This window comes from Duganella sp. Root336D2, assembly GCF_001425005.1.
Lineage (GTDB): Bacteria > Pseudomonadota > Gammaproteobacteria > Burkholderiales > Burkholderiaceae_D > Rugamonas.
On the sequence record NZ_LMDB01000035.1, the window covers coordinates 57,077 to 113,815 of the forward strand.

A 56,739-nucleotide genomic window follows, 5' to 3' on the forward strand; every position below is an offset into this window, starting at 1 on the left:
GAAATCTGCAGTACCGTTGTCGGCATGCCGGCCAGCAGTTCGCGCAGGGCGCGGGCATGCCATTCGTCGAGTCCGAGCGAGGGCTCGTCGAGCAGGGCCAGTTCCGGTACGTGGGAAAGTGCGAGCCAGAGCATGACACGCTGCTTCTGGCCGCGCGACAGCTGCTGCCAAAGCCTGCTGCGCACCTCTTCCATGCCGAGGGCGCGGGTTACGGCCGGCTCGGTGCGGGTGTAGATCGCTTCGTGCATCGTCATGATTTCGCTGACGCGCATCTGTCCCGGCAGGTCGGCGCTTTGCAGCAGGCCGCCTAATTGCTGCCGTACTTTGGCCTCGCGCGGGTCGCCGATCGCCAGCTGGATCTTGCCGCTGTCGGGTTTCCGCAAGCCGAGCAGGGTCTCAAGGAGGACGGTTTTGCCGCTGCCATTGGGTCCGACCACGGCGACGCGCTCGCCCTTGCGCAGCGTCAGGTCGCACGCCATCAGTGCAAAACCCGATGGCAATCGCAGCCCGATGCCGAGTGCTTCGAGAACGACGGCGGCCGCTGCATCGGGTGTCGGCACGGTGCGAACAGGGTCTGCCGGCACCGCTGCTGCCTCGGGTGCAGATGGCGCAATCGCAATCACTTCGTCGCCGGGATCGATGCCGTTATCGATCAGCATTTCACGCGCGTGGGCGCGGTACAGCGGGTGCTGCATCGCTTCGCGCAGCATGCCGGCGCCGCGGTCGCGGTCACCGCCGTAATTGGGCGGGGCGTGCAGCAGCAGCGAGGCGTGGTGGATCAGCAGGTCCGGGTCGCCGGCAATCAACTCCTGCGCCTTGCCGAAAGCGTGCAAGGCATTCTGCCCTGCCGTGGCGACCTTGATGATATTGGGTTGCGCCAGCAGGATTGCCAGGATGGCCCGTACGCCGCGCCACAGCCACTGGCGTCCGGCGGGCAGGATGTCCGCTGCTTTGAGCAAGGCATCGATGCCTGCTTCCTGCTCGGGAGGCAGCCTGGTTCCGCCATGGACATGGAGCAGCGCCTGGTTCAGGCGGGCGCTCAGCAAGGCGTCCAGCAACGCGGGCTGGGCGAATACCGGCTCCGCTTCCAGCAGCGCGATGCTGGCCGCCAGGTCTTCGGCGCGCTTGCTGCTCCAGGCGGTGAAGATGGCTTGCTGCGACTGCGCGACCAAGGCTGCATAGGCGGCGCTGGCGCCGTCCCCGTCCGCCTGCCCTGCGGCTGGCGCACCCGCCGCGGCGATCGGCATGCCGCTGGCTTGCCCTGCCAGCTCGGCGATCCGGGTATCCGATGCCGCACGCGAAACGGAACGGAACAGCGAGACAATCGCCGCGGCGCCGCCACGCGCATCGACCGCTTCCAGCAAATCGGCGCCAAGGCGGCAGGCGGCGCGATAAGCGTCGATGCCCGCGCCGGCGGAAGCGCCGAACATGGCATCGCCGTCGCGCGACAGCATGTTCCGCAGCGGTGGCGCCAGTTCCGGGCGCTGCGGCAGCGGCGTGGCGCCGCCGAAACGGTTGGCAAACAGTTGCGCCAGCCCTTCGTCGAGCAGGCGCACGCCGCACGTCAGGAAGCAATGCGCCACTTCATGGAATACAACCGCGCGCAGGCCGTCGGAATATCCTTCAGATTGCGTGGAGAGCCGCACCAGCGCCAGCCCTGGCAAGCTCTCCATCGTCAAATGCATATCGCGCTCGGATGGCACGCATTGCAGCAGGATGCACGGCTGCGGCAGGCCGAGGAAAGCGGCGCAGGCGCTGACAGCTTCGTCGAAATTGCGCAGCAGCGCAGGCGGCAGCTCGGCGTCACCCAGCACGTAGACGCTGCCGCAGGCGCGCCAGGCGCGCCGCCCGGCCAGTAGGTCCTGCAGGATCGGATAGGCATGGAAGCGTCCACGCAACGCGAACAGGCGCTCCAGCGCCTGGCCGGCGCCTTCGCTGTCGCCCGCCGCAGCCAGGCGCAGCACGGCACCTGCCGCGTCGCGCAGCCACAACTCGCTATCCTGCCAGCCCGGCGCGTCGTTCATTCGTCCTCGCCGGCGGCAGGTGCAGGCGGTGCTTCGCGCCCGAGCAGCATGACGGAAGCCACCGTCTCCGTCACGCCGTCGATATCCAGCAGGGCCGCCAGTTCATCGTCGTAATAGGCGCCGTAGACCAGGGAGCCAAGCCCCAGGCCTTGCGCGGCCAGGCACAGGTTCTGCGAAGCGTGCCCCGCCTCCAGCAGCGACATGCGGTAGCCGCGCGCGCCGTACTTGGCGGTGGCGCGCTGCGGCACGCTGGTCATCACGCATACCACCGGCGCCTTGACGCCGGATTCACCCGACTTCACCTCCGCGCTGCCGAAAGCATCGCCCTGTTGCGGCTTCAACACGCGCAACAGATGGTTGCGGGCGTCGTAATGCGCGATGCAAGGCTCGATACCTTCCACGTCGTTGAGGAAGAAATAGAACTCGGTCGGATACAAGCCGCCCGGCGATGGATAGGAACGAAACGCCAGCTTCACGTGCGGCGCAATATCGCTCTTCGCCATGCGCCGCACGCGCAGCGAATGATGCAGCAGGCTGGACAGCTCCTGCAGCGTCATGGCGCCGGCGAAGGCGCGTGCACTCTTGCGCTGCTGCAGCGCCTGCGCCAGTTCGCCCAGCGCCAACAGCGGCTCCGGCAATTCGATCGCCGGGCAGGATGGATAAGCGTTGTAGCCGGCCGCGCCGCGCGCGATGTACGCCGGATGGCGCAGGAAGCGCACGATGTTTTTCACCTGCCCCATCAAGGTGGCGCGGTGGAACTTGGTCTGCTCGTGCAGGATCTCGGCCGGATCATCGACGTCGAACTGGCCCGCCATGGCCTGCGGCGGCAGCAATTCCTGGAGTGTCTTGGTCATGGGAATGGATGCGGTTCGAGGTTAGGTTCAGGCACGCCCGGCAAGCCCCAGTGTGCTGCAATGGCGCGCAGGCGGCGCTCGTCGCGGCTCACCAGGCCGTCGCCGAACAACAGCGGATGCAGGCCGGGAATGAAGGCGCGCAGCACGCAGAAGCCCAGGCTGGCGATGTCGGCGGAGGTCACGTCCACCGCCAATGCGCGCAGGCCCATGACTTTCAGGCGCGCCAGCAGGTCGCCCATGCCACTTAGCTGCCGCAGCGAAGGGTCGTCGGAAGAAACCGTGGCCTCGCTGGTGAACAGGAAGTCCATCGCGCCTTGGCGGGAACGGTCCAGGAAGAAGGCGAAGTGGTCGCCCGGGTTGCGGATCGCGGCCTGCTCCGGCAGCGGGCTGCCGGCCGCCAGGATCGAGCTGCCCCATACGTAGCCGTGGAAGGCTTCCACTACCGCCTTGTTGATGGCGGTTGCCACATCCAGGTGGGCGCTGGCGCCGAGCGACATGGTGCCGTCGTTGCGGCTGCGCGCCAGGCACAGCACCACTGGCATGCCGACGTCGGTCGTGATATCCCACAGGTGGACGTCCAGGCTTGGATGGGCCAGCTGGCGGCGCACGCCGGGCAGCAGGCGTTCCATGGTGGATGGCGCTACCACCAGCTTGCGCGGCGCATACTTCATCTGCCACATGGCGGCGAAGGCATCGCGTTCGATCACTTCCGCCAGCCCGCTCAGCAGCGCCCTGCCCTCGTCCATGCCTGTCGCCAGGCCGGTCGACGAGGACTGCATCACGATCTCGCGCTTGTCCTTGACCTGCATGCCGAGGTAGACCATCTGCGCCGGCACATAGGTTTCGCGCGACGGATCCATCAGGTCGGCGGCCGGCGCCCAGGCCCGTACCACCGAGGTGTCGTCGGCCGCGAATTCAAAGCCTTCGCCATATTGCTGCGGCGCGAACAGCACGAACTGGCTCGGGCCGACTGCCGCTTCGCCCAGCGCATCCTGCGAGGCATACAGCACCTGGTCATCGAAATGCGCAGCCGCGGCATAGCGTTCCACCGCCTCGCCGAACGCCGCCCACAGGGCCGAAGTACGGTCGAAGGCGGCGCCGGAACCGGCCAGGCTGGCGCGGTCGGAATTGGGGTTATTGGCTTTGCCGCGCGCCGGGTCGATCATCATGCTCTTGATGTCCACCATCAGCGCATTGAAGACGAACAGGCCGCGCGCGTCGGGGTGCTCGGTTTCTTCCAGCAGCGAGGTGATGATGCCGTGGCGGCGGTGCACCAGGGCGTCGTGTACCAGGGCCAGTTGGCCCGCATCGGACAAGCGCTCCATGGCTCAGGCCCGACGGCGCAACAGCGCCTGCTGGAAGACGCTGCCCACCGGGCGCTCCGTGCTGGCGGTACCGCACACCTGGCAACGCGGCAGGCGCAGCACGCGGGAACGAACGATCTCGCCGCTTGCGCTGTCGATTTCGCTGAACACGCTTTGCTGCAAGCCTTCCAGCGTGCCGGCCAGGAATTGCAGCGCCACGCGCGAAGCTTCGGCCACGCCGAACTGCACAGCCAGGCGGCTAGGCAGCGCGTGGTACAGGATGTTCTCCGACTGGCTGCGCATATCGAATTCGGCCACGAACTTGCGGGTCGAGCGCACGCGGTGGAAGTAGCACTCGTAGCAGCCGGTGGCTTTCGGCAGCACCAGCGGGCCGCAATGCACGGTATTCCAGTCGATGCCGACAAACAGCGCCGGCCAGCCGGCGCCAACCGCCTTGGCATTCATGGCACGGAACAGCGCGATATCGTCGAAGTCGGACGCCACCAGCAGCAGCGCGCGGCGTTCGCCCTTGTCCGGCAAGGGGCCGTCGCGCACCACGCGATGGACCGGCACACCCAGTTCGGTCAGCGACGCGGCCAGCGCATCGGCGCAGGAACCGGTGCCGGCCAGCGCCAGCACCCAGTTCGACTTGTCGTACTGCGGGCGCTGGGCCGGGCCGGACATGCCGTCCTGCTCGCGCCGGTGCTGCAGGTGATGGAAGGTGGCGTCGCCGCCGGCGCGGCCGTTATGCTTCAGCAGCACGCGCGCGTCGAACAGGGCGTTGACCGCCGCTTCCACCGCTTCGGGCGGGAAGCTCTCGGCGCGGTCTTCAAGCAGTTGCGTCAGGGTCACGCCGTTCGCGGCGTCGGCCAGGATGCTTTTCAGGATGCCGACCCGGTCTTCCACCGTGAAGCGGCGCCCCACGACGGAAATGGCAATCTTGTCTTCGCCCAGCGTGGTCACTTCGGCCAGCGGCGAGATGTACAGGGACTCACTCATTCTCTTAACCAATCTCAGAAAAAAGGCATGGCACCGGCGACGGTGCGCGAGGCATCGACGCCGGTGTCCGGACTTAACCGTTTAGCAGCAGCAAGAGCAAGAGCAGGTGCAGCAGGAGACACTGACGTCGGCCAGGGCGCCGCTCATGTCGTCCATCAGGTATTCCGGCTCGGTGGAGTCGGTGATCTGGATGTGGGTGGTTTCAATCAGAATGGTCATTTCTCTGCTTCCTTTTGAGTTTTTAAGAGAATGGACGCGCCATATGCGAAACCAGCATAAGCAAATGCGGATTCCGCATTGGGCACGACCGCTCAGGAAGGTAGCATGAAACTAAACTACATCTAGTAGAAGAAACATTCCAAAAAGTTTAACTTTTTAGTTGCTGGCAAGCATTAAATGGGTACCCCCGCCGAGGCGCAAATTGTCGCCTCGCCCTGCAAAATAGCGGGTTTCAAGGGTATCCCGCCCAAAATCTTGCACTATGGAAAAATTTAACGCGCGTAGCCGCGCGCACAGTGCGGCAGGATCAAAAAACGACAGCCAGGGCTCGCCCTGCTCGGCATAACGGCGTGCAAAATACTCGACGCCGGCCCGCTCCATCGTATCCAGCAGCTCCGGCTTGACCCCGTAATCGAAGACAATGCCGCTGCCGGGCGGCAGGCCGGCGACCAGTTGCAGCGTGTCGAAAATGGCTTGCTCGGTCAGGTAGAGCGTAACCCCGAGCCAGGAAAAGAACACCGGCTGGTCGAGGCGGCAGCCGGCAGCGCGCAGCGCATCGGCCAGCGCATCGCGTTCGAAATCGACCGGCACGAAACGCAGGCTGTCCGGCACCGTGATGCTGCTGGCGGCCAGCAGTTCGCGCTTCCAGGCCTGGGTGGCGGGATGGTCGACTTCGAATACCTGCAGCGCCGCGTCATGCTGGCGGCGGCAGGCAAAGGTATCGAGGCCGGCGCCCAGCACCACGTACTGCCGCACGCCGGCGGCAGCGGCGCGCGCCAGTTCGTCTTCGGCAAAGCGGCTGCGCACGGCCATGGCGGCGCGCAGGATGCGGCTGAAGCCAGCGTCATAGGAGCGCGCATTCGACTGCACTTGCACGCAGTCTTCCGGCCCCAGTACAGGCAGCGCCAGCGGGTCGTCGAAAATGGCGGGAGTGTCCAGCAACTGGTGCGCGGCGCGCAGGCGCGCCACCATCAGCGCGCTGCGGCTGGGCTGGCCTTCGCTGAGCAGGTGGCTGGACATGGGCGCTTACATGCCCTGCGCTTCGATGTCAGCCAGCGACTCGCGGCCTTTTTCGGTGATGGCAAATCCGTCCCCGGCCGCCACGATGTGCGACTTCTTGCCGAGGAACATGGCCACGTCCTTGTCCGCCACCGCGCCCGGCGCTTCGGCCAGCGCGCGCAGCGCCATCACGCAGCGGCGCAGGAACAGCTGCTGGCGGCCGGCATCGGTCAGGATGATGGCGCCGCTGCGCTCGAATTTGATGAACTTGATGCCGGACAGGCGCTTGCTGTTGCGGCCGACGCAAGCGCTGGGCTTGCCCTTGATGCCGCGGGCAATCTCTTCCAGCGCGTTGAATTCGTCGGTGCTCAGTTTTTCGTTTTTCATTGCTCGTATTCCATGATGGTGCCTTTGCAACCCATCATGGTACGCGCCCGCACCCGGCGCGGCAAGCTTACTTGAGCGTACGCAGCGCCAGCCACACCAGCGCCAGTCCTGTCACCGCACTTGCACAGACCAGCGCCTGGAAACGGCGGCTGTGCAGGTCAATACGGCGTTTGAGGTAGATCTTGTTGTGCAGGGAATTGCCCATCGCGGCCTCCGACGAAGAAAAAGCGTGTGTCGATGACCCATTATAGATAGCGGAACGTGACTGGCTCGTGACAGCGCAAAATATATTCTTAGAGCACAACACTTATTTCCTATTAGCAAGCAAGCGACAGCCGGTGCGGGGCGCTGGTAGCATCGGCAACAAGGAGGGTCCATGATGGAACAGCCAGCTAAATCGCAGCCGGAAAAAGGCCGCCATTACACTGAGGAAGCCGACATCGGCAGCGGCGAGAAAACGCCGGGCGAACAAGATACCGACGAGCAGATTCGCAAGATCCCGCCCCTGCCAGAACCAGGCGTCAAGCCTGCATCGGCGGCGGTTTCGGCCGCGGTTCCTCGATAGGCGGCTCGCCCGGCCGTTGCTGGTCGTCCGGGGGCGGATCTTTTTCCGGCTCAGGCGGCGGTGTTTCAGGGTCGGGTGTGGTGTGCGCTCGCATGGCATTACTCCTCGATTAACGTTGCCTGTTAAAGCAGATCGGGCGCTTTCCGGATATATCAAGGGCCAGTTTGCGCCAGGATTTCCTGGAACTGGTCAATACTGACCGGCTTCACCAGGTGATGGTGGAAGCCGGCTTCGAACGCCTGCTGGCGGTCCTTCTGCTGGCCCCAACCGGTGACCGCCACCAGCACCGTATGGCGCAGTGCCGGCAAGCGCTTCAACGAGCGCGCCAGGTCGTAGCCGTTTAACTCCGGCAAGCCGATATCGAGGAAGGCAAACTCGGGCGCGAACGCTTCGGCCGCCGCCAGCGCCTGCTTGCCATCATGCGAGATATGCACCTGGTGGCCCATCGAGCGCAGCAAGCCGCCGATGCCGTTGACGAAGTCCACATTATCGTCCGCCAGCAGGATGCGGTGCAGGCGCGCATTGGACGGCAGCGCTTCCACCACAGGCGCGGCGGCGCTGGCCTCGGCCAGCAGCGGCAGCGTCACGCTGAAGGTACTGCCCTGCCCTTCGCCGGAGCTGTCAGCGTGCACGCTGCCGCCATGCAGCTCCACCAGCTTGCGCGCCAGCGACAGGCCGACGCCCAGCCCGGCCGTGCTGCGTTCGAGCGAAGAATCGGCCTGGATGAACATCTCGAAGATATCCTGCAGCAGCGCGGGTGCGATGCCGATGCCATTGTCGCGTACGCGCAGTTCGACTTGCGCCGCGCGCACCTCGGCTTCCAGTGTGATGCTGCCGCCGCGCGCGGTGTACTTCGCGGCGTTGTGCAGCAAGTTGGAAATGACCTGCGCCAGCCGCGTTGCATCGCCCACCAGGTAGACCGCCTGCTCCGGTACCTGCACGTGCAGCGTATGGCCCTGCGAGGCGATGAAAGGCCGTGCCAGCTCCAGCGCATCGTTCACCACGTCCTGCAGCATCAGCTGCTCGCGGCGGATGGTCAGCTTGCCGGTATTGATGCGCGAGACGTCCAGCAGGTCATCCACCAGGCGCACCATCTGCTTCAGCTGGCGCTCCATGATGGAACGGGCGCGGTCGCAAGCCAGCGGATCGCTGGCATTGATGCGCATGATGTCGAGGCCGGTGCGGATCGGCGCCAGCGGATTGCGCAGCTCGTGCGCCAGCGTGGCCAAGAATTCGTCCTTGCGGCGGTCGGCCAGCAGCAGCGCGCGCTCGGCGCCCTGGCGCACGGTCATCTCATGTTCCAGGGTGCGGTTGGCGTCCTGCAGTGCGTTCGAGCGGCGCGAGATCTCCGCCAGCATGTCGTTGAAGGCATCGATCAGGGTGCCGATCTCGCCGCTGTCCCGCTCGCTGACGCGCAGCGAATAGTCGCGCCGCAGCATCACGGCGCGCGCCACATCGGTCACGGCCAGCAGCGGGCGCGTGATGGTCTGCTGCAAGCGGTGCGCGACCACGGCCGCCAACGCCAGGCTGCCCAGCGTCACGCCCAGCAGGATCAGGGCATAGCTTTGCACGCGGTCCAGCAGGCGGTAGGAGGCGCTCAGGTAGACCGTGCCGATGCGTTCGCCTTCTTCAACGATCGGGTGCGTCACCACCATATGCCCGCCTTCGATGGCATAGCCGAGCGGGCCGGGCTTGGGCGGCAGCGTCGGCATTTCGGACGGCGTGTGCACGTAGGAGGCGAACAGCGCGCCGTTGGCGGCATAGATTGCGCCCGCCTCGATCTGCGGCCGCACGCGCAGCAGCCCCAGGTTCTGGCGCGCGGCACGCGGGTCGTTGAAGGACAGCGCGGGCGCCGAGGCCGTGGCGACCAGCTCTGCCTGCGTGGTCAGGTCGTCCACCCAGCCCTGCTGGAAGCTTTGCAGGTCGTACACCAGCATCGACACCGTGGTCACCACCAGCGCAACAAAGGTGGTGGCCAGTGCCGTCAGGATCAGTTTGATGCGAACTGATCCTGCCGCCCTGGCGATCATTACTGCCCGCCTTTCTGCACGAAGTAGGCGACAGACAACAGGCGCGAACTGAGGCGCACATTGCAGCGCTCGGCCGCCGGCAGCGATACTTCGAAGCGCACGCGCTCGTCGACCAGGCGGAAGTTGATGACACTCCCGTTTTGCAAGCCATTAAGCTGTTCGGTGACCACCACCGTACCGTTCTTCTCGGCCGTATGCAATGCCGCTTCGGCCAGGCTGGCATCGCCGCCGACGAACAGCAGGTTCAATCCGCCCAGGGCATCGCCCTCGCCCACCTTGCGCACGCTGATGCTGCGGTTGCCGACGCTGCGGCCGCTGGTGATCTGCGCCAGTTCCGCCGCCACCTCATCGGCGCCCAGCACGCCGACCACCAGGCTCGGCCCGGGGGCGGTCGGAAACTCCATGTAACCGAGGAATTTATACAGGAAAGCGGCCTTGACGCTGCGCTCTAGCAGCGGCGTGCTGCCGCCCTGCTGGGAGCCAACCGCCAGGCAGCTGAAGGCGAACAGCAGCGTCGCCAGCGCCAGCAGGCGAGTGCGCCAACCGCCTGCCGCCAAAGGAGGCAGGCCAATCAGACCAGGGGTTGCGCTGAGCATTTCGTTAGTATCGCATCGTCAATTTCAGGACTGCGCGCCGCTCGAAGACATTGCGGCCGGGGTAGCCGCCCCACTCGCCATGCCGCGCATGCAGCAGGTTCTGTCCGGCGAGCGCGACGTCTATATTCGGACTGGCTTTCCACACCAGGTTCGCATCCAGTTCATGATACGACGGAACGTACGGTTTCGGCATGCTGCCGTTGTAACGTAATGTCCAGTCAAACTGCATGTGTTCGCCAATTTCGTGGGAAGAACGCAACTGCCAGTAGGCGTGGGGGTCATTCATCACCAGGCCGACTGTGGTGGCGTCCTTGCTGCCCGGCTTGAGGCTGGTGTCGATGTCCTGCACCACCAGGCCGGCATTCAGGCGCCAGCGCAGCAGCGGCTGCCAGCGCGCCCAGAACTCAAGTCCGCGCGTGCGACCTTCGGCCAGGTTGCGGAACTCCAGGAAGCCGCGGTAGGGACCAGCCGTGGCGTTCGGTTCCAGCGTGCGCAGCTTGTCGTAGTCGGCGTACCAGGCCGTGACCGAGTACGACCAGTTCTGCGCCGGCTGCGCGCGGTAGCCCAGTTCCAGCACATTCGCTACTTCCGATTCAAATTCGGGGCTGGTGCCGATGCTGAAGCGCGGCACGCCGCCGATCATGACCGGCTTGGGCGGCAGCACGAAGTCTCGGTCGCTGCGGGCCGGTGCGCGCACCGTGCGCGAGAGCGCGCTCCAGACGGTATGCGTATTGTTGGGGCTCCAGGCCAGGCGCAGCGTGGGCAGCCACTCGGAGCCGGTGTAGGTGTTGTGCTCGACCTTTACGCCGCCGGTGGCGCGCAGGGTTTGGGTGAGCGCGACTTCATCCTGCGCGAACAGGTTGCCCCAATGAAGATTGCGGTCGTATGGCCAAAAGCCGAAGCCAGGGCCGGGCGTGTTGTCGTCGCGCGAATGGCGGTAGCCGCCGCCCCAGGACAGCCTGTGGATGCCGAGGTGCACGTCGTGCTGCCCTTCCAGTTCCACCGTATCGAGGCGGTCAATGTAAGCGCCAGGCTGGTTGCGCTCCGTGTGGTCCAGCACCAGTTGTACGCGCAGTGCATTGCCGCCGGCCAGTTGGCGCAAATAGCGCCCCAGCAGGTTGGCGCCGGACAGGCGAATATCGCGGGTGCCGATCTGCCCCAGGTTGGCCTGGTAAGCGTCGCCCGATAGCGTGAAGCTGCCATTCTGCAGGCCCCAGTCGGCGCGGAAGCCGCCCTGGCGGCGCTGCATGCCGGTCAGGGAATTGATGCCGGCCGCGGTATCGGTGTCTTCGGCGGCCATGGCTTGCGCGTAGGCGCGGTAGTAGCCGTTGTTCGACAGGCGTCCACCAAAACGCAGGCTGGCATCGCCCTCGCCGCTTGACGCCGCCACCGACAACAGCGTGCCCTGGCTGTCTTTGGCATTGCGCGTAATGACGTTGATCACGCCGTTCACCGCATTTACGCCCCAGATGGTGGAGCCGGGGCCGCTGATCACCTCAATGCGTTCGATATCTTCCATCACCACGGACTGGGCATCCCAGAACACGGCGGAGAAGAATGGCGAATAGACGCTGCGGCCGTCGATCAGTACCAGCAGCTTGTTGGCGAAGGGGCTGTTGAAGCCGCGCGCGCTGATCGCGTAATTGCGGGCATCGACGCGCGACACTTCCAGGTTCGGCGCCAGGCGCAGCGCTTCCGGCAGGCTGCGTGCTCCGCTGCGGCGGATATCCGTGGCGCTGATGACGAACAGCGAAGCGGCTGCATTGCTCAGCCTTTCCTCCTGCCGCGACACCGAGGTGACCACAATTTCGTTGAGCTGTTCCAGCGTAAGGTCGGCGATATCGCCATCCCCCATGCCTTCAGCGTGCGCACCCTGCGCAATGGACAGCACGGCCAGCAACAGCAAGAGAGTTGGTTTCCGGTACATGGCGAGGAGGCGAATTGTCGTAAGGAATTATAAACACAACTATCAGGAGCACGATTCACATTGTGCGTATTGGCAACATTAAGTGCTTGCAAATTTGCCAATCCACAGTTGCCTGCGTTATGCCCGACAGGAGAAGCCATGTTCGCACGCCGGCCGGTCAGGGGCGCGCCATCCAGCCGATATAGGCGGCGTGCAGGCTCTGGATGTAGAGCCGGTCCCGGGTTTCAAGGACTGCGGTGGTTTCCGGATAGGCGCCGGATGGGTCCTGCAGGTCGGCCAGCACTTTTCCATCTTCACTGAAGGCGAACACATGGCCGTAGGCTTTCGGCACCGGCCACAGGGCGCGCGGCAGGCGCAGCGTGAGCTTGCGCATGAAGGGCTTTTGCGCCAGCTTGTCGATAGTCGGGTTGCGCGGCTTGACCAGGCCCACCCAGATCTTGCCGTCGCGCCCGCGCATCAGGTTATCGGGATAGCCCGGCAGGTTGTCGAACAGGATGTCGCGCTTGCCGCTCTGCGCATCGATCTTCCAGATGCGGTAGCGGCCAGTCTCGTTGACAAACAGCGTGCGGCCGTCCCCGGACAAGGCGATACCGTTGGCGAACGAGAGGCCGCCGGCGAGGACGCGCGTGGAGCCGTTCGATGGATCATAAGCCAGCACGCGTCCGGTGGATGACTGTTCCAGGATATCGAGTACGCTGGCTTCGAAGGTACCGCCCCATTCGGCCGGCGCGAAGCGGGTCGAAGCGTCGGTAAAATAGATCATGCCGCTGGGCGCCACCACCACGCCATCGGCATAGCGGATCGGGTCGCCTTGCGCGACTTGCGTGGTCAGCACGGTGACCTTGCCGTCAGCGGCGATGGCCAGCAGGCCTTTCATCGCATCGGCCGCGACCAGGCGCCCGCCGGCGTCGAAGTCGAAACCGAGCACACGGCCGCCGGTACTGGCGAAGACTTCGCGCCCGCTGCCATCGGGCGCCATGCGCAGGATCCTGCCGCCTGAGACGGCGGCGTACAGTTTGCCGTCCGGTCCCATGGCCAGGTGTTCGGGACCTTGCTCGCTGCCGATGTCGATTTTCTGCAGGCCGGCCAGCCTGGTATTTGGCGCGTGGGAGCCAACGTATCCAGGCGCCTGCTGCGGCGTCCATGACACCGGCTCGGCTGGCACCGGCCACAGAAGCAGGTAAGCAAATAGCCCTGCCAGCGTCAGGCCGGCCCCGGCCGCAATCTTATGTCCCTTCGAGCTTTCCAAGCGGATCTCCCCCAACCAAGATGTCCGACATTTTTAACTAATTATCAACTTTCGTCGAGCGATTTCGGTAGCGGCGGGAGCCTCGTGATACGCAGCGCCATATAGGGACGGCCGGGCAGTGCGATGCTTCGCCCCTCTTTGTCGGCAAAGCTGTAGTTGTCGCGCTTGCGGATTTCGAACACGCCGTCCACCGGCGTGACAGTCATATTCCAGGTATCGATCACCTCGGCTTTGAACCTCATGCCATCTGCCAGGCCCGGCTTGGCGAGCACGAACGGCCAGGCGCCTGGCGCCTGGCGGCCGAAGTAGCCCAGGTAGTACTGGCCGGGTTTGCCGGCAAACGGATTTCCCTGCCACTTGTCGATCGGTTCCAGTCCCTCGGCCGGGCTACCGGACAGTATCTTGCGGAAGAACGCCAGCCGCGGCGGACTTTCCCCGCGCAGGGTCCCGCCCTTCCCCAGCCACGACATATCGTCCGGATCCCTGAATATCTCGCTATGGCCGACATAGGTGCCTGCAATCGCCCCCATCCAGAACCGCAGCACCATCTCCTGCCCCGACAACTGGCCCCAGCGGCGCTCGATATCGCCCTCGTATTTCACTTCGTCGTAGATCACCGGCTTCGAATACACGTCGCGGAACAGGACCGCGCGTTCGACGTCTTCGGCGATGGCCCCGCTTTGCACGCTGACATGCGTTACCCAGGGCTTGGTATGGTTGTACAGCACCATGGCGTTATGGATCGAGCGCAGGTGCTGGTATGGGTCGCGCGATTGCACGATCTCGAAGTAGCGGTCCCACTCCGTCATCTGCTTCTTGCCCAGGTAGTCGAATTCGTTCGCCATCGACCACCATACATTGCGGTAGGAGGCCAGGCGCGCCACCACATAGCGCAAGTAGCGTTCATTGACTTCGGCCGGCATCTGGTCGAAGCCCCAGAAGCCTTTATCGTAGGGGTGGAACAGGATGACATCGGCCTCGACGCCCAGCGCGCGCAGGTCTGCCACACGCTGCTCGAGATGGCGGAAGAATCCGGGGTTGAAGCGTGTGAAGTCCCAGGCCGTGGGCGGCGAACCTTCAAACGGAAAGCGCGGCGGCTGCTGCCTGACGTCCCGGTTCGGAAATACCAGCATGCGGATCTTGTTGAACGGCCCGGCCGCCAGCGTCGCCAAGGTCAGTCGTTCGATGGTTTCCGGCTGGTGGGTCCAGCCATAACTGGTGGTGCCGACCTGCCAGAACGGCGTGCCGTCCTCATAGCCGAAGTGATGCACACCTTTCACGCGGACCGGGCCATGGTTGCCCGGCTTCGCAGCGAAGACTTTGAACTTGCCCCGCTTGCCGTTGAGCGGGGCGCGATTGCTGCGGGTCTCGTACTCCCAATCGCCGGTGGTATCGGGCATGAATCGCAGCTTGTACCGGCCTTCGCCATCGTAGAAGCCTTCGACGGAGAAGGTGCGCGCGCCCTGGCGGAAAGTTGCGGACAATTCCACTTCGAGGAAAGGATTGCCGTCGCGCGGCCCGTCAAGCGTGACCTCCTTGCTGCCCCAGCGTTCGACCGGATCGGCTTCTTGCGCCTGCCCAGCGCTGCAGAGAGCAGCGAACGCGACGATGGCTGCGCTTTTCAGGAGCTTGCGGCGGATCATGGCTGGGGATTCCATCCTTTTCCGTTGGCGTACTGCGCGAAGACCTTGGCGCGGCTGTCGTAACGGGCAGCGTCGGCCGCAGCCAGGATGCGCCCCGCCACGCGCTGCGACAGCACGAGTGGTTTGCCCGCCGGGTCGGTGCTTCCGCCCTCCTCCCAACCACCGCCTCCGCGCGGCTTGCCGTGCCAACCCGCCGCGTTAATGTGCGGGCCAAGGCTGCAATTGATGTAGCGGACGTTGTCCCAGGCAGTGACGACACCCGGCCGCGCGAGGAAAGCCGCGCCCTGCGGCACATCATTGCCCGCAGGGCCAGGGCCATGTGTCAGGCGGCTATTCAGGAATACGAAGCCGGGGTCGGTTTCGGCCACGGTGCGCGCCTGCACCAGGTAGCCGCCGCTGGATGGGTTGGCACTGTCGCCGACAGAGCGGATTTCGGACTCCTCGAACAGCGCTGCGCGATTGTAGCCCCAGATGAAATCCACATTGCCCGCAACAAGGCTGCGGTAGAACCATGCATAGCCCTTGAGCTGGATGGTGTCCTGCTCGCTGAGGAAGCTGGCCTCATTGGCGATGAGACGGCCCTCGCTGCTGAAATTGAGCGCTTCGGCCTGCGCGCCGATGGTCCTGCTGCGCCAGGTCGTGTTGACGAGAGTCAGCGTTTCAAGGCGCAGCAGGTCGGCGTCTTCAACCAGGAACACCGAGCGGCCGCCGCTGGCACCGGGGGCCAGCGGCAGTTGGCCCGCGCCGCTGCCGGGGTTGATGCCGTCGCTGTTTTCTCCAGCAATGACGGCGCCTTCCCGGCTCTCGCCGCGCAACGTGACATTGTCCTTCCCACGCAGGTAAAGCAGGCCTTCGTGCCGGCCTTTGGCAAGGCGGATCGTCACCGGTCTCTCGCGAGCGAAGTTCCGCATCGCATGATTCAAGGCGCCCTGCAAGGTGCGAAAGTCGGACTTGCCGCCCAATGCCACCCGCAGCGTTGTGCCTGGCGGCGCCCGCTCGCGGGTGCGGAAGCTCCAGGCGCCTGGCTTGCCGATGCCTTCAAACTGCGCCCCGCCCAGCATGGCGTCTGGAAAAAGATTGCGGTCGACCAGCACGTAATAGTCGGTGCCATATGCCAGCTTGCCGTCGTGCGGACGGATTGTCGCCGTCGCCGCATCGACGGTGATTGCCTTGTAGCGCACCACGCGCTTCACGCCATCCCGCGCGGCACCAATCTCGTCCAGCTCCATGCCGGGGCGAATGACATCTACCGTCACATTGTCTTTCGCACGAACGATGCGGATCGAACCGTTGTCGCTGAGGGCCGGCGCCTGGTCGAAGCGTAGTTGCAGGCGGGTGTCGACAGGGACATCGCGCTCCTTCACTGCTGGCGATACGCGCCCCGCGGCCCGCTGGCCGTGGCGTGCCGAGGCGGCGAAGGCCGGTCCTACGCGCACCGCCAGCGTCGCCGCGACGTTCGGATCTTCGGCGCTGGCAAGCGTGACCGCCACCTTGCCCACGCCACGCGGCTGCAGCACGAGCTGGCCGTCTTCCACACCGGCTACCAGTACAGCCGGATCACTCGACCTGGCGGCGAACTGTAAAGCTCGCACTTGGCCGCGGCTGGATGCGCGAACGGCAAAGCGCTGCTGCGCATCGCCAATTTGCAAGGCCAGCTGTTTATGCCGGTGGACCAAGCCGATGCTGGTTGGCGCCTGGGCGATATCGCCGGCACGCAGGCCATCGATTTCAAACTGGCCGGCCTGGTCCAGGATGCCGATGCGCGGCGGCAGCGAGTTGGGTTCGTCGACCCCGATCAGGCGCGAGCCATTGAGATAGGCTGTAAGAGCCGTACCATCGACATCAAGGCGAATGGTGTAGAAGGCGTCGCCGGCATCAGGCTCGATCCGCACTTGCTTGAGAAGTTTCGGCTGGCCGTCGGTCATGCCAATGATAACGACCGCCATCCTGCCGGCCGGCTCAACATCGAGGCCAAAGCCAAGCCAGTTGCGGTCATCGCTGTAACGCACAACGACATAGCCCTGCCCGGCCGCACCTGGCGCCGCGCGCATGCGTGCCTCGACGAAATAAGGGCCGGAACTCGCGACGGCGGCTTCCACCGCCGGCGCGAATCTGACTGCGCCCTGTGCGGGCGGCCCGGCGTACGCTCCTGCTGCCGACAGCAGCAAGGCGCAGGCCAGCAGCAGGCAGCGCAGCGGCATGTCAGAACCTGTATTCCACCGAGAAGCGATACACACGCCCCAGCATATCAGCCATCGACGTCACATAGCCGCCGCTGTAGGTGCTGTTGGAAGTCAGTGGCGGCCATTCCCCGGTCAGGTTGTTGACGCCGAAACTGATGGTCGTGTTCTTGATGCCGGTGTAGTTCACGTTCAGGTTGTATTGCTTGTAGGCCTCCACTTCGGTCAGGGTCGAACCGGCGCGCGGGGTGACGTCGGTCACGCTGGAGTTGTAGCGCTGCGACAGCGTGCTGGCCCAGGCGCCGTTGGTGTAGGTAACCGAAGCGGTATGCTTCCAGCGCGGGTTGATCTGCGGCAGGCCGGCCAGGCCGGAGTTCGGCCCCGAACCGCCGAAGCGGCCATCGTTGGTGATGATGCCCACGTTGCTCAGCCAAACGCCGTTTTTCTCTGACTGGAACTCATATTTGTCCATATAAGTGCCGTCCAGTTTCGCATCGAAGGTGCCGAAGCTGGTTTTCGGGAAGCGGTAGCTGGCCGACAGGTCGAGGCCGCGGATGCGGGTCTGGCCGCGGTTGGCCTGGCTCGCCACGATATGGTCGATGGTGCCGTCCGCATTGCGCACGAAGTTCACGTCGTACTTGGCTGGATTCTGCTGGATCTCGGCGATGGTAACCGCGCCCAGCACGTCGCGCAGCTTCAGGCCCCAGTAGTCGACGGTGATCGACAGGTCTTTCACCGGTTCCAGCGCGAAGCCGAAGGAGAAGCCGCGCGACTTTTCCGGTTTCAGGAAGTCATTGTTGGGCGACTTGGTCCAGTAGTTGGTGGCGACGTTACACACCTGGTCATAGGTGTAGCCGGATTTTGGCGTGCCGGTACCGGCCACCAGCGGCTGCGTGCTCGGGCACAGGACCGGATCGTCCATGACCTGGTTGCGCACTTCCGGCGTCGGGTTCTGGATGTCGATGATCGACGGCGCGCGGAAGCCGGTATTCACGTTACCGCGCAGGACCAGTTGCTGGAACGGCTGCCAGCGTGCAGCCAGCTTGGGATTGACGGTGGTCTGTTTCAGGTCGTAGTAGCGGTCGGCGCGTACCGCTGCATTCAGCAGGAACTTATCGGTGATCGGCGCTTCCGCTTCCATCAGCAGCGAAGCGATGGTGCGGTGAATCTTCTTGGCCACGCCTTGCGGCGTTTCGCCCACCAGGTCGGACTGCACGACGTTGCCGGCGGCGTCGATGTGGTAGCTGCCGTCGGCCTTCTTCAGGACATAGTCGAGCGGCGCATTGAAGGTCTGCGCGCCGTCGCGCCGCAACTCACCGGAGACCGCCAGGGTCAGCGCACCGCCCGGCAGGTCCCACAGGCCCTTGGACAGCGTCACGTCCACGCTCTGGTTGTAGGCTTTGTTCAGGCGGTAGGTGTAGTCTTTCGCCTCGATGCTGTCCAGGTAAGCCTGGCCGGCCGCGTCCTGCAGGCCGAAGGGATTCAGGGTGCCATTGTTGAAGCCTTCCTGCGCCTTGGTGTAAAGGATATAGCCGGCGCCGGCACGGGTATCGCGCTTCGATTCGCCGTAATTCAGGCCGGCGCGGTAGTCCCAGCCCAGCACTTCGCCTTCTGCGCTCAGCACGATGCGATCGTTGGACTGTTTGTCGTTGCGGTATGCGGGGCCAAGTTCGGCAGGCCCCCACTGGAAGTAGATGGTGCGGTTGTTCATGTTCAGGTCGCTGACCGTACCAGGCGTCTTGGCCGGGTCGATGAACATGGTCGGCGTGTTGGCGCCGGTATTGCTGCCTACCACCTGCACGGCCGGGGTGATCCCTTTGCCTGGATAGTATTTGCTGGTCGACGGCAGCGAATAGGTAGTGAACGGCTGGGTGGTGCCCGGCACCTGCATGCCGCGGTACTTCTGCACCGTGAATTCGGAGTGCAGCACATCCAGGTCAAGCTTGTGGCCGCCAGACAGGTTCAGGCTCGCGCGGCCGCTGACGTTGATGATTTCGCTGCCGTCGGTCACGGCATTCCAGAACAGCGGATTGCGCGCGCAGCCCGGCGCGTAGACCGGCGTTGCCGCAGTACTGTTGTTGCCCAGGGTCGGGGTAGCGTATGGCGCCACGCAGCCGCTGGCGAAAGTCGGGTTGTAGTTGGAGTTGGCGTTGCGCGCAAAGCCAAAATTGGCAAATGGCGTCGGGTTGCGCGCATCGGGCGTGATGCCCAGGCCCAGCGTGCGCAGGATGGCCGGATCATGCTGCTCCGGACGGTCACCCTGGAACAGTGCATCCTTCTTCTGGTAGTCGATCGCCAGGTAGGCATTCCAGCCGTCGCGCGACAGGTTGCCGGTGCCCAGGATGGCGCCGACGCTCTTCGAATCAGCACCGCCCTTTTGCGTCGGCGCGTACTCAGCCTTGATCGTCGCGCCTTCGAAACCGCGCTTGGTCAGGAAGTTCTGCACGCCGCCGATGGCATCGGCGCCGTAGATCGAAGCGGCGCCGCCGTTCAGGGTCTCCACGCGGTCCAGCGCCATGCGCGGCATCACGTTCACGGAGACATACTGGTCCTGCAGCGGCTCGTTGGCCAGGCGGCGGCCGTTCAACAGCGTCAGGGTGCGCATCGGACCCAGGCCGCGCAGGTTGATGACCGGGCCGGCCGCGCCGCTATTGGTACCCAGCGACAGCGATTGCGGCATTTCCAGCACCAGGTCTTTCAGCTCGGTGTTGCCGCGCGCCAGGAGCTCGCCGGACTTGATGGTGACCAGCGGGGTGGCGCCCTCATTGGCGACGCGGCGGATCAGGGAGCCGGTCACCACCACCGACGCCATCTGCCCTTCGGCGGGCGCGGCGGCCGGGGCGGCGGCCTGGGCGGCTGCCTGGTTTGCCATCTGCAGGACGGCCGCTGCCACAGCTGCCGCCAGCACGGCGCGTTTGGCCTGTGGACCTGGAACGTAATTCATGAGTCTCCTCCATATTAGCGATCAAATTGGTTTGATCGATTTTCTGTTTTGGTATAACCACAGACTAAAGTGGTTAGGCCAATTTCACAAGCAAAAATTCCAATCTTGTGCAAAAAAGCCACTTTTGGTCGGTCCAGATTGTTGTTTTGGCCTGACCACTTTAGAATGAGGCGCATGGAGACCAGGCTATATAAACAGGTGGCGGAGAAGATCCAGGCGATGATCGCCACCGAAGGATTTGCATGCGGCGATCGCCTGCCGTCGGAACGCGAGCTTTCCACCAGACTGGAAGTGAGCCGCGCCTCGCTACGCGAGGGGCTGATCGCACTGGAGCTGACCGGGGTGGTGGAGGTGCGCAGCAATTCCGGCGTCTATCTATGCGACCGTCCGGGCCATTCACCCCTGGCGGAAACCGGGCCGGGACCGTTCGAGGTGCTGTCGGCGCGGCGCGTGATCGAGGCCGAAATTGCCGCCGTCGCGGCCCAGGTGGCCACCGACCGCGCTATCGATGCCATCCTGGTCGCCGTGCAAGCGATGGAGCGCGACCACGACGATGTGGCCACCAATGAACAGGCGGACCGCAACTTCCACATGGCGATTGCCAACGCCACCGGCAACAGCGCGCTGGTGGGCGTGATGAACCACCTGTGGGACCAGCGCGGCCGCCTGTGGCACAAACTCAAGGAGCACTTCCAGACCGAAGAGCTGCGCAAGGAAACCCTGGCCGACCACCGCGCCATCCTGCAGGCCATCGCCAGCCACGATCCGGCAGCCGCCCGCAAAGCCATGCGCGTTCACCTGGGACGCGTTACCCGAACCTTCTCTGCCTAGGAGACCTGCCTTGACCGCATCACGACAATTGCGCCGCCGCGGCCTGCTGCAAGCCGGCGCCGCCGCCCTCCTCGCCCCGCAATGGCTGCCTGCGCTGGCCGCCGCGGCCAATGCCGGTCCCGCAGCGCGCACTGCTGCCTGGCGCCGCGCCGACGCCATCGTCGCCGCGCTGCGCACGCCCGTCAGCTTCCGCAACGAGGATTTCCCGGTCACCGATTTCGGCGCCCAGCCCTGCGGCACCAGGCAAGTGAAAGCCTGGGTCACCCACGACGACCAGGAAATGCTGCCAACCCAGTCCGACGACGCCCACGATTGCTACGCCAGCTTCAAGGCCGCCATCGACGCCTGCGCCGCAGCCGGGGGCGGGCGCGTCGTGATCCCGAAAGGCCACTGGTACTGCGCCGGCCCGCTGGTGCTGCGCTCCAACGTCCACCTCCACCTGCAAGCCGGCGCCCACATCCTGTTCTCGCAAAACCCCGAACACTACGCCCGCCACGGCGACTTCGATTGCGGCGCAAACGGCAAGCTCACGCTCTCGCGCTGGCAAAGCAACGACTGCCTGAACTACTCGCCCATGGTCTACGCCGTCAACGCCAGGAATATCGCGCTGACCGGCGAAGACTGGAGCGCGAAACTGGACGGCCAGGGCGGCGTAGCCTTCAACGAAGCGGGCGATTGCTGGTGGTCCTGGAAAGGCAGGAACCGCACCGTGAACGCCGTCTCGCAAACCACCGCCCCCGGCTACCAGGAAGGCCGGCCGACGCAGGTCGTGCCCAACCCGCTCAACAAACCGCTGGCGGAGATCGCTCCCGGCCTGAATGCCGCCCTGCGCAAGCTGATTGAAGGCGAAGACGAAAAATGGCGCAGCGACGAGCGCTATCTTCCCGCCCTGTCCGAAGCCGGCGTGCCTGTCGAACAGCGCGTGTTCGGCAAAGGCCACTACCTGCGGCCGCCGATGATCCATTTCATCAACTGCAGCAACGTCCTGCTGCAGGGCTACCATGTGCAGAACACGCCGTTCTGGCAGCACCATCCGGTCAACTGCCGCAACCTGGTCATCCGCAAAGTCCACGCCGAAAGCCGCGGCCCGAACAGCGACGGCTTCGATCCGGAAGCCTGCGAGCATGTGCTGGTGGAGGACTGCGTCTTCGATTCCGGCGACGACTGCATCGCCATCAAGGCCGGCAAGAACCGCGACGTGCAGTACGGCCCGACGCGCAACATCGTGATCCAGGGCTGCACCATGCATAGCGGCCATGGCGCCGTCACGCTCGGCTCCGAAATGGCGGGCGGCATCGAGCACGTCTATGCCCGCGACCTGGTGTTCGAGAATACGCATTGGCAAACCGACCCGCTGAACATCGCCATCCGCCTCAAGACCAATATGAACCGCGGCGGCTACCTGCGCCACTTCTACGTCAAAAACGTGAGTATCCCGAACGGCGTGCAACTCAGCGCCTCGCATTACTCCCTGCTGCCCGGCACCCCGATCGACACCAGGGGCCTGGCCACCGCAGCCGGCGCAGTCATCTCCTTCGACTGCGACTACCAGCCTTCCGCCGACAGCGTGCGCATCCGGCCGCCCGAAGTCTCCGATGTCCATATCGAGAACGTCAGCGTCGGCAATGTAACGAAGGGCGGCATCACAGGCTCCTGCTACCAGGCCATCGCCATCCTCGGCCCGGTCGCCAGCGACTATAACGGGCCGCAGCCCGCGCCGCCCGTGCTGCCGGTGCGCCGCGTGACGATCAGCAACTGCGATTTCGGCCATCCGGTCAATGCGGAAAAGCCGATCTGGCTGTACAACGTGTCCGGCCTGCAGCTGGAAAATGTGCGAATCGGCGGCAAGCTTCTTAAGGCTACCCTAAGGTCCTGATTGGACAATCGTAGCGAACGCCAGTATGCTTTCGCAAATGATGATGGACAGCATACTGGCGCGCATCCAGGCTACGGCCTCCTCGCGCGATACGTCCCTGCTGCAGGAATTGGTTGGCACCCTGCGTCCCGCGCATGCCAGCGACCTGCAACAGGCCACCAACCGTCTGCGCGCCCTCGCGCACCTTCTTTCCACCCAGCCTGAATGGGCACGGGGCCTGCGGGAGTATCTCGCCGAAATCATTGGCCAGCGCAAACTGGTGCACCTGCTCACCGATACCGGAGTCCTGCAAAACCAGGGGTTCTTCGGCGAGCTATGGCGCCGGCTGAACCACAAATGGCTGCCGCCAACCGTCAATGACGAATACCTGAAGGACGTCTTCGGGCAAATCTTCGATCGCCAGGACGATTACATCTGGATCAACGGCGTCGAGCCTTCGACCTGGCTGGACCTGCTGCAGGCGCTCGACTTGCCCGCGCAAGGGTGGCTGCAAAGCCAGGTGCTGGGCGAACTACTGGAGGCAGTGCAAGTGCTGTCCTATCGCATCAGTGCGATAGGACTGGAGCCGGAACTGGTGCGGGTCCATCCGGACATCGAACGTTTCGAATCGCCCTTCCTGCGCCAGAATGCCGAAGTGGTGCAGTTGACGGAAGCGTGGCGCGCGCGCCTGGTCGACGCCCAGGTGGAAGTCCCTGACGCGCGCCATCTTGACGTACTCCTCAGCCAGTGTGAGGAGATTATCGGGCGCGTACGCAAGGCGGCATCCGTGCAAGGGGTATCGGTCAGCCTGACCCGCCTGCTGTTGCGCCTGACGCAAAGCATCGACCGCTTGCGCATCCTGCTCGACCTGCTGGAAGCCCCTTCCCTGCAGGAGGCGCTGCCTGCTGCGCTCGGCCTGTTCCAGCAACTGGTGGAGGCCGACAACCGTAAATTGCGCCTCACCGACCTGTTCCAGACCAACACCGAACTGTTGGCATTGCAGGTAACGGAACATGCCGGCCGTTCAGGCGAGCATTACGTCGCCAGCACGCGCGCCGAATGGCTGTCCATGATGCGCTCCGCTGCCGGCGCCGGCTTCATCGTCGGTTTCATGGCTACGCTCAAGGTGCTGATGGCGCGTATGCTGCTTGCCCCTGTCGGCTATGCTGCCCTGTACAGCCTGAACTACTCGCTCGGCTTCATGCTGATCCACGTACTGCACTTCACCGTGGCCACCAAGCAGCCGGCAATGACCGCGGCACGCATTGCCGCCGCCATCGACCAGGGCCAGAAAAAACTGGATGAACTGGCGGAGCTGGTAGTCAAGGTGCTGCGCTCGCAGTTCGTGGCAATCGTCGGCAACGTGGCACTGGCCATGCCTACGGCCTTCATCATTGCAGTGGCTTGGCAGGCCGCTTTCGGCCAGCACCTGGCTGGCGCGGAAAAGGCACAACACCTGCTGCACGATATCGACCCGCTGCATAGCCTGGCCTTGCCGCATGCCGCCGTCGCCGGCGTGTGCCTGTTCCTGGCAGGACTGATTTCGGGCTACTACGACAACAAGGCGGCCTATAACGACATTGCTGCGCGCTTGCGTCAGCTGCGCTGGCTGCGTTGCCTGCTCGGCGAAAAACGCCTGGCGCGCGTCACCGACTACGTCGGCCGCAACCTCGGCGCCCTCGCCGGCAATTTCTTCTTCGGCATCATGCTGGGTACGATCGGCACCATCGGCTATGTCCTGGGACTGCCGATCGATATCCGCCATGTCACCTTCTCCAGCGCCAATTTCGCCTTCGCGCTGGTTGGACTGGACTACCAGCTCACCACGGAGCAATGGCTGTTATCGCTGTCGGGCATTGCGCTGATCGCACTGACCAACCTGGCGGTAAGCTTCGCCCTGGCGCTAATGGTTGCGCTGCGCTCGCGGCGCGTCAGTTTCGGCCGCGGCCAAGCCCTGGCCGGCCTGGTATGGCAGCGTTTCCGGCTGTCGCCGCGCAGTTTCTTCCTGCCGCCGCGCGAGGTGGAGACGAATTGAATTGGCGCCGCTTCCTGCCCGGTTGGCGTAAAGTAGAACGGCTTGCTTAATGGGGGACGACCAGATGAATGAACTCATCCCTGGCGATCTGGAAGCCGACAGTACGGCTTCAGTGGATGGTCTCACTTACACAGTTTCGATAATCCACGACGAAACGGGATACCGGGCGCACCTGACATGGCGGGACCGGGTGGAGCAACAAACGACTCCACCATTTTCAAACGCCCGCTCAGCCATGATCGAGGGCCACTCGCTGGCCGAGGAGTACATCCTGGCATGGCGCAGCCACAGTTAGCCCAACGGCGGCGCCAGCTTGGGCCAAAACGTGCAGCGCACGGTCGTGCATCCTGCGCGCGTTCGCCGCCTTCGACTGTACAATGGCATGACCAATTTACAAATGCCCATCTGAAGGAAGATGCGACTTGGCCCGAACCCGGCAATCAAGGCGGCCCACCCTGCGCCGCATGCTGTTCGCACTCGTGCTGGCATGCACCTTGCCAGCGACCCTCGGCTTCGGCCTGCTGATCCAGCACTTCTATGCCCGCGAGCGCGCCCAGGTTGAGCGCGACTCCCTGTTCGTGGCCCGTTCGATGATGCGGGCGGTCGACCGCGACCTCGATCTCGGCATCGTCGCGGCACGCGCGCTGGCCATGTCGGCGGAGCTTGACCATGGCGACCTGGCTGGTTTCCACCGCAAGGCCGTCAGCATCGTCAATGCCGGTTTTCCGGGCTCGAATATCGTCCTCAGCACACGCGATTCGCTCCAGCTGCTGAATACCTTGCGCCCGTTCGGCGAACCGATACCCGATCCCGGCAGCCGGGAACGCATCCAGCGCGTGTTCGAAACGGGAAAGGTGCTGGTATCGGATGTCTTTATCGGTGGCGTCACCGGCAAGCCGCTGGTCGCCGTCCACGTACCCGTCATACGGGGCGGCCAGGTCGTGTATTGCCTCTCGGTCGGCTACCAGCCGGCCCATCTCCGGCGCGTTCTCAACTCGGAGACCCTGCACAAAGACCGCGTCATCGCCATCCTGGACCGCGAAGGCGTGATCATCGCCCGCACCCATGAAGCGGAACGCTTTGTCGGCAAGCCCGCTTCCGACAGCCTGGTCAAACGGCTGTCCGAGGTTGATGAAGACGTATTCGAATCCATCACCCTGGAAGGCATTCCGGTCTATACGATTTTCACGCGCTCCAGCCGCACCGGTTGGGCGGTTGCCGTGGGCGTGCCGCGCGCCACCATACTGCAGGAGTTGCTGGCATCCGTCACCTGGCTTACCTGGATCGTGCTGGCATTGCTGCTGGCCGGCTTCGGCCTGGCGTGGTTCATCAGCGGAAAAATCCGCCAGCTCGAAGGCTTGATCCACGAACGCACCGACCAGCTCGAGGACGCCAACCTGCGCATCAGTACCGTGGTCGACAGCGTTGGCGAGGGCATCATTACCATCAACGAAGAAGGCCAGATCGAGACCTTCAACCGCGCAGCCAGCCAGATATTCGGCTATACCGCGGAAGAGGTGATAGGGGACGGCATCCAGGTGCTGATGCCGGAATCCATGCGCGCCGCGCACCAGCATGGCATGCAACGCTTCCTGTCAGGCGGCGCGCCGCACGTCATCGGCAAAGGCGCGGTCGAACTGCCAGCCCTGCGCAAGGATGGCAGCCAGTTCACCGTTGAATTAACCATCAGCGCCGTCATCGATGAAGGACGGTACCGCTTTGTGGGCGTGCTGCGCGACGTGACCGAGCTGAAAAAGTCGCAAGCGGCCCTGCGCGATGCCGTCAGGGAAGCGCAGGCGGCCAATGCCGCGAAGAGCTCCTTCCTCGCCAACATGAGCCACGAATTGCGCACGCCGATGAACGCCGTACTGGGGATGGCGCACCTGATGACCACCACGCCGCTGTCGCTGGAGCAGCGGCGCTACCTGACCATGCTGCGTACCTCGGGGCAGTCCTTGCTGGCACTGCTGAACGACATCCTCGACTTTTCCAAGATCGAAGCGGGAAAGATCCAGCTCAACGCCACCCGCTTCGAACTCGATTCAGTACTGCATTCCGTGTCCACCATCATGAGCGTCAATGCGGGCGAGAAGGAACTGGAACTGGCGATCGGCGTCGAGCCGGACGTTCCGCGCCAACTGGTAGGCGACCCGCTGCGACTGCAGCAGGTCCTGGTCAACCTGACCAGCAACGCCATCAAATTCACAGCACGCGGTGAAGTCAGCCTCAAGGTCGAATGCGCAGAGTGCGACGCACAGCACAGCGTCATGCGCTTCATCGTGCGCGACACCGGCATCGGTATTTCACTGGAACAGAAGCTCAACCTGTTCGCGCCCTTTTCCCAGGCCGACGAATCCGTCACCCGCAAGTACGGCGGCACCGGGCTTGGGCTGGTGATCTGCCAGCGCCTGGTCGAACTGCAAGGCGGCAGTATTGCCCTCGACAGCAGTCCCGGCGAGGGCAGCACCTTTACCGTTACCCTGCCGTTCGGCACCGTGCCGGCCGCACAGCAACAAGCGCCAGCCGGTGCCGGCTCGCGGCCCTTGCGCGTGCTGGTGGTCGACGACCATTTCACCAGCCGCGTCTACCTTTGCAAGACGCTGCAAGCCTGGGGCTGGGGCGTTGATGTGGCCTCTTCCGGCGCGGAGGCGGAAAAGATGCTGGCCCTTGCCGGCCAGCGCGCCCTGCCCTATGACGTGATCCTCGCCGACTGGAGCATGCCTGCCGAGGACCAGCGCTATATCGACTCGCTGCGCCAAGCGCAAGAGGCCGTGGCCCCCGTGATACTCATGGTCAGCGCCTATGAACGCAGCAAGATGCTGGAAGAAGACGCCGATCGGGAGGGACTGGTCACCAAGCCGATAACAGCCTCCACCCTGTTCGACACCGTACATGAAATGCTGGACAAGTCCGACACCCGCGAAGTGCTGCCCGACGCGCCGCCCGCCCAGCGCATCAGCGGCCACCTGCTGCTGGTGGAAGACAACGCCATGAACCAGCTGGTCGCTGTCGGCATCCTGGAGCGCGCCGGCGCAACCATCGAGGTTGCCAACAATGGCGAAGAGGCCGTGCGCATGCTGCGCGCCGCGCCCGAAGCCTACCGCATGGTCCTGATGGATGTGCAGATGCCGGTCATGGACGGCTATACCGCGACCCGCATCATCCGCCAGGAACTGGGCCTGAAGCTGCCCATCGTGGCGATGACTGCCGGCGTGATGGAGTCTGAGCGCGCCGATTGCCTGGCGGCCGGGATGGACGATTTCATTCCCAAGCCGCTCGATATCGACGAGATGATGCAGACACTGGAAGCCTACCTGCCGCCTTAAACGCGCACAATCCCCCGGAAGCCGCGCGCCGCGTAATAGGACTCGGCGCCGTTGTGGTACAGGAAGACGTGGCCATAGCGGCGGTCGCAGAACAAGGCGCCGCCCTGCTTGCGGATATCGGCCGGCGTCTGCACCCAGCTCGAGGTCTTGCGGTCGAACTCACCCAGCGTCTGCAGGTGGCGATACTCGGCCTCCGTGAGCAGGCTGACGCCCATGGCCTGCGCCACCTCCAGTGCGCTGCCGGATGGCTTGTTCTCCTTGCGCCCATCCAGCGCGGCCCTGTCGAAACACAGGCTGCGGCGTCCTGCCGGGCTTTCAGGCGAGCAGTCGCAGAAGACAAGCTCTCCGCTTGCGGGAACAACTCCGACAACGTCCGGTTCGCCGCCGGTATGTTCCATTTCCTCAAGCACGCGAAGCTTGCCGGGATTTGCATCCAGGCGCGCACGCACGGCGCTCCACGCCAGTCCTTCATGCCGGGCCAAGTGCTTGAGAAAGCGTTGTTCGAGGATGTCGATCTTCATCCTGCAAATCCTATCAGTGTTCGCGAAAAAATTCATGGGCCGCACGACTTTCCGTATACCTGCAGGCGAAATCCTTGCGCTAGCATCGTGCCCAAATGACCACAGGGAGATGAAATGAAGAAGTTGGGAGTGCTGTTCGCCTTGCTTGTTGCAACCACGACGCCCGCCTTGGCCCAGCAGTTCGCAAAAGGAGCCGACATCGGCTGGTTGCAGCAAATGGAGGCCACCGGCTACAAGTTCTACAACGACCAGGGCAGGCAGGAAGATGCGCTGCAGGTCCTGAAGGACAATGGTATCAATACCGTACGCCTGCGCACCTGGTTGAAGCCCTCGGACGACCGGACCAATGGCCACAACAGCAAGGAGGAAACGGTCGCCATGGCCGTTCGTGCGCAGGAGATGGGCATGCGGATAATGATCAACTTCCACTACAGCGATAGCTGGGCCGACCCGTCGAAGCAGAAGAAGCCCGCCGCCTGGGAGGGCCACGACTTCCCTCGCCTGCTGCAAGACGTCTACAGCTACACCCATGACGTGATGAGCGCCCTCAAGGCGGCGGGCGTCACGCCGGAGTGGGTCCAGGTCGGGAATGAGACGCCGGGCGGCATGTTGTACCCGGAAGGCAGCACCAGGAACTGGCCGCAACTGGCGCAGTTGATCAACAGGGGCCATGACGCCATCAAGGCCGTCAGTCCTTCATCCAAAGTAATCCTGCATCTTGACCGCGGCAACGACAGCAAGCGTTTCCGTACCTGGTTCGACAACGCAAAGGCCAACGGCGCACGCTACGACGTGATCGGCATGTCGTATTACCCTTACTGGCTGCCCGGCAAACCAGATTACAAAAAGTCGATCGACGCCCTTGCCCGCAACATGAACGACATGGCAGCGCGCTACGGCAAGGAAGTCATGGTGGTTGAAACAGGCGGCGAAGACACTCGCGCGCAAAACACCTACGACATGCTGGTCGCAGTGCAACGCAAAGTCAAGGCGGTGCCCGGCCAGAAGGGCTTGGGCGTCATCTATTGGGAACCCCTGGGTGCGCGCAGCTGGAGCCAATACCCGCTCAGCGCCTGGGGCGATGACGGCAAGCCGACCAGGGCCATGAAAGCCTTCCTCGCGGAATGATCAAGCCGGCCCGGCTTATTTGGCAAACTGCTCCAGGTAGCGCTGCGCATCCAGCGCAGCCATGCAGCCGGTCCCGGCGCTGGTAATCGCTTGCCTGTAAATGTGATCCTGCACGTCACCCGCAGCAAACACTCCGTCGATCGAAGTCACGGTTGCCATGCCATCCAAGCCGGACTTGGTCTTGATGTAGCCGTCGCGCATGGCCAGCTGGCCCTGGAATATGCCTGTATTCGGTTTGTGTCCGATCGCGATGAAGACGCCGTGTACCGCCAATTCTTCCAGTTCGCCCCCGGCATGCTCCAGGACCGCGCCGGTGACACCGGCATCGTCCCCGCGGACTTCGTGCAGTGCCGCGTTGAGTTTCAGGGCCACCCTTCCTTCGGCAGCTTTCGACATCAAACGATCGACCAGGATAGGCTCGGCGCGGAACCGGTCGCGCCTGTGGACCAGCGTTACCCGCGCAGCGATATTGGAGAGGTAAAGCGCCTCCTCCACCGCGGTATTGCCGCCGCCAACCACCAGCACTTCGCGGCCGCGGTAAAAGAAGCCGTCGCAAGTAGCACAAGCCGAAACGCCGCGCCCCATGAACGCCTGCTCCGATGGAAGCCCCAGGTACTGGGCCGAGGCGCCGGTGGCGATGATCAAGGCATCGCAGGTATATTCGCCGGCATCGCCAACCAGCCGGATCGGGCGCTCTTGGAGATGGGCGGTGTGGACATGGTCGAATATGAACCGGGTACCAAAGCGTTCCGCATGGTCCCGGAAACGCTGCATCAAGTGCGGGCCCTGGACGCCGAGCGGGTCGGCCGGCCAGTTTTCCACATCGGTTGTGGTCATCAACTGGCCGCCCTGCTCCAGCCCTGTAACCAACGTCGGCTGCAGGTTGGCGCGGGCAGCGTAGACGGCGGCGGTGTAACCGGCAGGGCCGGAACCAAGAATGAGCAGGCGGGAGTGTTGTGGCATGTCGGAATCCTCAAATAAGCGCAATACTGAGTAAATACCGGCATGCCTGCAAAAAGTTCATTGGAATGAATCAGAACGCTTTTTTTCCCGGCATCAGGTCATGCGGGTGGCGCCAGCCGGGAAGATCGCTGATGCGTGCCTTCCAGGCCGCGATATTGGGAAATTCGCTCATGTCGATCCCGGTTTCTTCCGGCATGTAGACATAGCCGATCAGCGACAAATCCGCGATGGTCAATCGGTCGCCGACCAGGTAGCTGGCCCCAGCCAGGTGCTTGTCGACGATCCGGTAGGCGCCAATCGCGCGCTCGCGCAGGAACTGCGTGACCGGCGTTTCGCCAGTCTTCTGCAGGCCAACCATGAAGCGCAAAGTGGCGTAATAGCTGGTGAACTTGTGGTTGTCGAACAGTATCCAGCTCCAGATGTCGCGCTTTTCATCGTCATTCCGGGGGCCGAACTGGCCGGTCACCTCGGCCAGGTAGTCAAGGATCACGCCGGACTGGCAAATCTTCAGGCCCTTGTGCTCGAGTACCGGGATCTCGCCCATTTCATTCAGGTTTTCACGCCAGCTTTCGCTGCGCGTCTCGCCGCCGAAGTAGTCCACTACTACGGGTTCCCAGTCCGCCTTGGCCAATGCCAGGAACAGCGCAACCTTGTACGAGTTGCCGGAAGCAGCAAAGCAGTGCAATTTGAATTCCGCCATCATGGTCCTTTTGAGTTGGATGTAGTCAGGCGGACAATAGTAATGCAGTTTGCCGGCGGCTGCAGGCGCCCTACTTCACCAGCACTTTGTCGGTACGGCGCAGCCATGCTTCGTGCAGGACCGTCCAGGTCGCGCCACCGTCGGTGGTGGAATCCCACACGTGGTGCACGCCGCCAGCAGTTGGCTTCCATACCGTGCGATGGAATTCCCGCTCGCCCTTGTCGTTGATGAAGTAGCCGGTCATGAGCATGCGGTCGCCCTGCCAGCCGCCATCGATCGGCGCGAAATTGCCGCGCGCGCTGGTCCAGACATGGCGCCACAGCTTGTGCTTGCGGTCATACATGCTGAGGCTGGTGCCCGCGCCATTTTCCGCGCCATTACCGCGCCACCACTCCTGCAACACGCAGCCCTGCTCGATTTTCTCGATCAGCGTGTGGCCGAGCAGCTTGCCGTCCCGGTCGAACGCCTCCCAGTTGCCGACCCAGTAATCGAACTGCTTGAATTCAGGAGCGCTGCAAGCCGCATTTTCAGCCCCGTGCGCGGCGGCGGCGATCAGCATGGCAACGGCAATCAGGAGCTTGCGAATCATTTTCTTTCCTTTGATGTGTGGTTGGATGCAGCCATTGTCGCCACCGGAGCCTCCGAGCGACAGCCATCAGATGAACAACGTGCTTTCAAAAATGAACAACGCGTTAGAATGCGGCAATGAGCAAATTCCTGACCAGCCGACTCGCCTGGAACGATTACCAGGTCATTCTTGCCGTTGCCCGCCACGGCTCCCTGTCCAAAGCCGCCGAAGCCCTGGGTTCCAGCCATCCGACCCTGTTCCGCCGCATCCGCGATATCGAGGCGGGGATCGGCGCCACCTTGTTCGAGCGCAGCCGCCAGGGATACCAGCCGACGGCAGCCGCGACGGAGCTACTGGCGCTCGCAGAAGAATTCGACCAGCGCCTGCGCGACCTGGAACGGGACGCCGGGCTGGGTACCGCCGGCCGCCTGACCCTGGCCACGACCGAGGTGCTCATGCCCCGCATCGTGCCGCCGCTGCTGACGCGCTGCCGGCGCGAGCTGCCCGACACTACGATCAACCTGCAAATCGGTGAAAACCTGGCAAACGTGCGCCAGCGCGAAGCTGATATCGCCTTGCGCTCCGGCGGTGAACCGGAGGGAGACCTGATCGGCCGTGTGATCTGCAATATCGAGGTGGCTATTTACGCCCCCGTGGACTGGCCGAATGTGTCCGAAGAAAACTTGCACGAGCAGACGTGGGTCACCGTCGATGAATCGCTGGGACACCTGGCTTCATCGAAATGGCTTGAAGCGGAAGGCCTGATGCGGCGCGCGGCGGTGCGCTGCTCCAGCACCCTGGCTGTTTCCGGGCTGCTGGAAGAGGGACTGGGCGTCGGCATATTGCCTTGCCACCTGGGCGATGCCAACCCGCGTTTGCGCCGCGTTTCGCCGCTGTTGACGGACTTCCGCTCGCAGTTGTGGCTGCTCACGCCGCGCCAGCTGCGCGGCGTGCCGAAGATTTCGGCGACGGTCGAATGCCTGACCGCCGGCCTGCGCGAGATGAAAGACCTGTTTGAAGGCCGAAGCCCTTAGTTCAGGTAGCTGCTGCGCGCCTTGCGCTCCTTGCGGAACAGCCAGGGTTCGAGCGGGTCGCGCTCCGACCATAAACCGACCCGGGAATTGCGCGCCGACGCTTCAACTGCAGGCAGCGACGGGTCATGGTTGTATTGCGGGTAGACCCAGGCCATTCCTTTACGGACCTGCGCCACGTTGGCGTTGACATCACCGCAATGGACCACGGCGACCGTGCGGCCGTAGCGATCCTGTTTCCCCGAGCCGAGGGTCGCGTCGCGGCCAAAGCACAGGTCCGACAACGACTGCTTCGAGCGCGCGCCGAAAGGCTGCTTTTTCTCAGGCGCGTCGATATTCGCAAGGCGGACTTTTACCGGCCGGCCTTTGCTCAGCACAGTCAGCGTATCGCCATCGGAAACGCCGATGACCGTGTCTGCGTAAGATTGATTGCATATCATTGCAAAGATCAGTGCAAGCTTCTTAATTTCCTTACTCCACTTGTTGGGACGGCCGCAATTGTATCGTCACAGCGCGACTTCCGCTGCAAGCTTGAACGTGCGCTGCCCACTTCCCGTCACCTCTCGCAAGGCATCCTGGCGGCCGTCCTCGAAAATCTGTGTATTGCGCGTATCAGGCCCCAGTGCATTACTTGCGGTGGCGCGCAAGGCCAGGCCCGGCCGCAATCGCCAGGTGGCGTGCAGGTCCAGCCGGCGTTCGGTATTCCGCCCGCTCCATTGCGAGACCGATGCATGTGCCAGGCTGCCCTTCTGCAGGTTCCAGTTGAAGCCTGCCGTCGCTTGCGCGCCAAAGCGGAAATCGAGGCCCCCATTGATTGTCAGCGGCACTTGCTCGCCAAGCCGGTTGCCCGGCGCCGGCACCGAATCCACATGCGACCAATTGCGCGTCACTCCCAGCCGCGCCCTGGTCCCCTCGCCCAGCGCCATGCGCGCGTCAAACTCCAGTCCCTGGGTAATGGCGCCGCCGATATTGCCTGGCGAAGCCACCCATTTACCCTTGTCCTGGAACAGCACCGGCTGGATAACGCTGCTAATGCGACGATGATAGGCCGCCAGGCTAACCATGCTCTCCTTGCCGAAATAGCTTTCGTAAGCGGCATCGATGCCCCACGCCAGTTCCGGGCGCAAGCCCGGGTTGCCCTGCACGTCGGGATTTGCCGGACCGTTGCCATTGTTGACAGTAAAACGGCGCGGCACCAGGTCGCGCGTATTGGGCGCCTTGTAGCTGCGTGCGAGGCCAAGCCGCAATTGGTCGCGCGACCCGGGCAGGCGCCACAGCAGATGGGCCACCGGACTCAAGACGCTGGACGTGCTGCTGACGTCCGCCAGGTCACGTCCATTGGTCAGGGTGCGCAGGCTTTCCCAGCGCAGGCCGAGGTATGCATCGAGCCCATTCGATACCGTCCATTCGTCTTGCGCGAACATGGCCAATCGCCGCACACGGGCGATGTAGCGCTGGTCAAGCCCGCCAAGCGGTTCGCCTGCCGCACTGGAATCTTCCTGGCGCCGCCATTCCGCGCGCCGTGCCGCCGAGCCGTCCCAGCCCGCTGCCAACACGTGCCTGCCGCTACCGCCCAGGCGCAGCTTGCCGCTGCTGCTGGCGCCATCGTCCGCTGCGCTTGCGACGACGTGGCGCAGCCGGAGCGCATCCCCCGCCGCATTCCCTCCATTGAAAATATAGTCGCTCTTGCGCCGGTTACGCGCCAGTCCGGCTTTCCAGTCGATGCGGCCTGCTTCCCCGAGGCGATGGCTGGCCTCCATGTCGCTGCGGGCCATGTCCGTGCGGGCATCTGCGCTGTAGGTACTCGTTGGAAAATCGCTCGAATCGCCGATCAAGGCGGCTTCCCGGGCAGCGCCACGGTTGCGGCTGCGCGCATGGTCGAGCAGTCCTTGCCAGGCCACTTTCGTTCCACCGTCGAATTTCCAGTTCAGGCGCGGGACCAGTCCCACGCGTTCGGTGGCAGAAAAGTTCTGCTCCGACGTGAGGCGCCTGGCCGACAATGTACGCTCAGCGATGCTAGCGTCTGCTGCACTCTTTCCGCGTGCGGCCTGTATCGTCACGTTGCCGGAATAGTCGTCACCAGGGCGCGACAGGTCAAACGACGCTTCCGGTGACCAGCCGGCGCCCGACTCGTTGCCGGCCAGCGTGGCCTGCGACTTGGCACGCCCTGCACTTCGGCGCAAAACGATGTTGATGCTGCCCGCAATACCCTGGGTGCTGCTGTCTGCACTTGCACTGCGCAGGATTTCAATGCGCTCGACAAGCTCCGGCGCCAGGCTGTCCGGCGAAAAACCCGGCGGTGCCGGCTCTCCATTCAGCAGGAATTGCGTGCGTCCGCCGCCCAATCCCCGCATCTGCACCTGCCCCCCGTTCACCGTCACCCCAGGCTGGCGCCGCAGGGTATCGGCCAGGCTCGGGTCGCCGAAGCGCAAAAGCTCTTCGCGTGAAACGACAATCCGACCCGCAATGTCGTCGCGACGTTGTTGCAAGGTTCCGGTCGCCTTGACCTCAACACGTGCCATGTCGTTGTCGGCGCTGGCGCAAAGCGGAACTAAAAACAGGGAAAGCAGGATTCGCATCGTAATGCTCATGTGGTGAAAGAACGATGCGCATTGTTCGCGAGAGTTTCGATAAAGCGATGCGGATTGTGACGAACACCCGGCCCACCGGGACGAATGCCCAAATGCGGCTGATATACTGCCGCGCCATGGACCGACTACTTTCAATGCCGCCTTGGCTGCGCGCTTTGCTGGCCAACTTCGCGCTGTGGACGCTGGTATGCGCGCTGGCCGGCATCACCACCTACAGCGACCGCATCGACAGCGGCGACACGCGCAGCTATTGGCTGATGACAGCCGGCTGGTGGTTCGGCTACTCGGTGATGATGGTGCAAAGTTATTTGCTGTACATGTTCTACCGCCTCCGTCCCGCATGGCTCGCCAGCATGCGGCGCGTCGGCATGGGCTACCTCACCTTCCTTGCAGTTTGCTGGCCGACCGCAATGCTTGGACTGGCCTTGCGCCGTTGCCTCAAATTCGACCTCCCTCCGACCCTTGGCAATGCGTGGAACTATGTGCTCACCATGGATAAACTCGAGTGGTTCGTCGAATACGTGCTGCTGACGATGGCCTTCGGCGTTGTCGTGGCGATCCTCCTTTGGCGCCAGCGGCGCCAGCAAGACCGGCAACTGGCCCAGGCCCTGCTATCGCTTGAGCGCCAGCGGCTCGCCGCGCTGCGCGGCCAACTCGAACCGCACTTCATTTTCAACACGCTGAGCGCGATCGGCGCCATGGTACGCATGGACGACAAGGCGCTCGCGCTGGACGGCTTGTCCCGCCTCGGCGACTTGCTGGAATACGCCTTGCTCAGCAGCGAATGCGATTGGGTGGAAGCCGCCAAGGAACTTGAATTCGTCAGCAATTACCTGGACCTGCAGCGCCTGCGCTTTGGCGAACGACTGCAGGTACGCATCGAGGGCGCGCATTTGCTCGATGACGGCGTCGACTGCCCGCCGATGCTGCTGCAGCCACTGGTCGAGAATGCCTTGCGCCACGATCTTGAATGCCATGAAGGCGCCAGCGATATCGAAGTGGCTTTCGTTCGGCATGGGGAGCACCTCAAAGTGCTGGTCTCGAACCCGGCCAGCCTGCAGCCCGCACCTTCCGCGGGCCTGGGAATCGGCTTGCGCGGCATTCGGGCACGCCTTCAACTGGCCTACGGTGACGCGGCCTCCCTGGCCACCAGGCATGTCGGCAACCGCTTCGTGGCGGAGCTGTCACTTCCCTGGAGCTGTCGCCAATGAAAGCACTCATCGTAGATGATGAGGCCCACGCCCGCACCAACCTCCGGCTTGCCCTGTTCACTTTGGGATGGGAAGTTGCTGGGGAATGCGCCGGTGCGGCGGCCGCACGATCCTTCCTTGGATCAGGCAGTGCGGACATTGTGCTGCTCGACGTGCAAATGCCCGTGGAGTCGGGACTGGATTTCGCACTTGAACTAAGCCGCCTTGAATCGCCGCCGTTAATCGTATTTGTAACTGCCCACCGGGGTCACGCACTGGAAGCATTCGACGTCCACGCCCTCGACTACATCGTCAAACCGGTTGACGAACGCCGGCTGCAGCAAGCGCTCGAGCGCGCCGGCAGGCTGGTCGACCAGCGCGCCGCATATACGCGAGCCCTGCGCGGCTTTGTCGATCCATTGCCCGGCTACTGGACCGAGCTGGCCGTGCGCTCAGTTGGCAGGATAGACCGCGTCAACCTGTCGGACGTGCTATGGATTGAGTCTGCCGGAAACTATGTCGAACTGCACCTGTCGCAGCGCACCTTCCTGCATCGCAGTACCCTGTCGGAGCTGGAACGCTACCTGGACCCGGCGCAATTCCTTCGCATCCACCGCCGCATCCTCGTACGTAGCTGCCAGATGCTGGCCATGCGCCAGCTCCAGGAAGGAAGCCACGAACTGACGCTGGCCGGCGGTGCGCAACTGCCGGTCAGCGAGCGTTATGCCGCGTCGGTGAAGACGCGCCTGGCGCGCCCTACTCCACCCAGCTGAAGCCATCGCGCGCCAGCAGTGCGAACGACTCGGAAGGGCCCCAGGTCCCGGCCGCGTAAGGATTCGGCTTCTCGGCCAGTGCGCTCCAGCCATTGATGATCGGGTCAGCCCATTCCCAGGCCGCTTCCAGTTCGTCGCGGCGCATGAAGTGGGTCAGGCGGCCACGCACCACGTCGATCAGCAGGCGCTCATAGGCCTCGGCCCTGCGCTGGGAGAATGCCGACTGCAGGTCCAGGTTCAGCGCTACCTGCTGCATTTGCATGCCGCTGCCGGGCTGCTTGGCCATGAGCTGGAGCTTGATCGCCTCTTCCGGTTGCAGTTCGATCACCAGCCGGTTGGCCACGCCGCCCGGCGTTTCCGGGAACAACGGGAACGGTGGATTCGCGAACTCAATCACGATCTTGGACGACCGGCGCGCCATGCGCTTGCCGGTACGCAGGTAGAACGGCACTTTGGACCAGCGCCAGGTATCGACATAAGCGCGCATTGCCACGAAGGTCTCGGTACTGCTGCCTTCCGGTACATTGCGCTCCTCCAGGTAGCCAGGCACTTCCTGGTTGCCGCTCACGCCGCGCACGTATTGGCCGCGCACTGTGTCGCGCGCAATGGAGGCAAGGCTGAATCGGCGCAGCGAGCGCAGGACCTTGAGCTTCTCGTCGCGCACCGCATCCGGCGCCAACGAGGCCGGCGGTTCCATTGCGACGATGCACAGCAGCTGCAGCAAGTGGTTCTGCACCATGTCGCGCATGGCACCGGCGCTGTCGTAGAAACCGGCGCGGCTGCCCACGCCCACTTCTTCGGCCACCGTAATCTGCACGCTGGTGATGTTCGGCGCGCGCCACAGGGGCTCCAGGATCGAGTTACCAAAGCGCAGCACCATCAGGTTTTGCACGGTCTCCTTGCCCAGGTAGTGGTCGATACGGTAAATCTGCGATTCCTCGAAATGCCTGCCGACTGCTTCATTGATCTCCACCGCGGACGCCAGGTCGCGGCCGAGTGGTTTCTCGAGCACCACGCGCGCATTGCGGTCGACCAGCTTGGCTTCGGACAGTTTGTCGCAAATGGTGGTAAACAGCGACGGCGCGGTCGCCAGGTAGAACACGCGCTCCGCACCGGGGCGCGAGACTTTTGCCAGCGGCGCCATGCCGTCTTTTTCCACATCGATGCGCACGAACTCCAGCAGCTGCTGGAAACTGCGCCAGGCCTCATCCGTAAAGTTTTCGCCGCTGATAAAGGGGCGCGAATGCTCCTCGACGAAGGCCAGGTAAGCCGCGCGGTCATATTCCTGGCGGCCCGTGGAAATGATGCGTGTCCCAGGCGGCAGGTTGCCGTGCAGGTGCGCCATATACAGCGCCGGCAGCAGCTTGCGCATGGCGAGGTCACCGACCCCGCCGAAGATGATCATGTCGAGTGGCAGGCTGGAATCGAATTGGGGAGTAGAAGTCATATCGAGCTAAAGTTCAGTCACGGTAGCAAGTCGGAACGCTAATAATACCCAAACTCTCATTTTGCGGCAGAAACCGCAAAAATGGCCCGGTGACGCCACTACCCCAGCGGCGCTCAGTTTTCCTTGGCGACTTCCGGCATGGCCGAGGAATGATGATTCATGATCTTCCACTCACCATTGATCTTTTCATAGACGTAGGTATAACGCGCCCTTACCTTGGCCGGCTTGCCGTCCTTGACGATGTCGAAGGTGTACGCGCCACTATCAAGGGCAGTGTTCTCGTCCAGCACACGGATCTGGCGATAGTTGATCGTGCCTTTCGGCTTCAAGGCCAGGAAGTGGTCGAAATAGTCGCCAATCTCCGCCGGGGTCGCGCGAATCCTGTTGGACACGGTTGGCTGCAGGATGCCATTGGCCGCGTACAGTTTGACGACTTCGCTGGTCTTGCCTGTCGCAAGCGCCGCGTTCCACTTGTCGAACAAGCCCGCAATTTCCTTTTCAGCCGCCGTAGCGGGAACTGCCGCCACACCCTGATACGACACAGCCGGTTCAGCGGCGTGCACGACCGGACCAGCGAGCAAGGCGGCAACAAACAGCATGGACTTCATATGGGTTTCCTTTTGATGATTGAAGAGAACCCAGTATGCAAGCCCCTGCGAAAACAAAAATCTGCCGGCCGGCGGTGACGGCCTATGCCGCCTGGCATATAATCGGCACGATAATCTTTTACAAACCTGCATGTGACGCCTCCATCAAATCCCCCCGCGGCCCTTGCCGACAATGCGCGCAACACGCGCCGCCAGTACCGCCTCGGCGAAAGCAGCGCGGCGCGATGGCGGCTTCTGACCGATGCGGCGGCGATCCTGGCCAGCGATGGTGCCCGTCCCAAAGCGCTGTCCAGCGTACTTGCCAAAGCGCTGGCATTCCTTTCCCTCGAAGACGGCGTGCTGCTGGAGACGCGGGACGACGGCCTGCATGTTTGCGCCGCCCAGGGTTCCGTATCGCCTGTTGGCGCACGCATCATGCCCAGGTACGCGCTGGCCGCCGCCACGCAGCACAACCAGCAGGCGCCCGTCATTGGGCATGGCGTAAGCAGTGCGCTGCGTATCAGCCGCGACCCGCAGGTTGGAATGGAGGTATTGGTGCCACTGCACTTTGATGGCAAGAACTGCGGCGTTCTCGGGCTACTCAGCGCGCCGCCCGCACCGCCACCGAATCCGGAAGACATAGCGACCCTGCAGGCCGCGGCCACGCTCCTTGCCGCGGCCATGGCAGCTTCCAGGCATACTGCGGCGCGGCCAGTACGGCCAGGCCTGGCGGAGATCAGTGAAGTGCTGACCCCGCGCGAGTTGCAGGTCTTCGCGCTGCTGCCGAGCGGCATGACCAATGCGGCAATGGGCGAACAATTGGGGATCGCGACCGGCACTGTCAAAGTCCACGTCGAACGCATCCTGCATAAACTGGCGCTGGGGGACCGGACCCAGGCCGCCGTGCGCGCGGCCGACTACGGATTTGGCGCATGACGATGCCTGACCGCAGGCAGCACCCGCGCCACTGGCCGTTGGCTTGGAAAGGTAGCGTCGTCATCGCCGCCTCCACCGTCCTCCTGCTGGTGTCGGCGATCACCAGCTACCGGCTGGAGCGCAACACTGCCGTCGCGACGACGGACATGATGCGCACCATGCAGGCGCAAAGCGAGATCCAGCACCTGCATATGCTGGTCGCCGAAGCGGCAACCGGCGTGCGCGGCTATTTGCTGACCGGGCGCGATGATTTCCTGACGCCATATCGCGCAGCGAACAAACAACTACCCGCAACCGTGGCCAATTTGCAGGCCACCGCGACCGACCCTGAGCAACGCGAACGCCTGCAGCGCGTACTGCCGCTGCTGCAGGCCAAGCTGGCCAGCCTCGACCAGTTGCGCGGGCAGCGTAATGCCAGCGAAGCCGAACTGCAGGAGCACCTGCTGCGCAGCAAGCAGATCCTCGACCAGCTGCGTGCCGAGATGTCCGCCATGAACCGGCGCGAGGCCGCCCTGGTGGCACAACGCACGGAAGAATTGCAGCAGGCGACGAACCGCAATCTCTGGACCACAATGGCCATCATTCCGGTCGGCCTGGCCGGTGCGCTGGCGACGCTGATATTCATCATCGGCCTGGTACGGCGGGTTCGCCTGGCGGCAGAGAATGCGGAACGCCTGACGCTCGACCTGCCTTTGGCGCCGGCTCTCGACAACACCGACGAACTGGGCCAACTGGCCGAAAGGCTGCACCAGGCCAGCTTGCTGCTGGCGGGCCGCGCTTCCGCAGCGCAGGCGGCCAGCGTGGCCAAGACGGAGTTCCTGGCGCGCACCAGCCACGAATTGCGCACCCCGCTGCACGCCATCCTCGGCTATGCGCAGTTGCTGGCAGCCGATTGCCGTGAACCGCGCGAGCGCGAACATGCGGCGCAGATCAGCAGCGCCGGCCAGCATTTGCTATCGCTGATCAACGAGGTACTCGACATCGGCAGCATCGAGGCCGGCAAACTGGCCCTGGAAAACGCTCCGGTCGCGCTGGCGCCCCTGGTGGCAGAGGCGCTGGCCCTGGTACAGCCGATGGCAGGCAAGCGCTCGGTCCAGCTGCGAGTCGGTCTCGCAACCAACTGCACCGTGCTGGCGGACCGTCAGCGCCTGTTGCAGGTATTGCTTAACGTGCTCTCCAACGCAGTCAAATACGGTGCGTCCGGCGGCACCGTCGGGATTGGCTGGCATATCGAGGACAACACCGTCATCATCGATATCGATGATGACGGTGCCGGCATTCCGCCGTCCCGCCGGCATCGACTGTTCGCGCCATTCGACCGGCTCGGTGCTGAACGCAGCCGCACCGAGGGGGCGGGCCTGGGACTCGCAGTGTCGAAAGCCTTGATGCAGGTGATGCGGGGCGATATCAACCACTCCGCCCGTTCCGGCGGGGGCAGCCGCTTCACCCTCACGCTGCCGGCCATGCTGGACGATGCGGCTGCCATGGTGAGCGTTCCAGGCGCCGCCACGCCACCAGCTGTACCCGCGAACGCGGCCACGCATCATGCGCTGCTCATCGAAGATGATGCGTCGACCCGCATCCTGGTCAGCACGCTCCTGCAACGGCGTCCACACTGGCGCCTGGCCGTCGCCGCAGATGCGGCCGGCGGCGCCGCACTGGCACATGAAACGCAGCCAGACTTGCTGCTGCTCGGAGCCGGTCTGTCCGATTCCTTCGTCTCAGCGGGCGGAGATGCGGCGGGCATCGCCCCGATATTGCTCGGCGCGGCGACAGGAACGGCTGGCGCGGGCTGGCAGCACCTGGCCAAGCCGCTCAAAGTACCGGACTTTTACGCCATGTTGGACAAGATCGAGCAATCGCCATGATGGAAAACGAAGTACTCGCCTCACGCATCCTGATCATCGATGACCAGCCGGCCAACCTGCGCCTGTTGGAAGACCTGCTTGCCGGCGAGGGACTGACGCAAGTGGTATGCACAACGGATGCCAAGATGGCGCTTGGCCTGTATAACGCCTTTGACCCCGACCTGGTTATCCTGGATTTGATGATGCCCGAGATCGATGGCTATGCGGTGCTGGAACAACTCAAGCGCCGTGGGAATCCCTTTGATTTTCGCCCGGTGCTGGTCATTACCGCCGACGCCACAAGCGAAGCCAAGCTGCGCGCCCTGTCCCTTGGCGCAAAAGACTTCCTGAGCAAACCATTCGACACGCTGGAAGCGATGCTGCGGGTCTGGAACCTGCTGGAGACCCGCGTGCTGTACAAACGCCTGCAAGCTTTGGCGCCGCAGGAAAGCCTGGCACCGCAAGGCTACCGCAGTCGGCGCGACTAAGGAAGGCGGCATGAGCAGAATAATGAAATTGGCGAGCGCATGCTCACTGCTCATCATTTCGTTCCCCGCCTGGGCAGGCGGCGTGATTTGCGAAGCTCCGTACTTTCGCCCCGGGGATGGCGGTCCAGATAGCGAACTGTGCGCGATTCAGGCAGCCGCAAAGCGATTCCTGGACCAGCAAAACATCAAGAATAAGACGGACTGGAAGCCACTCGGCCCCGACATCCGCATGATGTTTGACCCTTGCCTTGTTCCGTTGGGCGCAACCTGGGCAATGCATGAAGCCAGGAAGAGCGTCATGGTCAGTTGTGACCGAACTGTAGCCTCCGCCTACGAGCGCAAGTGGACGGTCGCGGTGGCAGTCTCCGGCGAAAGCGTGCAGCTCAATTACCACATTCACAAGGCAGCCGGCGCGTTCGTTCTCCGTGAGCAAACGCGAAGCAAGTTGAGGTGGAAGGCCGGATACCCATCTGATGAAACAATGGTACCGAAATGCGTCGTCCCCTTCGCCGTCGAATGGCGCGGCGGCCCCATGAACAGTGTCGATGTCATCTGCCGCAAAGCGATTCAGACCACATGGGGCAAATGGAACTGGCGCGTCAGGGTACCTGTCGAACCGTCGCCAGCTCCGTAACACAGCCAGCGGATGCTTTTCAGCACAAGGCAGTGCTCGCCGGGCTAGGTCCGCGACCGCTTTCGACGATCCCCGTTGTTACGCTGAAATTCAGGGCCTGACATAACCCGCGATGCGACATCATCGGGGATGCCTCGATCCTTCATGTATTCAACGGCGGTTTCAATACTACCGTGGGTCGCGAGCATGATAGCCTTCTCCACCATGATCGCTTCACTAAACGAAGTTCGTCTGTCAATAGTGCCCATACGTCCCACCTCCATGTTCCGCAGCCTTCTGCTGCAATAGCCTAGTGATTTACAACCTACAGTTACTATCGATGCTTATTTGTAAATGTAGCGTAGAAATCTACTGTGGCGACGTTCGATAGAAGTGGTAACCCAGACGGGGGCTGGGCAAGACTGTAAGACGCCCATGCAGAAACCATTCAAAAAAAAATCGAAAAAGCCCCGATTTTCGTCGAGGCTTTTTCAGTGTTCTGGCGGATAGCAGTGGAATCATGTGCACAGAGAGGGCGGAAAATATGAATGCATGGGCAGCAAAAACAGTCGCCAGGAGCCAAAAAACCGGGGGGCAACCGCATCCGCCAGCGAAAACTGGCGCCGCTCCATCGTCTGGTTGGCGGGCGGCCGGGCCTTCCCATCGTCCAGTAATGCATTTAATGGCAGGCAGGCGCTTAGCAAGGTAATGGCGAAGATCAAGCAGGTATGACGCCAATCGATACGCCCACGCCCATGAAAATGCTCCATATATCGCTGCGGCAGAAAGCCCAAGGTCACTCTGTATAGCGGGTGCCATGACGCCGAATGCGTAGTAAAGAACGCCCCATGAAATCACCTGCGTCAGTCCCAAGGTAAGCACTGCGATAGCAGGTCTCTTCATCGCAATCCTTTAAGCGGCGCTCCGGCAGCATCCCGGCAGGAACATCGACCACACTTGCTCGATAAACGATGCGCGCGATGGATATTTGCTTCCTGCGTAAAGCCCGATCTTGCGTGGATGATTGTTAGCCGGGAGGTTCCGAAACGTGCCAAACACCTGGTCCCAGATCACGAGCGAATGGCCAAAGTTGCTATTGCCCTCTCCAGCGCAGCTGGAGTGATGCCAACGGTGAATCTCACTGGTACTAAATACGTAATTGAGCCACCCAGCGTGCAGCGGCAGGTTCGCGTGCTGCACCATGAGAACCGGCAGTGTCACCGAAAAGTACCCAAGGATCACCGCTTCCAGTGTTCCCAGCACCAGTAACGGCACAATGCCCATCATGTAATTCAGCGCGTAATTGAGCGGATGGAAGCGGAAGTTATTGAGCGTGTACATGCGCTCGCTCCCATGATGCAGGGCATGCAGCCACCACAACGCGGGACGCTCGTGGTGCAGGCGGTGCGACCAATAGCCGCCGAATTCCGCGATAAGCGCGGCCAGCAGCACTTGCAAGGCAAATGGCCAACTGGTTGGGAACAGGTCCAACGCCTTTGCTGTGCCGCTGCCAGCCAACGCTGCCGTCACCGCGAGAGGCCCCAGCCACTTCAGCAATGGATCCACTGCTGCAAATAATACGGCGGCACTCGCAAGATCGGTCGCCACATCGTCCCGCGAACGAGACCATTCGGCACGGTAAGGCCATCGGCGCTCAGCCGCTACGCCGACCAGCATGACCGCCACTGCGGGCAAGACGACAGCCAACTCCAGGTTGCCGCCACGTGTCAACGCAAACCAGAACGACGCAACGCTGAGCACCAGGGAAAGCGGAAGGAATCCACGCATGAAAAGTGAACGCATGCTCTCCCCCTCAAGCACAGCAACCGGAAGACGCGGACCTGCGCGGTTTGCAGGCGTTAGACGTGGCGCAGCCGCTAGCGCCTTTCGCCTTCTCCTCGACATCAAGGGCGCAGCAAGCTTCACTGCCAGCGTGCGCCGGGCCACCGCAGCAGCCAGTGGCGTCGCCTGGGGTATCGGCGCATTGGGTATTGCATACGCCGGTTTCGGGCAGTTCCAGCTGGACGGCGTCAGCCGCCGCAAAATCGCCGGCCAGCGCAGCCACAACAGAACGGACCTGCTCGTAACCGGTCGCCATCAGGAAGTTCGGCGCACGACCGTAACTCTTTGCACCGACCGCGTAATAACCTGGTTCCGGATGCGCCAGCTCGCGGTGGCCGTGCGGGCGGACGGTACCGCAACTATGCTCGTTCGGGTCGATCAGAGGCGCCAGCGCATCGGTGCTTTCTAGCCAAGGGTCGTGACGCACCCGCAGCTCGCGCGTCAAATCGAGGCTCGGGCGAGCTCCGGTCGCGGCAATGATGCGAGCGATTCCCTCAATGCGTCGTGCTCCACCATCAGCCCCGGTGGCATCCACCACGAAGGTACCGTCCCGCTCCTGCAATGCACTGATCCGGAAATCAGTATGAAGTTCGAGGCGGCCGGACTCCTTCAAGGTTTTGAGCCGCGCCCCCAGTTGGCCGCGCGCCGGCAGGCCATCCGCATCGCCGCCGCCAAAAACCTTGGCCAACCGGTTGCCGCGCATCGCCCAAACAATCTCCGTACCAGGCACCTCCTCGGCAAGCTGGGCCAGCGCCAGCAGACTGCCTGCAGCCGAATGTCCAGCGCCGACCACCAGCACACGGCGCCCCGCGTAGAGCGGCCGAGCTTCGCCGAGGACATCCGGCATGCCGTAATCGATGTGCGATGCCGCAGCATCTTCTCCGAGTGCGGGCAGCCCGTCGGCACCGAGTGGATTAGGCTGCGACCACGTACCGGTAGCGTCGATCACGGCAAGCACCTTATGGTCCTGCTCACCGGATGCACTTCGCGTCCTGACAACAAAGGGTGCCGTTTCGCGGCCGCGCGTCTTGACCTTGTCGAACCCGGCGCGGGTGACCTGAATGACACGGTGCGCATAGTGGACGTTTTGCACCAGTTCGGGCAGCGAGGCGAGAGGCTGCAGGTATGCATCAACCACTTCACCCGCAGTTGGGAGATGGTCATCGGCAGGCGCGGTCCAGCCGTGCGCTTCGAGCATCCGGCGTGCAGCCTTATCGATGTTGTACTGCCAGGGCGAAAACAGACGCACGTGGCGGTAGCTATTCAGGTTGGCGCCCGCCGATTCGCCGCGTTCGAACACCAGCGGCGTAAAACCACGCGCAAGCAGGTGCGCCGCCGCAGCCAGGCCTACCGGCCCTGCGCCGAGGACAGCCACCGGGAGTTGGCTATTGCCGATGCGCGCGACCATCACCGTGGCCGATGCCGGGCACGCACCCTGGAATTCGCGCGACGCTTTGAGTACGTCGGGCGCGTTGCTACGCCCAACTTGCTGAAATCCTCTTTTACTGAAAAATGCCGCCGCCGTTGTAGTCAACAGGTAAAGTGCCTCAACACCTTCAGCGCGCGCCTTTGACCGGATCGCATCGAGCAACCGGTCACCGCCTCCCTGCCCGCGCAACGCACGGGCGACGGCAACTGAACGCAGCAAGGCAACGCTGCCATAAAGCTCAAAGCCTGCGACGCACCTGATTTCGCTCCTGCTGGCGCCGACGACGAAGGAGTTCAAGTGTTCGCGGGCGCCTGCCAAAGGCAGTCCACATTCTTCCAGTAGTGTCTCGATGGCGGGCCAGTCCGCCTCAGTTGCACTACGAATTTCCAGGTTCAAGCTCATTCTTACCCTCCTTTGTTATTCGGCGAATTACGAATGAAGTCTTTCAAAAAAATGCCCTCAGAGGGCATTGATCAGCTGTTTAAGCTGCCCAATCCGTTCGGGATTGACGCAATAGCACACTCGTTGTGCGTCGGATGAGCCAAGAATCAGTCCCGCCTCCTTGAGAATGGTGACGTGCTGCGAGATGGTAGAGGGCGAAAGCGGCAGCACATCCGCGAGGTTACCGAAGTAGCACGCCCCGTACGACGCCAGGTAGCACAACAACTGGACGCGGGCGGGATGGGCCAGTGCTTTGCAAAGCTTGGCCACCTCGTCGGCATCTACTTTCGGCAATGCTCTATCCGAATTCTCTTCACAACAACTAATCATATCCATCTCATTCGTTCATCGACGAACAAAGAATAATTCGCATGTCATCAAGCTGTCAAGATAATTCGATATTCTTTGAAATGTCGTACAAAGATGCCATAATCGGCAAACCGAACAAAAGTCATAAGTCACACATTCATGAAAACCAAAACCGTCATCGCCGCCCTTGCCGCCTTGGCACAGGAATCCAGGCTCAACGCATTTCGACTGTTGGTCCAGACCGGACCGCAAGGCCTTGCCGCCAGCAAGATTGGCGAGCAGTTGGACATAGCGCCATCCTCGCTGTCCTTCCACCTGAAGGAGTTGAGCAACGCCGGGCTGATTGAAGCTCGCCAGGACGGCCGCTTCATCATCTACAGCGCCAACTTCGACACCATGAACGACGTGCTCTCCTTCCTGACTGAAAACTGCTGCGGCGGCGAAAGCTGCTCCCCATCATCCAAAAAATCCTGCAACCCATGAACGTCCTGATCCTCTGCACTGGTAATTCCTGCCGCTCCGTTCTCGGTGAAGCCACCTTTAACCACTTGGCGCCTGCTGGCTGGCACGCCATTAGTGCCGGCAGCAAGCCTGCTGGCTACGTTCACCCGCGCTCGCTCGCCTTGCTCAAGCGCGAAGGCATAGCCACTGAGGGCTACCACAGCAAATCCTGGGACAACCTGCCCGTGACGCCGGACATCGTCATCACGGTGTGCGGCAGCGCTGCAGGCGAGACCTGCCCTGCCTACCTCGGTCCAGTTTTGCGTGCCCACTGGGGCGTTGAAGACCCGGCCCACGCGACCGGTACGGATGAAGAAATTGATGCAGCATTCATGACCGCCTACCGCATCCTGCGCAAGCGCATCGAGACCTTCTTCTCGCTGCCGCTGGAGGAAATCAAGCATGACCGCGCACGCATGAAGGCGGAACTGGACCGCATTGGCGAGGTAGTGTGATGACGTTCTCCCGACGCATAGTCTCGGAGGCTCTTGGCACCGCCTTGCTGCTGGCCGTGGTCGTAGGTTCAGGCATCATGGCCGAACGCCTTGCCGGCGGCAATGTGGCCATTGCGCTGCTGGCCAACACGATCGCAACCGGCGCAGGCCTGGTCGCGCTGATCCTGATGTTCGGCACCGTCTCGGGCGCGCATTTCAATCCAGTGGTCACGCTGTCCGAAGCATGGCAGCGCAACGTACCAGCCCGCGAGGTCTTACCCTATCTTGTCGCGCAAGTCGCTGGCGCATTTGCCGGCGTCGCGGCTGCGCACGCCATGTTCAACGAACCCGCCTTCTTCGCCTCGGCGCATGTTCGCAGTGGTGTGGCCCAATGGTGGAGCGAGTTTGTGGCGACATTCGGCCTGATTGGCGTGATTATCGGTTGCTCGCGTAGCCGCCCATCAATCACGCCGTTCGCGGTAGCGGCCTACATCACTTCCGCTTACTGGTTCACTGCCTCGACCTCGTTCGCCAATCCGGCAGTTACTTTGGCACGCGCAGCGACGGACACCTTCGCCGGCATTCGCCCCATCGACGCGCCCGGATTCATCATCGCCCAATTGCTGGGCGCCGCGGCCGCAACTCTGCTTTTCACCTGGCTCTACCCTGCACCGCCCGCTGACGCCACTGTCGGCGGCACCGTCGCACCGAGCGCATTTGCCAACCAATCAGTAACGGACTAACGCATGACCATCAGTGACCTGCCAAACATCAAGCCCGACTTGCTGGATATTCCCAGCATCGAGAAGCTTGCCGCGGAAGGAGATCTTGCTCATCCGCCGCGCATCCTGATGCTGTATGGTTCCTTGCGCGAGCGGTCTTTCAGCCGCTTCCTGACTTATGAGGCTGCGCGGATCCTTGAGCACTTCGGCGCCGAGGTTAAGATCTTCGATCCGATGGAACTTCCGATGGTGGGCAGCGTATCTGAAGACCATCCAAAGGTTCGCGAGTTGCGCGAGCTGTGCCTGTGGTCGGAAGGCCAGGTGTGGTGCAGTCCCGAGCGTCATGGTGCGGTCACCGCGGTGATGAAGAACCAGATCGACTGGATACCGCTGGAGCAAGGCGCCATGCGCCCTAGCCAGGGGCGCACGCTGGCCGTGATGCAGGTTTGCGGTGGTTCGCAGTCGTTCAACGTCGTCAACACGTTGCGCTTACTGGGCCGCTGGATGCGCATGTTCACCATCCCAAATCAATCATCGGTTCCGATGGCATACAAGGAGTTCGATGATGCCGGGCGCATGCGCCCTTCTGCCTACTACGATCGCGTGGCGGACGTAATGGAGGAGTTGGTCAAGATTACGCTGTTGATGCGTGGTCGAACCGACTATCTGACCGACCGCTATAGCGAACGAAACGAGCGAGCTCAGGCGAAAATCAATCAACAGATTGCCCGCCTGTAACGCTCTTGATGTGAAGAGGTTCAGATGGGCCAACGCAGATTGACTTTACACGATCGTGCACTGCTGCAGTTGAGCGAAGAGACAGTTTATGTGGCGGAGGGACCGGGATTCGAACTCGGTGCCTTGAGGTAAGAGACTAGGGCAAGAATTCAATTCAGATAAAGCGAAAAAGCCCTCGATCTACGAGGGCTTTTTCCGTGTTCTGGCGGAGAGGGTGGGATTCGAACCCACGGTACGATTTAACGTACGCCTGATTTCGAGTCAGGTACATTCGACCACTCTGCCACCTCTCCAGGTACTGCTAGCAACGGTGGTCGCCGTTGAGAGCCAAGATTATAGCAGCCCTTTTTAAAAAAGGAAGGGCTATTTTCAACTTTATGCTACGAGCTTGGTCAGTCCGCCCATATAAGGCTGCAGCGCGGCTGGAATATCCACCGAACCGTCGGCCTGCTGGTAGTTTTCCAGTACGGCGACCAGGGTGCGCCCCACTGCCAGGCCGGAGCCGTTCAGGGTGTGCAGCAGTTCGGGCTTGCCCGCAGCATTGCGGAAGCGCGCCTGCATGCGGCGCGCCTGGAAAGCTTCGCAGTTCGACAGCGAGGAAATTTCGCGGTAGGTGTTCTGCGCCGGCAGCCACACTTCCAGGTCATAGGTCTTGGCAGCGCCAAAGCCCATGTCGCCGGTGCACAGCTGCATCACGCGATACGGCAGGCCGAGCGCCTGCAGGATGGTTTCGGCGTGGCCGACCATTTCTTCCAGCGCTTCGTACGACTTCTCTGGATGCACCACCTGGACCAGTTCAACCTTGTCGAACTGGTGCTGGCGAATCATGCCCTTGGTGTCGCGGCCTGCGGAACCGGCTTCGGAGCGGAAGCATGGGGTGTGGGCGGTGACCTTGATCGGCAGCGTTTCAACAGCCACGATCTCGTCGCGCACCATGTTGGTCAGCGAAACTTCCGAGGTCGGGATCAGGTAGAAGGTCTGGCCTTCGCCTTCCGCGCCGCCCTTCTTCACCGAGAACAGGTCTGCCTCGAACTTCGGCAGCTGGCCGGTGCCCATCAACGACTCGGCATTGACCATGTACGGGGTGTAGCACTCGGTGTAGCCGTGCTTGTCGGTGTGGGTGTCCAGCATGAACTGCGCCAGTGCGCGGTGCAGGCGTGCGATGCCGCCCTTCATGACGCTGAAGCGGGAGCCGGTCAGTTTGGTGGCGGTCTCGAAGTCCAGGCCCAGTGCGGCGCCCACGTCGGCGTGGTCTTTGACTTCGAAGTCGAAGCTGCGCGGGGTGCCGAATTTGCGGACTTCCACATTGCCCGTTTCGTCGGCGCCTGGCGGCACCGATTCGTGCGGCAGGTTCGGTACGGCCTGCAGGAAGGTGTTCATCTTCAACTGCACGTCGGCCAGCTTGATCTCATTGGCCTTCAGTTCGTCGCCCAGGCCGCCTACTTCGGCCATCACGGCGGTGGTATCTTCCCCTTTGCCCTTCATCATGCCGATCTGCTTGGACAGCGAATTACGCTTGCTTTGCAGTTCCTCGGTACGCATCTGGATGGCTTTACGTTCGCCTTCCAGGGCATTGAAGCCAGCTACGTCGAGCTGGAACTTGCGGGTCGCCAGTTTGGCGGCGACAGTATCAATGTCTTTACGGAGAAGTTGGATGTCAATCATGTTGTTATTGCTGCCGCTGCGAGGTTTAGTCGAAAGGAGCAATTGTACCAAGATGACAGCACAACAACCGAGTTTTACGCCCTCCGGCGTTGTGCTGTCAGATCAATGCCGCTTTTTCAGCTGCGGTCAGGCGCTTGGCTGCGACCACCACGGTTGGGATGCTGGTGTCGATTTGGGCCACGGCCGGGTCGGCGGCTACGTGCAGCACCGGGGTGGTGGCGGTTGCGAAGGTGGTGGCGGTGGCCAGGGCTGCGGCGATAACGAAGATCGCTTCCATGTGTTTCAGGGCTTTCATGATGTTCTCCTTCAGGTCAGTGTTGAACTACTTCCGTGCTTCCATGGTTACACTGTACCTAAAGCCTCCCTGCCCTGCCCTGCACTTGCGACGAAGCGCTGAATTTGCGGAATGAACTGCAAATCAGGCGCCCTGCAACCATCCCTTCACGGCGGCATTGAAGGCTTCCGGCTGCTCACGCATGACCCAGTGCCCGCTGCGGAAGGCGATTACCCGGCTGTCCGGCTTGGACTGCACGGCCGCTTCGAAACTGCGGGTGTGGAAGGAGAACGGCTTGCGCTTGCCGTAAATGTAGAGCATGGGCCAGCGCAGCTTGAACGGCAGCGTCCCCACGGCTGGCGTGCTGGTACGCAGCCAGGTGACCGCATGTGGCAGTTGCAGGCGCGCGCAGGCTTCGCGCGCCGCCCGGCTGTTACCGCTGGACGCTTTCAGGCGGCGATGGGCAAAAGCCAGGCGCAAGCGGGTTTTCCAGTCCAGCGAGGCGCGATAAGTCATCTGGCTGGAGCCACCGATACCGACGCTGATCACCCGGCTCACCAGCTCCGGGTAGCGCAGCGCGAACTGATAGCCAAACACGCAGCCCCAATCGCTCAACATCAGGATCACGGGACGGCCGCCATTCGCAGCCTGCACGGTATCGGCATAGAGCTTTGATACTTCGTCAATGGAATGGCTGCCTTTGGCACCCTGGTTGGGGAAGCTGAAGCGTACGCAGCGATAGGTTGGGGAAAAGGCAGCAACCTGCGCATCCCACAGGCTACGGTCGTAAGGCCAGCCATGAATCATCATCATGGCTTCCTCACCTTCACCATCGACATGGACGGTCACCCCATCGACTGTCAGACGCTCCGTCATCCCGCCCTCCGTTAGAATATTTACAACATCGTAACGTTAGGTAATAAGAATGTAAAGTCCCGTAGGGGTTTGCACTAGTTTGCCTACAAATAATAGGAAAATTCCTACAATTGCCGACTGATAGCGACTATCCCTCGCTGGGCTTCATTTGGAGATGAGGTACAGCCATTGGTGCAACTGCGAAACTTCGTGCTGGATAAATGCGCCATCATCGAAGGCATTGGCGAGCGTGGCAATGCCTTGGCTGCGCGCCAGCAAGTGCATTGCCAGGCCATCAGCATCCGCAGCGGCCTTGGTGCCGAGCTGCGCGAACTGCGACCGCAGCCAGTCGCGGAATAGCGTAAGCAAGGTATTGGCCTGCGGCAGCGCTGGGTGTTCGAGCTTGGCCAGTTCGGTGCACAGCGTGCCCACCGGGCACCCGTTGCGGCGGATCGCTGGCGCATTCATCGCCATCATGTCGATGAAATGGCCAATGCGCGCTGCCGGCAGGGCTGTTTCCGCGGCCCAGGCATCGAGCATCGCTTGCGTCTTCTGTCGGCGCAGTTCGATCACGGCCGCCAGGATCTCGTCCTTTGTCTTGAAGTGGTAGTAGAAATTGCCGCGCGAGAGTTCGACTGCCGCCGCGATGTCGGCGAAACTGGTGTGGCCATAGCCGTGCTCATAGAACAGCCGGTCGGCAGTTTCGACGATGCGTGCGCGGGTGATGCTTGCCTGTTTGCTCATGCCGCCAAGCGTAGGACAGGCATCCTACGATGTCAAGCAACTAAGCCTTGCGGGCTTCTTCGTCGAGTTTGCGCAGGAAGGCCAGCTTGTCGGCGATCTTCGATTCCAGGCCGCGCGGGACCGGCTGGTACCAGCCCGGTTCAGCCATGCCATCGGGCAGGTAGGTTTCGCCGGCGGCATAGGCATCCGGCTCGTCATGGGCGTAGCGGTATTCGTGGCCGTAGCCCAGCTCCTTCATCAGCTTGGTCGGCGCGTTGCGCAGGTGAACCGGCACTTCGCGCGACTTGTCGCGGCGGATGAACGCCATGGCGGCGTTGTAGGCGTTGTAGCCGGCATTGCTTTTGGCTGCGACCGCGAGGTAGATCACGGCCTGGGCCAGCGCCAGCTCCCCTTCCGGCGAACCGAGGCGCTCATAGGTTTCGGCGGCGTCGTTGACCATGGTCAGGGCGCGCGGGTCGGCCAGGCCGATGTCTTCCCACGCCATGCGCACGATGCGGCGCGCCAGGTAGCGCGGGTCGGCGCCGCCATCGATCATGCGGCAGAACCAGTACAGGGCGCCGTCGGGGTTGGAGCCGCGCACGGACTTGTGCAGGGCCGAGATCTGGTCGTAGAAGTTGTCGCCGCCCTTGTCGAAGCGGCGCGCGTTCAGCGTCAACGCGTTCTGCACGAATTCGCCGGTGACCTTGTCGGTGCGCGCGGTCGCGGCGGCGGTCTTGGTCTGTTCCAGCAGGTTCAGGAAACGGCGCGCATCGCCGTCGGCATAGCCGATCAGGGTGTCGATGGCCAGTTCGTCGAAGTCCAGGTCCGGCATGGCGCGCTCTTTGGCGCGGGCCAGCAGCTGGCGCATCTCCTCTTCCGTCAACGCCTTCAGCACATAGACCTGGGCGCGCGACAGCAGCGCGGAATTGACTTCGAACGATGGGTTTTCGGTGGTCGCGCCGATCAGGGTCACCAGGCCCGATTCAACGAAAGGCAGCAACGCGTCCTGCTGCGCCTTGTTGAAGCGGTGGATCTCGTCGATGAACAGGATGGTCTGCTTGCCGCTGGCGACAAACTGCTCCGCCTGTTCAATGGCGGCGCGGATATCCTTGACCCCGCCCAGCACGGCCGAAATGGCGATGAACTCGCAGGCAAATGCGCGCGCGGACAGGCGCGCCAGCGTGGTCTTGCCCACGCCCGGCGGCCCCCACAGGATCATCGAGTGCGGCTTGCCGGATTTGAACAGCAGGTTCAGCGGCTTGCCCTCGCCCAGCAAGTGGCTCTGGCCGATCACGTCCGCCACGCTGTGCGGGCGCATTGCTTCAGCCAGTGGCGGAGTCGGTTCCGGTGCGAACAGGTCAGCTGTCATTCTTTTCTACACCAACAGGATTGGTTACCGGCGCCTGCTGCGTTACCAGTCCGCCATACAGGGAACTGAACTCCTTTTTCGGCAGCTTGGCCAGCAAATCGACAATGGCGGCAAAGCCGCCGTGCTGCGCAGCCCACGCCTGCACTTCCAGATTCGCCTGGCAATACGTGGCGTTGAGCTTGCCGCCGCCCGGCCGTGTGTACTGGTGCCACTCGTGCGTGGCAGCCAGTTTGTTCAGGTCATCAATACCTTGCGATCCCGGCTTGCAGCCATGCCCTTCAGCCGCGCTCGCCAGTCCTTCGTTGAACCAGGCTGGCACCAGGCGCCCGCCGGTACGCGCATGGACCTCGACATGCGACAACTCGTGCGCCAGTACAGCCAGCAGCTTTTCATCACTGGTCGTGGGCCGGCCCGCCATGCTGTTGATCACTATGCCGGCCCGTTCGAAATAGTATTTCCCGTCATAGTAGTAGCCGGGCCTCACAACCGTGAAGGAGCGCCACTCCGCGCCCGCCAGGAAGCGCGCACATTCAACACTCTTGCAGAAGAAGAAATCCGGTATGCCGCCTTTTCGCTCTCCGTAGAAAGCGGCGATATTGTCCAGGGCGGCGGGAACCAGCGGCTTGAGCCGGTCTTGCTCGGCCGGGGTGAACGCCTTGTCAAAGACATAGCGTCCCTGGCGCACCAGATCGTCGCTTCCGAAATCGGACGCGCCGGCGGTGCCGGCGGCAAGCAGTGCGAGGCTGAAGGCGAGTCGTTTCATGCTTAATTGTTGATGACGTCCGCACCCTTGGGCATGACAAATTTAAAGGACGTTGCATTCAGCGCCGGATTTTTTTCAAACTTCTTGAACGACAGGATGGAAGTCTGGCCGAAGCTGTCTTTCAGCTCCATCGCCTCCGGCACGCCATTTTTCAGGCCGATCTGGATTTGCTCGAAGCTGGAATCCTTGGCTTTCGGCGTAGCTTTCAGCCATTCCAGGCCGTCGCGGGTACCCGCTTCGGACAGGGCGAAGTTCTTTTCCAGGTCATTGGAACCGAACAGGATGGCAGCCGGGGAAGAACCGAGCGCATCGCCCAGTTTGCGCACGGTGACCTGGTTCAGGTCCTTGTCGAAAATATAAAGCTGTTCGCCGTCGGCCTGCAGCAACTGGTCGTAAGGCTTGGTGTAAGACCAGATGAACTTACCCGGGCGGGCAAAGGTGAAGCTGCCGGACGACAGTTTGTCCTTGCTGCCCTGCGCCACGACCTTCTGCGTGAACTCGCCCTTGGCGGCCTTGGTGCTGGCCACGAAAGACTTGAACTGGTCCAGCGCCGCAGCGCTGGCGGTACCTGCAAACAGCAGGCCGGCGGCAACAGCCGCCATGAGTTTGGTGCTCTTCATAAGAATCCTTATTCCGCCGATGCGGTAGGTGCGATGATTTCGCGGTTGCCGTTCGACTGCATGGCCGATACAACGCCGCTGTTTTCCATCTGTTCCAGCAGGCGCGCGGCCCGGTTGTAGCCGATGCGCAGGTGGCGCTGCACCAGCGAAATCGATGCCTTGCGGTGCTTCAGCACGACTTGCACGGCCTGGTCGTACATCGGGTCGGACTCGCTGTCGCCGCCGCCGGCACCGGCCAATGCATCGCCACCGCCCTCTTCCAGCGTGCCGCCCTCAAGGATGCCCTCGATGTAATTCGGCTCACCCTGGGCTTTCAGGTGCTTCACCACGCGGTGCACTTCATCGTCCGAGACAAAGGCGCCGTGCACGCGGACCGGCAGGCCGGTACCCGGCGGCATGTACAGCATGTCACCCATGCCGAGCAGCGCTTCCGCACCCATCTGGTCAAGGATGGTGCGCGAGTCGATTTTGGACGATACCTGGAAGGCAATACGCGTCGGGATATTAGCCTTGATCAGGCCGGTAATCACGTCTACAGATGGGCGCTGCGTCGCCAGAATCAAGTGCAGGCCGGCCGCGCGGGCTTTCTGCGCGATACGTGCGATCAGCTCTTCCACCTTCTTACCGACCACCATCATCAGGTCGGCCAATTCGTCGATGATGATGACGATGGTCGGCAGTTTTTCCAGCGGTTCCGGCGCGTC

Annotated in this window: 52 protein-coding genes and 1 tRNA gene (2 of these 53 only partly in view); 18 read left to right on the forward strand and 35 right to left on the reverse strand. The window is 62.8% G+C overall.

Annotation, left to right across the window (positions count from 1 at the left end; genetic code table 11):
- The 8 genes from ASD07_RS20715 to ASD07_RS31480 form a co-directional block, all read right to left on the reverse strand.
- A protein-coding gene (locus tag ASD07_RS20715) for an ATP-binding cassette domain-containing protein (protein ID WP_055934622.1) crosses the window boundary here: on the reverse strand, window positions 1-2,024 show its 5' portion. Its footprint begins 343 nt before the window's first position; 2,024 of the gene's 2,367 nt are visible here — the first part of the coding sequence; the start codon lies at window positions 2,022-2,024; its stop codon lies off the left edge, out of view.
- Window positions 2,021-2,878 (reverse strand): SagB/ThcOx family dehydrogenase, encoded by an 858-nt coding sequence (locus tag ASD07_RS20720; RefSeq protein ID WP_055934624.1) that lies wholly within the window; start codon window positions 2,876-2,878, stop codon window positions 2,021-2,023. The genes ASD07_RS20715 and ASD07_RS20720 overlap by 4 nt, the downstream gene beginning before the upstream one ends.
- Complete coding sequence (locus ASD07_RS20725; protein WP_055934626.1) at window positions 2,875-4,203, reverse strand: YcaO-like family protein; 1,329 nt, start codon at window positions 4,201-4,203, stop codon at window positions 2,875-2,877. Before ASD07_RS20725 ends, ASD07_RS20720 begins: the two co-directional genes overlap by 4 nt.
- A gap of 3 nt (window positions 4,204-4,206) precedes the next feature.
- On the reverse strand, window positions 4,207-5,181 hold the full coding sequence (locus ASD07_RS20730) for a TOMM precursor leader peptide-binding protein (protein ID WP_055934627.1): 975 nt from the start codon (window positions 5,179-5,181) through the stop codon (window positions 4,207-4,209).
- 81 nt (window positions 5,182-5,262) lie between these two features.
- Entirely contained in the window at window positions 5,263-5,400 is a 138-nt protein-coding gene (locus tag ASD07_RS31040) for a hypothetical protein (RefSeq protein WP_154668206.1), read from the reverse strand.
- A 156-nt stretch (window positions 5,401-5,556) separates the two neighbouring features.
- The gene (locus ASD07_RS20735; RefSeq protein ID WP_055934629.1) at window positions 5,557-6,420 is read right to left on the reverse strand and encodes an SAM-dependent methyltransferase; all 864 of its coding nucleotides are present in this window, start codon (window positions 6,418-6,420) and stop codon (window positions 5,557-5,559) included.
- 6 nt (window positions 6,421-6,426) lie between these two features.
- A complete protein-coding gene (locus ASD07_RS20740) occupies window positions 6,427-6,786 on the reverse strand; it encodes a hypothetical protein (RefSeq protein WP_055934631.1) in 360 nt (119 codons plus the stop codon).
- 67 nt (window positions 6,787-6,853) lie between these two features.
- A complete protein-coding gene (locus ASD07_RS31480) occupies window positions 6,854-6,991 on the reverse strand; it encodes a hypothetical protein (RefSeq protein WP_200953835.1) in 138 nt (45 codons plus the stop codon).
- A 171-nt stretch (window positions 6,992-7,162) separates the two neighbouring features.
- Between ASD07_RS31480 and ASD07_RS20745 the strand changes: the two genes are divergently transcribed.
- On the forward strand, window positions 7,163-7,351 hold the full coding sequence (locus ASD07_RS20745; RefSeq protein ID WP_055934633.1) for a hypothetical protein: 189 nt from the start codon (window positions 7,163-7,165) through the stop codon (window positions 7,349-7,351).
- Window positions 7,352-7,503: 152 nt separating this feature from the next.
- Here ASD07_RS20745 and ASD07_RS20750 read toward each other — a convergent pair whose 3' ends face one another.
- From ASD07_RS20750 to ASD07_RS20780, 7 genes are all read right to left on the reverse strand, one after another.
- On the reverse strand, window positions 7,504-9,381 hold the full coding sequence (locus ASD07_RS20750) for an ATP-binding protein (RefSeq protein ID WP_055934635.1): 1,878 nt from the start codon (window positions 9,379-9,381) through the stop codon (window positions 7,504-7,506).
- Entirely contained in the window at window positions 9,381-9,977 is a 597-nt protein-coding gene (locus ASD07_RS20755; protein WP_055934637.1) for a YfiR family protein, read from the reverse strand. The genes ASD07_RS20750 and ASD07_RS20755 overlap by 1 nt, the downstream gene beginning before the upstream one ends.
- Window positions 9,978-9,981: 4 nt before the next feature.
- A complete protein-coding gene (locus ASD07_RS20760) occupies window positions 9,982-11,904 on the reverse strand; it encodes a TonB-dependent siderophore receptor (protein ID WP_082507473.1) in 1,923 nt (640 codons plus the stop codon).
- A 157-nt stretch (window positions 11,905-12,061) separates the two neighbouring features.
- Window positions 12,062-13,153 (reverse strand): SMP-30/gluconolactonase/LRE family protein, encoded by a 1,092-nt coding sequence (locus ASD07_RS20765; RefSeq protein ID WP_229207233.1) that lies wholly within the window; start codon window positions 13,151-13,153, stop codon window positions 12,062-12,064.
- A 44-nt stretch (window positions 13,154-13,197) separates the two neighbouring features.
- Window positions 13,198-14,811 (reverse strand): DUF5060 domain-containing protein, encoded by a 1,614-nt coding sequence (locus ASD07_RS20770; RefSeq protein ID WP_229207234.1) that lies wholly within the window; start codon window positions 14,809-14,811, stop codon window positions 13,198-13,200.
- Window positions 14,793-16,997 carry a pectinesterase family protein gene (locus ASD07_RS20775; protein WP_055934641.1) on the reverse strand — a complete coding sequence of 735 codons (2,205 nt, stop codon included), beginning with the start codon at window positions 16,995-16,997 and terminating at the stop codon, window positions 14,793-14,795. Before ASD07_RS20775 ends, ASD07_RS20770 begins: the two co-directional genes overlap by 19 nt.
- Window position 16,998: 1 nt before the next feature.
- Window positions 16,999-19,920 carry a TonB-dependent receptor domain-containing protein gene (locus ASD07_RS20780; RefSeq protein ID WP_055934643.1) on the reverse strand — a complete coding sequence of 974 codons (2,922 nt, stop codon included), beginning with the start codon at window positions 19,918-19,920 and terminating at the stop codon, window positions 16,999-17,001.
- A 174-nt stretch (window positions 19,921-20,094) separates the two neighbouring features.
- Here ASD07_RS20780 and ASD07_RS20785 point away from each other — a divergent pair, with 174 nt between their 5' ends.
- From ASD07_RS20785 to ASD07_RS20805, 5 genes are all read left to right on the forward strand, one after another.
- Window positions 20,095-20,751 carry a FadR/GntR family transcriptional regulator gene (locus tag ASD07_RS20785; protein ID WP_229207235.1) on the forward strand — a complete coding sequence of 219 codons (657 nt, stop codon included), beginning with the start codon at window positions 20,095-20,097 and terminating at the stop codon, window positions 20,749-20,751.
- A gap of 10 nt (window positions 20,752-20,761) precedes the next feature.
- Window positions 20,762-22,627 (forward strand): glycoside hydrolase family 28 protein, encoded by a 1,866-nt coding sequence (locus ASD07_RS20790; protein WP_055934647.1) that lies wholly within the window; start codon window positions 20,762-20,764, stop codon window positions 22,625-22,627.
- 25 nt (window positions 22,628-22,652) lie between these two features.
- Window positions 22,653-24,641, forward strand: a complete 1,989-nt coding sequence (locus ASD07_RS20795; RefSeq protein ID WP_200953836.1) for a site-specific recombinase — start codon at window positions 22,653-22,655, stop codon at window positions 24,639-24,641.
- Between the two features lie 64 nt (window positions 24,642-24,705).
- The gene (locus ASD07_RS20800; protein WP_156398118.1) at window positions 24,706-24,936 is read left to right on the forward strand and encodes a hypothetical protein; all 231 of its coding nucleotides are present in this window, start codon (window positions 24,706-24,708) and stop codon (window positions 24,934-24,936) included.
- A gap of 169 nt (window positions 24,937-25,105) precedes the next feature.
- The gene (locus ASD07_RS20805; protein ID WP_082507476.1) at window positions 25,106-27,967 is read left to right on the forward strand and encodes a response regulator; all 2,862 of its coding nucleotides are present in this window, start codon (window positions 25,106-25,108) and stop codon (window positions 27,965-27,967) included.
- Here ASD07_RS20805 and ASD07_RS20810 read toward each other — a convergent pair.
- Complete coding sequence (locus ASD07_RS20810) at window positions 27,964-28,488, reverse strand: DUF4256 domain-containing protein (protein WP_200953837.1); 525 nt, start codon at window positions 28,486-28,488, stop codon at window positions 27,964-27,966. The two genes, ASD07_RS20805 and ASD07_RS20810, sit on opposite strands and share 4 nt — an antisense overlap.
- Before the next feature lie 114 nt (window positions 28,489-28,602).
- Here ASD07_RS20810 and ASD07_RS20815 point away from each other — a divergent pair, with 114 nt between their 5' ends.
- Complete coding sequence (locus ASD07_RS20815; RefSeq protein ID WP_082507477.1) at window positions 28,603-29,616, forward strand: glycosyl hydrolase 53 family protein; 1,014 nt, start codon at window positions 28,603-28,605, stop codon at window positions 29,614-29,616.
- 15 nt (window positions 29,617-29,631) lie between these two features.
- On the opposite strand, the gene trxB is transcribed toward ASD07_RS20815, so the two are convergent.
- The 3 genes from trxB to ASD07_RS20830 form a co-directional block, all read right to left on the reverse strand.
- Window positions 29,632-30,579, reverse strand: a complete 948-nt coding sequence (gene trxB / locus ASD07_RS20820) for a thioredoxin-disulfide reductase (protein WP_055934653.1) — start codon at window positions 30,577-30,579, stop codon at window positions 29,632-29,634.
- 70 nt (window positions 30,580-30,649) lie between these two features.
- Complete coding sequence (locus ASD07_RS20825; protein WP_200953838.1) at window positions 30,650-31,282, reverse strand: glutathione S-transferase family protein; 633 nt, start codon at window positions 31,280-31,282, stop codon at window positions 30,650-30,652.
- A 67-nt stretch (window positions 31,283-31,349) separates the two neighbouring features.
- On the reverse strand, window positions 31,350-31,868 hold the full coding sequence (locus ASD07_RS20830) for a hypothetical protein (protein ID WP_055934654.1): 519 nt from the start codon (window positions 31,866-31,868) through the stop codon (window positions 31,350-31,352).
- Between the two features lie 116 nt (window positions 31,869-31,984).
- Between ASD07_RS20830 and ASD07_RS20835 the strand changes: the two genes are divergently transcribed.
- Window positions 31,985-32,881 (forward strand): LysR family transcriptional regulator, encoded by an 897-nt coding sequence (locus ASD07_RS20835; protein WP_055934656.1) that lies wholly within the window; start codon window positions 31,985-31,987, stop codon window positions 32,879-32,881.
- Here the strand turns inward: ASD07_RS20835 and ASD07_RS20840 are convergent.
- Both ASD07_RS20840 and ASD07_RS20845 read right to left on the reverse strand, forming a co-directional pair.
- On the reverse strand, window positions 32,878-33,318 hold the full coding sequence (locus ASD07_RS20840) for a thermonuclease family protein (protein ID WP_055934658.1): 441 nt from the start codon (window positions 33,316-33,318) through the stop codon (window positions 32,878-32,880). The genes ASD07_RS20835 and ASD07_RS20840 overlap by 4 nt on opposite strands.
- Window positions 33,319-33,384: 66 nt before the next feature.
- Entirely contained in the window at window positions 33,385-35,457 is a 2,073-nt protein-coding gene (locus ASD07_RS20845) for a TonB-dependent siderophore receptor (protein ID WP_055934660.1), read from the reverse strand.
- A 104-nt stretch (window positions 35,458-35,561) separates the two neighbouring features.
- Here ASD07_RS20845 and ASD07_RS20850 point away from each other — a divergent pair, with 104 nt between their 5' ends.
- On the forward strand, window positions 35,562-36,680 hold the full coding sequence (locus tag ASD07_RS20850; protein WP_162246591.1) for a sensor histidine kinase: 1,119 nt from the start codon (window positions 35,562-35,564) through the stop codon (window positions 36,678-36,680).
- The gene (locus tag ASD07_RS20855; protein WP_055934664.1) at window positions 36,677-37,432 is read left to right on the forward strand and encodes a LytTR family DNA-binding domain-containing protein; all 756 of its coding nucleotides are present in this window, start codon (window positions 36,677-36,679) and stop codon (window positions 37,430-37,432) included. Before ASD07_RS20850 ends, ASD07_RS20855 begins: the two co-directional genes overlap by 4 nt.
- Here ASD07_RS20855 and zwf read toward each other — a convergent pair.
- The gene (gene zwf / locus ASD07_RS20860) at window positions 37,416-38,879 is read right to left on the reverse strand and encodes a glucose-6-phosphate dehydrogenase (RefSeq protein WP_055934666.1); all 1,464 of its coding nucleotides are present in this window, start codon (window positions 38,877-38,879) and stop codon (window positions 37,416-37,418) included. The genes ASD07_RS20855 and zwf overlap by 17 nt on opposite strands.
- A gap of 113 nt (window positions 38,880-38,992) precedes the next feature.
- The gene (locus ASD07_RS20865; RefSeq protein WP_055934668.1) at window positions 38,993-39,487 is read right to left on the reverse strand and encodes an SgcJ/EcaC family oxidoreductase; all 495 of its coding nucleotides are present in this window, start codon (window positions 39,485-39,487) and stop codon (window positions 38,993-38,995) included.
- 132 nt (window positions 39,488-39,619) lie between these two features.
- Between ASD07_RS20865 and ASD07_RS31045 the strand changes: the two genes are divergently transcribed.
- The 4 genes from ASD07_RS31045 to ASD07_RS20885 are packed head-to-tail and all read left to right on the forward strand — an operon-like array spanning window position 39,620 to window position 43,371.
- Complete coding sequence (locus ASD07_RS31045) at window positions 39,620-40,402, forward strand: response regulator transcription factor (RefSeq protein ID WP_055934670.1); 783 nt, start codon at window positions 39,620-39,622, stop codon at window positions 40,400-40,402.
- Window positions 40,399-42,270: an ATP-binding protein gene (locus ASD07_RS20875; protein WP_229207236.1), complete on the forward strand. Its 1,872-nt coding sequence runs from the start codon at window positions 40,399-40,401 to the stop codon at window positions 42,268-42,270. Before ASD07_RS31045 ends, ASD07_RS20875 begins: the two co-directional genes overlap by 4 nt.
- The gene (locus tag ASD07_RS20880) at window positions 42,267-42,737 is read left to right on the forward strand and encodes a response regulator (protein ID WP_055934674.1); all 471 of its coding nucleotides are present in this window, start codon (window positions 42,267-42,269) and stop codon (window positions 42,735-42,737) included. Before ASD07_RS20875 ends, ASD07_RS20880 begins: the two co-directional genes overlap by 4 nt.
- A gap of 22 nt (window positions 42,738-42,759) precedes the next feature.
- On the forward strand, window positions 42,760-43,371 hold the full coding sequence (locus ASD07_RS20885) for a hypothetical protein (protein ID WP_156398119.1): 612 nt from the start codon (window positions 42,760-42,762) through the stop codon (window positions 43,369-43,371).
- A gap of 891 nt (window positions 43,372-44,262) precedes the next feature.
- Here the strand turns inward: ASD07_RS20885 and ASD07_RS20900 are convergent.
- Genes ASD07_RS20900 through ASD07_RS20910 form a run of 3 tightly spaced genes read right to left on the reverse strand, consistent with a single transcriptional unit; the run spans window position 44,263 to window position 47,356 of the window.
- On the reverse strand, window positions 44,263-45,153 hold the full coding sequence (locus ASD07_RS20900) for a sterol desaturase family protein (RefSeq protein ID WP_162246592.1): 891 nt from the start codon (window positions 45,151-45,153) through the stop codon (window positions 44,263-44,265).
- Between the two features lie 10 nt (window positions 45,154-45,163).
- A complete protein-coding gene (gene arsN2 / locus ASD07_RS20905; protein WP_082507481.1) occupies window positions 45,164-47,023 on the reverse strand; it encodes an arsenic resistance N-acetyltransferase ArsN2 in 1,860 nt (619 codons plus the stop codon).
- Between the two features lie 57 nt (window positions 47,024-47,080).
- Window positions 47,081-47,356, reverse strand: coding sequence for a helix-turn-helix transcriptional regulator (locus tag ASD07_RS20910; protein ID WP_229207237.1), 276 nt, complete (start codon window positions 47,354-47,356; stop codon window positions 47,081-47,083).
- 174 nt (window positions 47,357-47,530) lie between these two features.
- Here ASD07_RS20910 and ASD07_RS20915 point away from each other — a divergent pair, with 174 nt between their 5' ends.
- The 4 genes from ASD07_RS20915 to arsH are packed head-to-tail and all read left to right on the forward strand — an operon-like array spanning window position 47,531 to window position 49,766.
- The gene (locus ASD07_RS20915; RefSeq protein ID WP_055934688.1) at window positions 47,531-47,854 is read left to right on the forward strand and encodes a helix-turn-helix transcriptional regulator; all 324 of its coding nucleotides are present in this window, start codon (window positions 47,531-47,533) and stop codon (window positions 47,852-47,854) included.
- Window positions 47,851-48,327 carry an arsenate reductase ArsC gene (locus ASD07_RS20920; protein WP_055934690.1) on the forward strand — a complete coding sequence of 159 codons (477 nt, stop codon included), beginning with the start codon at window positions 47,851-47,853 and terminating at the stop codon, window positions 48,325-48,327. Before ASD07_RS20915 ends, ASD07_RS20920 begins: the two co-directional genes overlap by 4 nt.
- Window positions 48,327-49,049 carry an MIP/aquaporin family protein gene (locus tag ASD07_RS20925; protein WP_055934692.1) on the forward strand — a complete coding sequence of 241 codons (723 nt, stop codon included), beginning with the start codon at window positions 48,327-48,329 and terminating at the stop codon, window positions 49,047-49,049. The genes ASD07_RS20920 and ASD07_RS20925 overlap by 1 nt, the downstream gene beginning before the upstream one ends.
- A gap of 3 nt (window positions 49,050-49,052) precedes the next feature.
- Complete coding sequence (gene arsH, locus ASD07_RS20930) at window positions 49,053-49,766, forward strand: arsenical resistance protein ArsH (protein ID WP_055934694.1); 714 nt, start codon at window positions 49,053-49,055, stop codon at window positions 49,764-49,766.
- 203 nt (window positions 49,767-49,969) lie between these two features.
- Here the strand turns inward: arsH and ASD07_RS20935 are convergent.
- The 9 genes from ASD07_RS20935 to ASD07_RS20975 form a co-directional block, all read right to left on the reverse strand.
- Window positions 49,970-50,059, reverse strand: a tRNA-Ser gene (locus tag ASD07_RS20935).
- An 82-nt stretch (window positions 50,060-50,141) separates the two neighbouring features.
- On the reverse strand, window positions 50,142-51,431 hold the full coding sequence (serS, locus tag ASD07_RS20940; protein ID WP_055934696.1) for a serine--tRNA ligase: 1,290 nt from the start codon (window positions 51,429-51,431) through the stop codon (window positions 50,142-50,144).
- A 97-nt stretch (window positions 51,432-51,528) separates the two neighbouring features.
- A complete protein-coding gene (locus ASD07_RS20945) occupies window positions 51,529-51,726 on the reverse strand; it encodes a hypothetical protein (protein WP_055934701.1) in 198 nt (65 codons plus the stop codon).
- Between the two features lie 123 nt (window positions 51,727-51,849).
- The gene (locus ASD07_RS20950; protein ID WP_055934703.1) at window positions 51,850-52,581 is read right to left on the reverse strand and encodes an alpha/beta fold hydrolase; all 732 of its coding nucleotides are present in this window, start codon (window positions 52,579-52,581) and stop codon (window positions 51,850-51,852) included.
- A 144-nt stretch (window positions 52,582-52,725) separates the two neighbouring features.
- Window positions 52,726-53,304 (reverse strand): TetR/AcrR family transcriptional regulator, encoded by a 579-nt coding sequence (locus ASD07_RS20955; protein ID WP_055934705.1) that lies wholly within the window; start codon window positions 53,302-53,304, stop codon window positions 52,726-52,728.
- 40 nt (window positions 53,305-53,344) lie between these two features.
- Window positions 53,345-54,652, reverse strand: a complete 1,308-nt coding sequence (locus ASD07_RS20960) for a replication-associated recombination protein A (RefSeq protein WP_055934707.1) — start codon at window positions 54,650-54,652, stop codon at window positions 53,345-53,347.
- Window positions 54,642-55,415, reverse strand: a complete 774-nt coding sequence (locus tag ASD07_RS20965; protein WP_055934710.1) for a hypothetical protein — start codon at window positions 55,413-55,415, stop codon at window positions 54,642-54,644. Before ASD07_RS20965 ends, ASD07_RS20960 begins: the two co-directional genes overlap by 11 nt.
- Before the next feature lie 2 nt (window positions 55,416-55,417).
- Window positions 55,418-56,035, reverse strand: a complete 618-nt coding sequence (lolA, locus tag ASD07_RS20970) for an outer membrane lipoprotein chaperone LolA (protein ID WP_055934713.1) — start codon at window positions 56,033-56,035, stop codon at window positions 55,418-55,420.
- A gap of 8 nt (window positions 56,036-56,043) precedes the next feature.
- Window positions 56,044-56,739, reverse strand: partial view of a DNA translocase FtsK gene (locus tag ASD07_RS20975; protein WP_055934714.1) — the 3' end only. Its footprint extends 1,695 nt past the window's final position; 696 of the gene's 2,391 nt are visible here — the last part of the coding sequence; its start codon lies off the right edge, out of view; it ends in the stop codon at window positions 56,044-56,046.

Bases quoted from the DNA above. Each gene is read 5' to 3' on its own strand.
- ASD07_RS31040 (WP_154668206.1), bottom strand. From the start codon at position 5,400: ATGACCATTCTGATTGAAACCACCCACATCCAGATCACCGACTCCACC.
- ASD07_RS20945 (WP_055934701.1), bottom strand. From the start codon at position 51,726: ATGAAAGCCCTGAAACACATGGAAGCGATCTTCGTTATCGCCGCAGCC.
- lolA (WP_055934713.1), bottom strand. From the start codon at position 56,035: ATGAAGAGCACCAAACTCATGGCGGCTGTTGCCGCCGGCCTGCTGTTT.
- ASD07_RS20775 (WP_055934641.1), bottom strand. From the start codon at position 16,997: ATGCCGCTGCGCTGCCTGCTGCTGGCCTGCGCCTTGCTGCTGTCGGCA.
- ASD07_RS20795 (WP_200953836.1), top strand. From the start codon at position 22,653: ATGCTTTCGCAAATGATGATGGACAGCATACTGGCGCGCATCCAGGCT.
- ASD07_RS20815 (WP_082507477.1), top strand. From the start codon at position 28,603: ATGAAGAAGTTGGGAGTGCTGTTCGCCTTGCTTGTTGCAACCACGACG.
- ASD07_RS20920 (WP_055934690.1), top strand. From the start codon at position 47,851: ATGAACGTCCTGATCCTCTGCACTGGTAATTCCTGCCGCTCCGTTCTC.
- ASD07_RS20955 (WP_055934705.1), bottom strand. From the start codon at position 53,304: ATGAGCAAACAGGCAAGCATCACCCGCGCACGCATCGTCGAAACTGCC.
- ASD07_RS20830 (WP_055934654.1), bottom strand. From the start codon at position 31,868: ATGATTCGCAAGCTCCTGATTGCCGTTGCCATGCTGATCGCCGCCGCC.
- ASD07_RS20785 (WP_229207235.1), top strand. From the start codon at position 20,095: ATGGAGACCAGGCTATATAAACAGGTGGCGGAGAAGATCCAGGCGATG.
- ASD07_RS31480 (WP_200953835.1), bottom strand. From the start codon at position 6,991: ATGGGCAATTCCCTGCACAACAAGATCTACCTCAAACGCCGTATTGAC.
- ASD07_RS20900 (WP_162246592.1), bottom strand. From the start codon at position 45,153: ATGCGTTCACTTTTCATGCGTGGATTCCTTCCGCTTTCCCTGGTGCTC.
- ASD07_RS20740 (WP_055934631.1), bottom strand. From the start codon at position 6,786: ATGAAAAACGAAAAACTGAGCACCGACGAATTCAACGCGCTGGAAGAG.
- ASD07_RS20960 (WP_055934707.1), bottom strand. From the start codon at position 54,652: ATGACAGCTGACCTGTTCGCACCGGAACCGACTCCGCCACTGGCTGAA.
- ASD07_RS20835 (WP_055934656.1), top strand. From the start codon at position 31,985: ATGAGCAAATTCCTGACCAGCCGACTCGCCTGGAACGATTACCAGGTC.
- ASD07_RS20950 (WP_055934703.1), bottom strand. From the start codon at position 52,581: ATGACGGAGCGTCTGACAGTCGATGGGGTGACCGTCCATGTCGATGGT.
- ASD07_RS20885 (WP_156398119.1), top strand. From the start codon at position 42,760: ATGAAATTGGCGAGCGCATGCTCACTGCTCATCATTTCGTTCCCCGCC.
- ASD07_RS20745 (WP_055934633.1), top strand. From the start codon at position 7,163: ATGATGGAACAGCCAGCTAAATCGCAGCCGGAAAAAGGCCGCCATTAC.
- ASD07_RS20755 (WP_055934637.1), bottom strand. From the start codon at position 9,977: ATGCTCAGCGCAACCCCTGGTCTGATTGGCCTGCCTCCTTTGGCGGCA.
- ASD07_RS20730 (WP_055934627.1), bottom strand. From the start codon at position 5,181: ATGAGTGAGTCCCTGTACATCTCGCCGCTGGCCGAAGTGACCACGCTG.
- ASD07_RS20805 (WP_082507476.1), top strand. From the start codon at position 25,106: ATGCTGTTCGCACTCGTGCTGGCATGCACCTTGCCAGCGACCCTCGGC.
- arsH (WP_055934694.1), top strand. From the start codon at position 49,053: ATGACCATCAGTGACCTGCCAAACATCAAGCCCGACTTGCTGGATATT.
- serS (WP_055934696.1), bottom strand. From the start codon at position 51,431: ATGATTGACATCCAACTTCTCCGTAAAGACATTGATACTGTCGCCGCC.
- ASD07_RS20810 (WP_200953837.1), bottom strand. From the start codon at position 28,488: ATGAAGATCGACATCCTCGAACAACGCTTTCTCAAGCACTTGGCCCGG.
- ASD07_RS20720 (WP_055934624.1), bottom strand. From the start codon at position 2,878: ATGACCAAGACACTCCAGGAATTGCTGCCGCCGCAGGCCATGGCGGGC.
- ASD07_RS20875 (WP_229207236.1), top strand. From the start codon at position 40,399: ATGACGATGCCTGACCGCAGGCAGCACCCGCGCCACTGGCCGTTGGCT.
- ASD07_RS20780 (WP_055934643.1), bottom strand. From the start codon at position 19,920: ATGAATTACGTTCCAGGTCCACAGGCCAAACGCGCCGTGCTGGCGGCA.
- ASD07_RS20965 (WP_055934710.1), bottom strand. From the start codon at position 55,415: ATGAAACGACTCGCCTTCAGCCTCGCACTGCTTGCCGCCGGCACCGCC.
- ASD07_RS20800 (WP_156398118.1), top strand. From the start codon at position 24,706: ATGAATGAACTCATCCCTGGCGATCTGGAAGCCGACAGTACGGCTTCA.
- ASD07_RS20760 (WP_082507473.1), bottom strand. From the start codon at position 11,904: ATGTACCGGAAACCAACTCTCTTGCTGTTGCTGGCCGTGCTGTCCATT.
- ASD07_RS20735 (WP_055934629.1), bottom strand. From the start codon at position 6,420: ATGTCCAGCCACCTGCTCAGCGAAGGCCAGCCCAGCCGCAGCGCGCTG.
- ASD07_RS20770 (WP_229207234.1), bottom strand. From the start codon at position 14,811: ATGGAATCCCCAGCCATGATCCGCCGCAAGCTCCTGAAAAGCGCAGCC.
- ASD07_RS20825 (WP_200953838.1), bottom strand. From the start codon at position 31,282: ATGATGGCGGAATTCAAATTGCACTGCTTTGCTGCTTCCGGCAACTCG.
- ASD07_RS20925 (WP_055934692.1), top strand. From the start codon at position 48,327: ATGACGTTCTCCCGACGCATAGTCTCGGAGGCTCTTGGCACCGCCTTG.
- trxB (WP_055934653.1), bottom strand. From the start codon at position 30,579: ATGCCACAACACTCCCGCCTGCTCATTCTTGGTTCCGGCCCTGCCGGT.
- ASD07_RS20845 (WP_055934660.1), bottom strand. From the start codon at position 35,457: ATGCGAATCCTGCTTTCCCTGTTTTTAGTTCCGCTTTGCGCCAGCGCC.
- ASD07_RS20865 (WP_055934668.1), bottom strand. From the start codon at position 39,487: ATGAAGTCCATGCTGTTTGTTGCCGCCTTGCTCGCTGGTCCGGTCGTG.
- zwf (WP_055934666.1), bottom strand. From the start codon at position 38,879: ATGACTTCTACTCCCCAATTCGATTCCAGCCTGCCACTCGACATGATC.
- ASD07_RS20880 (WP_055934674.1), top strand. From the start codon at position 42,267: ATGATGGAAAACGAAGTACTCGCCTCACGCATCCTGATCATCGATGAC.
- ASD07_RS20855 (WP_055934664.1), top strand. From the start codon at position 36,677: ATGAAAGCACTCATCGTAGATGATGAGGCCCACGCCCGCACCAACCTC.
- ASD07_RS20850 (WP_162246591.1), top strand. From the start codon at position 35,562: ATGCGGCTGATATACTGCCGCGCCATGGACCGACTACTTTCAATGCCG.
- arsN2 (WP_082507481.1), bottom strand. From the start codon at position 47,023: ATGAGCTTGAACCTGGAAATTCGTAGTGCAACTGAGGCGGACTGGCCC.
- ASD07_RS20750 (WP_055934635.1), bottom strand. From the start codon at position 9,381: ATGATCGCCAGGGCGGCAGGATCAGTTCGCATCAAACTGATCCTGACG.
- ASD07_RS20725 (WP_055934626.1), bottom strand. From the start codon at position 4,203: ATGGAGCGCTTGTCCGATGCGGGCCAACTGGCCCTGGTACACGACGCC.
- ASD07_RS20915 (WP_055934688.1), top strand. From the start codon at position 47,531: ATGAAAACCAAAACCGTCATCGCCGCCCTTGCCGCCTTGGCACAGGAA.
- ASD07_RS20840 (WP_055934658.1), bottom strand. From the start codon at position 33,318: ATGATATGCAATCAATCTTACGCAGACACGGTCATCGGCGTTTCCGAT.